We start from the raw sequence: 57671 nt of genomic DNA on the forward strand, positions 1-57671 counted from the left end.
TCGATCAGGTTGGAAACAAGAGCATAGTGATCCGGTGGTTCCGCATGGAAGGGCCATCGCTCAAAGGATAAAAGGTACTCCGGGGATAACAGGCTGATCTCCCCCAAGAGCTCATATCGACGGGGGGGTTTGGCACCTCGATGTCGGCTCGTCACATCCTGGGGCTGGAGAAGGTCCCAAGGGTTGGGCTGTTCGCCCATTAAAGTGGCACGCGAGCTGGGTTCAGAACGTCGTGAGACAGTTCGGTCTCTATCTGCTGTGGGCGTTAGAAATTTGCGTGGATCTGACTCTAGTACGAGAGGACCGAGTTGGACTGACCTCTAGTGTACCTGTTGTTTCGCCAGAAGCATAGCAGGGTAGCTACGTCGGGAAGGGATAAGCGCTGAAAGCATATAAGCGCGAAACCCACCACAAGATGAGATTTCTTTAAAGGGTCGTTGGAGATGACAACGTTGATAGGCTATAGGTGTAAAGGCAGTAATGTCATAGCCGAGTAGTACTAATAACCCATAGACTTATGTACGCTTCCCGGTCGTAAGACCGGGAGACACTCTTTTTTTTATTTTGAAACTTACAATATTATTTTACCATATGTTAACTTATATGCAAGCGATGCTTGCAGTTGTTAGCTTTTAGTCTTTAGACGTTAGTTAGTTTTTACTAACGACTATAAACCAATAACTAATAACCAAACTCTTAGGGTGGTTATAGCATTGGGGCTCACCTCTTCCCATCCCGAACAGAGTAGTTAAGCCCAATAGCGCCGATGGTACTGCATTTATGTGGGAGAGTAGGTCGCTGCCTTTCTTTAATACTGAATCTTTTCAGTATATTAAACCTCATATCTTTTGATATGAGGTTTTTTTATGACTTTTTTTTTGCTTTCTTTGAAGTTATACTTTATACTTATATAACTGATTCTTATTAGTTGTATAAGAAAATAAATAGTTTATAAAAAATAATATTACTTTCTTTAAAAGAGTTTTATAAGCAATAATTAAGATGTAAGAAAAGAATACTTAAAGCTATTATAAAGTATTCTAATATATTAATTACCACCACCATTGAAGTCAGTATTTAATTTGTGAATAAAAAAACTCATCAAAAGTAATTGATGAGTTTTTTTTAGTTTAAGTATTCTTCTTCAAGTTAGTTTTAATAGATTTCTAATAAATAACTTGTATTACATCGCTACTAAATCACCTGTAACATCTTTAGAAGGTAGTTCTGATTTACCCATTAAATAAAGGTCTACTTGTCTTGCTGCTTCACGTCCTTCTGAAATTGCCCAAACAATTAATGATTGTCCTCTACGCATGTCACCAGCTGTAAAAATATTTGGAATGTTAGTTTGATATTTCCCATAGTCAGCTTTATAATTAGAGCGAGCATCAGTCTTAATTCCTAATTTATCTGCTAAAGTGCTTTCTGGACCTGTAAAACCTAATGCTAGTAATGCTAAGTCACAAGGCCAAGTTTTTTCTGTACCAGCAATTTCAATTAACTGAGGTCTTTCTCCTGGAACCATTTTCCACTCTACATTAACTGTTTTAAGTGCAGTTAGCTTGCCGTTTATGTCTTTTACAAATTCTTTTGTATTAATTAACCAATTACGTTCAACACCTTCTTGATGTGAAGAAGAAGTTTTTAATTGTAATGGCCAAAATGGCCAAGGAGTTGTTGGAGATCTATGACCTGGTGGTTTTGGCATAATTTCAAAGTTTACCACAGATTTTGCTCCATGACGATTTGAAGTTCCAATACAGTCTGAACCTGTATCTCCACCACCAATTACAATAACATCTTTATCAGTTGCCATTACCTGGTTTTTTACTTCTTTACCAAATAATACTTTTGTTTGTTGTGTTAAGAAATCCATTGCTTGTACTACACCATCAGCATCTATACCAGGAGTAGGTAAGCTTCGTCTTTCTGTGGCTCCACCACATAAAACAACACTGTCAAAAGCTTTTAAGTCTTTTACATCATAATTCACACCAACATTAACATTGGTTTTAAAAATGATTCCTTCTGCTTCTAAAATTGCAACTCTTCTGTCGATAATTTCTTTTTCCATTTTGAAATTTGGGATTCCATAACGCAATAAGCCACCAACTTCATCATCTCTTTCGAAAACAGTTACAGTATGACCTGCTCTGTTTAATTGTTGTGCAGCAGCTAATCCTGCAGGACCAGAACCTACTACAGCAACAGTTTTACCTGTTCTTGTTTTTGGAGGTTGTGGTTTGATCCAGCCTTCTTTGAAAGCACGCTCAACAATATTTTTTTCTATATTTTCAATTGATACTGGGTCTTCAATAATACCTAATACACAAGATTTTTCGCAAGGTGCTGGACACAATCTCCCTGTAAATTCAGGAAAATTATTTGTGGAATGTAAAAGCCATGATGCTTTTTGCCATTCACCTTGATGTACCATATGGTTAAAATCTGGAATTAAATTACCTAATGGACATCCACTATGACAAAAAGGAATACCACAGTCCATACAACGTGACCCCTGTTTTGTTAGTTCCTTTTCAGAAAGTGGAACTGTAAATTCTTTGTAATTTTGTACACGGTCTTTAACAGATATGTACTTTTCATCTTCTCTTTCAAACTCTTTGAATCCTGTTACTTTTCCCATAAGACTATGCTGTTGTTAATTCTTCTACCATTGGTTCTTCAGTTTCCAAACGCTTTAATGCGCGTTTGTATTCAGTTGGCATTACTTTTACAAAGTTGTTTAAAGTATTATCCCAATTTGCTAATAAGCTAGTACCCTTTTTACTATCAGTATATAAAACGTGTTTTTCAATAGTTGCTTTTAAATCAGCAATATCATCACCTTCAACTTTTTCAAATTCGATAGTTTCAGTATTACATAATCCGTTTACAAACTTATTATCAGGATCGTATACATAAGCGATACCACCACTCATACCTGCTGCAAAGTTTCTACCAGTTTGTCCTAAGACAATTACTTTACCACCAGTCATATATTCACAACAGTGATCTCCAACACCTTCTACAACAGCAGTTGCTCCAGAGTTACGAACTGCAAAACGCTCTCCTGCAATTCCGTTGATGTATGCTTGACCGTTAACGGCTCCAAATAAACATACATTACCTACAATGATGTTTTCATCTGCAACAAAATCAGCTTGTGTTGGTTTTTTTACAATCAATTTTGCACCAGATAAAGCTTTACCTAAGTAATCGTTGGTGTTTCCTTCTAATGTAAATGTTAATCCGAATGCACCAAAAGCACCAAAACTTTGCCCTGCAGAACCTTTAAAGTTAATATTTAAAGTATCTTCAGGTAAACCTAAGTGACCGTAAATTTTTGAAATTTCATTACTAACAATCGCTCCAACAGTTCTGTTGATGTTTTTAATTGGATATACCAAATTCATTTTTTCTTTACGATATAATGCTCTGTGAGAATCTTTTAAAATTGTAAAGTCTAATACATTATCTAAATTATGATCTTGTTTTTCAGTGTTCTTTACAACACTTTCTCTATAAGCAGAAGGTCTATGCAAAATACTTGATAAATCTAATCCTTTCGCTTTATAATGCTTAATTGCTTTATTCGCGTTAATTTTATGTGTTTGACCAACCATTTCAGCTAAAGTTCTGAAACCAAGTTGTGCCATAATTTTTCTTAGTTCTTCAGCTACATAGTAGAAGAAATTAATTACATGTTCTGGTGTTCCTTTAAAGTTTTTACGCAACTCTTTATCTTGAGTAGCGATTCCTACAGGACAGGTGTTTAAATGACATTTACGCATCATGATACAACCTGAAGCTACTAAAGGAGCAGTTGCGAAACCAAACTCTTCAGCACCCAATAAAGCTGCAATAGCTACATCACGACCCGTTTTTAATTGGCCATCACATTCTACCACGATTCTACTTCTTAAGTCATTTAAGACCAAAGTTTGCTGTGCTTCAGATAAACCAAGTTCCCAAGGTAAACCTGCATGTTTTAACGAGGTTAGAGGAGAAGCTCCTGTACCACCATCATAACCAGAAATTAATACGACATCTGCTTTTGCTTTAGCAACACCAGCAGCAATTGTACCTACTCCAACTTCAGATACTAATTTTACATTTATTCTTGCTTCACGATTTGCATTTTTTAAATCGAAAATTAACTGTGCTAAATCTTCAATAGAATAAATATCGTGATGTGGAGGAGGAGAAATTAAACCCACAAAAGGTGTCGAGTTTCTTGCAGCAGCAATCCAAGGTAACACTTTGTGAGCAGGTAATTGACCACCTTCACCAGGTTTTGCACCTTGTGCCATTTTGATTTGTATCTCTTTAGCATTTGTTAGGTAGTGAGATGTTACACCAAATCTACCAGAAGCAACTTGCTTAATTGCAGAGTTTCTACTATCACCATTAATATCCTTTTGAAAACGTTTTCTATCTTCACCACCTTCACCAGAATTAGATTTACCACCAATTCTATTCATTGCAATGGCTAAATTTTCATGAGCTTCTCTAGAGATAGACCCATAAGACATTGCACCTGTTTTAAAACGTTTTACAATATCTGTCCAAGGTTCTACTTCTTCTAAAGGAATTGGATCTAAGTTGTCAAACTCAAATAAACCACGAATGGTCATTAAGTTTTCAGCTTGTTGATTAATCGCATTAGAGTAAACATCGTAACTTTTTTGATCACTCAATCTAACAGCTTGCTGTAATTTAGCAACAGTAGTTGGGTTGAACAAGTGGCGCTCGCCATTACGTCTCCATCTATAATCACCTCCAATATTTAAACCTAAGTTTTTATCAATTTGATTGTCTGGATAAGCCTGTTTATAACGTTTGTCTATTTCTTTTTCAATTTCATATAAACCAATACCTTCTATTCTTGAGGCAGTGTATGGGAAATATTTTTCTACAAATTGAGAATTGAAACCAACAATTTCGAAAATTTGAGAACCTCTATAAGAATGTAATGTAGAGATTCCAATTTTATTCATCACTTTTAAAATTCCTTTCCCAATTGCATAGTTGAAATTATCAACAGCTTGTTGCTCATCCATATCAGTTATGAAGCCTTCTTTTACCTGCATTCTGATAATTTCATTTACCATATAAGGATTGATGGCACTAGCTCCATATCCAAATAAAGTTGCAAAATGATGTGGTTCACGTGGTTCTGCAGATTCGATAATAATATCAAAATAAGAACGCTTACGCAACCTGTTTAATTGATGATTTACATAAGAACATGCTAACAGTGCAGGAATTGGAGCAAACTCTTGGTTTACGCCTCTGTCTGAAAGAATGATAATATTTGTTTTTCTTTCAATTGCTCTTTCTACCTGAATGATAATATCGTCTAAAGCATCTTCTAAACCATTTAGCCCTTCTGCTTTTGGGTATAATATGTTGATTGTTTCTGCTTTGAAACTTTCAATATCAATGGTTCTAATTTTTTCTAAATCAGCATTTGATATTACAGGGTTCTGAATTCTTAATTTTCTACACTGTCTATCAGTAATACTGAAAATATTTCTATCTTTTCCTAAATTTAAACTGATATCTGTTACGATATTTTCACGAATACCATCTAAAGGAGGATTGGTAACTTGAGCAAATAATTGTTTAAAATAGTTTGATATTAATTGAGGTCTATCTGATAATACAGCTAAAGGAGTATCAATTCCCATTGAACCCAAAGCCTCTTTACCTACTTGAGCCATTGGTGTAATAACCTCTTGAATATCTTCGAAAGTATAATTGAATAATCGCTGACGTGTTTTAATATCAATCGTTTCAATAGGACAAGTTTCGTTAGTGTAAGGAACATCCTTTAAATGCAAACGCGTATTATCTAACCATTTTTGGTAAGGTCTTTCTGAAACAATTTTATTTTTGATTTCTTCATCATCAATAATTCTACCTTCATTCATGTCTACCAAGAACATTCTTCCTGGTTCTAATCTACCATGTTTTTTTACATCAGAAGGGTCTATATCAACCACACCAACTTCTGATGACATGATTAATTTACCACTCTTTGTTAAGGTATATCTTGATGGTCTTAAACCGTTTCTGTCTAATAACGCTCCAATGTAGTCTCCATCAGTAAAAGGTACTGATGCAGGACCATCCCAAGGCTCCATAATACAACCATTGTATTCATAGAAAGCCTTTTTTTCTGGAGACATTGTTTTGTGTTTTTCCCAAGCTTCAGGAATCATCATCATCATAATCTCAGGAAGAGATCTGTCTGTATGTGTTAATAATTCTACAACCATATCCATAGAAGCAGAATCTGATTTTCCTGGTAAAATGATTGGAAAAAGTTTATCTATTTGTGGTCCAAAAACATCACTTTTCATGATTTCTTCACGTACACGCATTCTACTTACATTACCTCTAAGCGTGTTAATTTCTCCATTTTGACACATATGTCTGAATGGTTGGGCTAACTCCCAGGTAGGCATAGTATTTGTAGAAAAACGTTGATGCACTAAAGCCAAGCGTGTAACTAAATCTATTTCTTGAAGATCTAAATAGTAAGGCCCAATATCTTCTGGCATAATAATACCTTTGTAGATAATGGTTGTAATTGATAAACTCGGAACATAAAAATATTTAGCTTCTGAGATTTTAGAATTTCTAATTGAATGTTCTGTTATTTTACGAGCTGCATATAGTTTTGCTTTGAAGGTTGCTTCATCAATCTCATCAGTTTTACCAATAAAAAGTTGCTCAATATTTGGTTCTGATGCTAATGCTATTTCACCTAATTGACTAGAATCTACAGGAACTTTTCTCCATCCTAAAACAGATAAACCTTGTGCAGTAACCTCTCTTTCGAAAGTAGTTTTACAAAAGTTATATTGATTTTCTACTTTTGGAAGGAATACCATTCCAACAGCATATTCTCTTTGATTAGGAATTGGAAAATTACAAACACGTGTAAAATATTCATGAGGAATATCAATTAATAAACCTGCACCATCACCTGTTTTTCCATCAGCACTTACACCACCTCTATGCTCTAGTTTTACTAGTATTTCTAGTGCATCGTGTATGATTTGATTTGTCTTATCACCATTCAGATTACATATAAAACCAGCTCCACAATTTTCATGTTCAAACTCTGGTAGATATAGTCCTTGTTTTTTCATATTTAGTTCAATTATATTTACAAATCTATGTATTTTATTGAAAAAGACTTAATAATACGGCTTTTTTAATATGATTTTTATGATGCATTTAATAAAACAATAAAAAATAATTATTTATTATAATTTAATTCTAAATAATTATCAAATTCGTAAAAAGCAAAAAAAACACCTTAAAATTTAACTTTTAAGGTGTTTTATGTTTAATTTATAACTTTTTTAGTGTTCGTTTAATCTAAAATCTGGATAAGCATCCATGCCATGTTCATGACTATCTAAACCTTCAAGTTCTTCTCTTTCACTAACCCTAATTCCCATTGTTTTCTTTAATGTATATATTATGATGAAAGATGTTGTTAAGCAAAACATGGCATAAGAACCTACGCCTATTAACTGGCTTATAAATTGATCAACTCCTGCAAGATTACCAAATAAACCAACAGCTAAAGTTCCCCAAATACCACAAGCTAAATGAACAGCAATCGCACCTACAGGATCATCTAATCTTAGTTTATCAATTAAGCTAACTGCAAAAACAATAATTGCCCCTGCAATAGCACCAATGATGATAGCATCTGTTGGAGACATTTGATCTGCACCTGCAGTAATACCTACTAGACCACCTAAAATTCCGTTTAAAAACATTGTTAAATCTAAGTTTTTAAACATTATTGTAGATACTATAAAAGCAACAACACCACCTGCAGCAGCAGCTAAGCAAGTTGTTACTAAGGTTAGTGATGTTAATGAGGGGTCTGCAGATAATACAGAGCCACCGTTAAAGCCAAACCAACCTAACCAAAGAATTAATACACCAGCAGTAGCTAACGGTATATTGTGACCAGGGATTGCCTGAATTTTTCCGTTTTTAAATTTACCAATTCTAGATCCTAACAAACAAACTGCTACTACAGCAGCCCATCCACCAACAGAATGTACTAAAGTTGAGCCAGCAAAATCGTAAAAAGGTGTAGATAATTGATCTAAAAATCCACCACCCCATTTCCATGAGCCTGCAATTGGGTAAACTAAACCTACATAAACTATTGTAAAAATCATAAATGGTACAATTTTCATTCTTTCTGCAACGGCTCCAGAAACTATGGTTGCAGCAGTTGCGGCAAACATTCCTTGAAATAAGAAATCTGTCCAGTAAGTGTATCCTTCATTGTATGTTAAGTCTAGAGCACCTTCTGCTGTAAGAGGAGATGATAATCCAAAACCTGCAAACCCAAACATACCTGAAGAACCATCAGCAAAACCAGGATACATTAAATTAAAGCCTACTAAGCAATACAATAATAGACCTACTGTAATAATAAAAATATTTTTAAATAAGATGTTAATGGTGTTTTTTTGTCTTGTTAAACCAATTTCTAAAAATGCAAAACCTAAGTGCATAAAGAAAACTAATGCAGTACAGATCATCATCCATACATTGTTTGTTGTAAGTAATTCCATGTTTTTTTATTTAGATATTTTCTTTAAAGTTTCACCACCTTTTTCTCCTGTTCTTATTCTGTATGCTTCAGATATGTCTGATACAAAAATTTTCCCATCCCCAACATCTCCTGTTGCTGCAGATTTAAGTAAAGCATTTATCGTTATTTCTTCAAAATCATCATTAACTACTATAGATAAGTATCTGCGTTGTATGTCGCTTGTGCTATAACTAATGCCTCTGTATACATGAGCTTCTTTTTCATTACCTAGGCCAGTTACATCCCAGTAAGAAAAGAAGTTAACGTCAACGTCATGTAGTGCTTCTTTTACTTGTCTAAATTTGGATTTTCTAATGATTGCTTCGATTTTTTTCATAATAGAATGAATTAGTTGTGTTTTATTGATAATTGTTTGAAAATTGTGCAATAATAATAAAAATAATTCTATAAACGAAAATCACACAACTCATAGTGAGTTGTGTGATTCTTTATAAATAAATAATAACTAAACTAAATTCTCTTATTTATCTTCGATTTCTCTTACTCTTACTCCAGGGTAAGCAATAGAACCATGTTCTGAAATATCTAATCCTTCGATTTCAACTTCTTTGCTAACACGTAATCCCATAGTAGCTTTTAAAATTCCAAATACAATAAAAGATAAACCAACTGCCCAAGCAGCATAAGCTAAAACTCCGATTGCTTGAGAACCTAATTGAGAAGCTCCTCCACCATTGAATAATCCAATAGCAGTATCACCATCTACACCCCAAAGACCGATAACTAAAGTACCCCATGCACCAGCAACACCATGTACAGAAGCAGCACCAATTGCGTCATCAATTTTTAATTTCTTTTCAATAAATTCTATAGAGAATACAACTAAGATACCACCAATTAAACCAGCTAATACAGCACCACCCGCAGTCATGTTACCACAACCAGCAGTTATGCTTACTAAACCAGCTAAAGCACCGTTTAAAGTTTGAGATAAGTTTGGTTTACCATACCATACCCAAGTTGTAATTAATGCACCTAACCCACCAGCAGCTGCTGCTAAGTTTGTGATTAATACTACTGTAGAAGCACCAGTTGCATCAGCACCACCCCAAGCTAATTGAGATCCACCATTAAAACCAAACCATCCTAACCAAAGGATAAATACTCCTAAAGTTGCTAAAATCTGATTGTGTCCTGGAATAGCAAATACTTTTCCATCAACATATTTACCGATTCTTGGTCCTACCATAAATGCAGCAACTAAAGCAGCCCATCCACCAACAGAGTGTACAATTGAAGAACCTGCGAAATCAATAAATCCTAATTCTGTTAACCAACCAGAACCTTGCCATTGCCATCCACCTGAAATAGGGTAGATAATAGCAGTCATAACAATTGAGAAAATGATATATGTAGTATATTTAGTTCTACCAGCTATAGCTCCAGATACAATTGTTGCAGCAGTTGCAGCAAACATTGTTTGGAAGAATAAATCAGCTCCTTCACCTTGGAATAAACCACTCCAGAAGAACCATCCGTTAGAAGTATCTCCATACATTAAGGAGTATCCTACTAGCCAGAAGCTTAATGATCCAACACAAATATCTAATAGATTTTTCATCGCGATATTTACTGCGTTTTTAGACCTTGTCATACCAGACTCTACCAATGTAAATCCTGCTTGCATAAAGAATACTAAGATACCAGATAAAAGCATCCAAAGCATTCCCATATCTCCATTTACTTGCTCTAAAACTTTAGCAGCTTCAGTAGCAGGAGCGTCTTGAAATAATGTTAAAAATAAACTCATATTATATAGTTTTTTAGTTAATAATTAGTTAGTTTTCTTAGAAAGAGTAAACTGCAGCAATAGTTAAAGTAGAAGTACTTGTTTCATTAGGGAAAGCTTCAATAATCATGTCATCAGAAGAATCAAATCTTAAATCAGTAATTAACTTTAAGTTATCAGTTAATGCAGTATTTGCTGTTAAAGTAAAAGCAGATACATTAGTGTCAGTAGCTCCAGTTGCTGTAAAAAATTCAGGTCTAAAACCTAAAGCAAAAGTGTCTGAGAATGTATTTTGTAAATATAAAGCTACACCTTGGTAACCAGCATTGTCATCGCTTGAATTTGCATAAGCTGCATTAATACCAACATAGAAAGAATCTGATAAATCGAAGCCACCAGTATAATCTAAGAAAATCCAGTCTTTAGCCGAAGTAGCGTCAACAGCACCAGTGATAAAGTTTAAGTATTGTCCTTTATAACCAACTTGCGCTCCGAATTGAGTAGCATCAGCAAAATTACCATCAGCACTTGTCAAAGCATGCGCATTAGTTAAAGCTACCATGAAAGATAAATCATCAGATGCAGCATAATCTAATTTAACACCAGTGTGAGAAAAAGGACCAGCGTTAAATAAATAAGATACTGTGTAGTTAAAGTTTGCAGCCGGAGAAATAACTTCATACCCTAAAAAAGTATTGAATTGTCCTGCAGTAACAGTTATTTTATCACTTACATTATAATAAGCATATAATTGATTAATTGCACCTGCTAAGTTTGCATCGTCAGCTTTAGGTCCAAATGCGATATCAGCTACAACCCCTGCTTTACCTTTTTCATAAGCAAATACAGTGTTAGCAAAACCTAAACCAAAGGCATTTGCATTTCCAGGGTTAGCAATTAATATTCCTGGAGTTCCTGGGGCTTTCGTAAAGTTAGTTGTTCCGTAAACATCTACAGTACCACTTAATGTGAAAGTTCCTTTATCTTCTTTTTCTTGTCCAGTTACTATTAAGCTACTTGCTAATAATAAAGTAAAAATTAATTTTTTCATAATTGTTTGTTCTTTTAGTGTTAAATGATTTTTATTAATTGAACTGGGTCAAAAGTATATATTTAATTTTTACTGACAAGGGGTGTGTTTTCCGAAAACGTTGTATTTTTGAGTTAGACCCTTAAAAAAAAGGGGGTTATTTTGAGATAAACACATTTTTAGTTTTCTTTAACATAAAAAATATAGGGTTCGTAAAAAAGTTGTTAATAATTTTGAGATATTCATAAAAATGCACCTTTTCTAAAAAAAAATGTAATTATTGTACATTTGTGGTTATGAAATACTCAAATTCTTATCTAATTGGTTTGCAATTTCTCGGTTTTCGTTTTTCTGGATGGCAAAAACAAATAAATGCCAAAACTTTGCACGATATGGTAGATAAAACCCTGTCTTTTGTTTTTGATAATCAAAACTACAAGACGATTGGTGTGGGGAGAACAGATGCTAAAGTTTCTGCAAATACCTATTATTTTCAGCTGTTTGTTGATGAGGTTTTAGAGGAAAAGGTTTTTATGGATAGTTTAAACAACAACTTTTCTGCAGATTTTAGAACTATATCTATTGAGAAAGTTGATTTAACTTTTAATATAATCAATGCTCCTAAGGTTAAAGAATATCACTATTACTTTTCTTTTGGTGAAAAGAATCATCCTTTTGCGGCACCTTTTATGACTGCTGTTAAAGAAGATTTAGATATTGCTTTGATGATGAAGGGGGCAAAATTGTTTCAAGGGGAACATTATTTTCATAAATATTGTACTAAACCATCTGAGAATACTGTTTTTAAGAGAATCATTGATTTTTGTGAAATTGTTGAGAATGATATTTTAACGGCAAGCTTTTTTCCAGAGAACTCTTATATATTAAAGGTAAAAGGAAAAGGGTTTTTGCGATATCAGATTAGATTGATGATGGCAACTTTATTTGAATTAGGTAAAGGAAATCAGGCTTTAGCTGTTATAGAGGCTTCTTTGAAAGAAGATAATGACAGAAAGTTTTTGAGGAATATTGCACCTGCTTCTGGTTTGCAACTCTATACTATCGAATTGGAACTGTAGTTGACAAGGATGCTGCGTGAGCGATAGGAATGGCATCCTTTTTATGCTCAACTCGATTTGGTAGCTGAAGAGAATTACTAACTTATTACAGTAGAAAGATGCTGGTGTAAATACAGCATAAAAAGATATAATGGATAGCGCGGTTTTTGTTTTTCTCAAAAACACGCTCAAAAAAAATAATAAACCTACAAGGTTTTGGAAACCTTGTAGGAAATTTGGTTAACCTTTAATGACTCCTCTAGAAATTACAATTTTCTGAATTTCTGAGGTGCCTTCGTAAATCTGAGTAATTTTTGCATCACGCATCAAGCGTTCTACATGGTATTCTTTAACAAAGCCATTTCCTCCGTGAATTTGAACAGCTTCAACAGTTTGTTCCATGGCTACTTTACTAGCGTATAATTTTGCCATGGCAGATGACATGTCGTAATTATTACCTTGATCTTTATCCCAAGCCGCTTTCATGACTAACATTCTTGCAGCTTCAATTTCTGTGAACATGTCTGCTAATTTAAAAGCAATTGCTTGATGATTACAAATTTCCGTGCCAAAAGCCTTACGCTCTTTTGAGTATTTTAGAGCCAATTCGTATGCGCCTGAGGCAATTCCTAAAGCTTGAGCAGCAATACCAATTCTACCTCCAGAAAGTGTTTTCATAGCAAATTTAAATCCAAAACCATCTTCTCCAATTCTATTTTCTTTTGGTACTTTTACGTCATTAAATTGAAGTGTGTGGGTGTCTGAACCACGAATTCCTAGTTTGTCTTCTTTTGGGCCTATATGGAAACCTTCCATTCCTTTTTCAACGATAAATGCATTAATGCCTTTATGGCCTTTTTCTCTATCGGTTTGCGCAATGACCAAATATACATCTGAGCGTCCACCATTTGTAATCCAGTTTTTTGTACCGTTAATCAAGTAATGATCTCCTTTGTCTATTGCAGTTGTAGCTTGAGAAGTTGCATCAGAACCTGCTTCTGGTTCACTTAAGCAAAAAGCACCCAAAAATTCACCTGTAGTTAATTTCGTCAAGTATTTTTGCTTCTGTTCTTCAGAGCCATAAGCTTCTAAACCATAACAGACTAATGAATTGTTTACAGAGACCATTACTGAAGCTGAAGCATCAATTTTTGACAGTTCTTCCATAATTAAGACATAAGAAATAGCGTCCATTCCGCTACCACCATATTTAGGATCAACCATAATCCCCATAAAACCTAAATCGCCCATTTTTTTCACTAATTCTTGTGGGAACTCTTGTTTATTATCTCTTTCAATAACGCCAGGTAATAATTCGTTTTGCGCAAAATCTCTAGCAGCATCACGTATCATGATATGTTCTTCTGTTAAACTAAAATCCATTGTTGTGTTTTTATTAAATTCGTAATTTAAAGCTCCAAAGATATCGATTTCGTAATATATTATCAATAAAGTTTTCTTAATTTTACGGATATGAATAAAGATTATGTTTTTGTAATTGGGTTAATGTCTGGAACTTCGTTAGACGGAATAGATTTGGTTTATGTGAAGTTTGATAAAAATGACTACAGAAATTTTGAGATTATTGAAGCAGAAACCGTGTCTTATTCTTCTAAATGGAAAAAGACTTTGCAGAAAGCGATTGAATACTCTGGTGAAGAATTGAAAAGATTAGATAATGAATATGGATGTTTTTTAGGAGAAACTATCAATAACTTTACAGCAAGCCACAAGATAAATAAGATAGATTTTATTGCTTCTCATGGACACACAATTCTACATCAGCCTAAAAAAGGAATAACACTTCAGATAGGTAGTGGAAAAGAAATCGCAAAAATTACCAATACAAAAGTAGTTTGTGATTTTAGAACCCAAGATGTAAAACTAGGAGGTCAAGGGGCACCTTTAGTTCCTGTTGGAGACGAATTGTTATTTTCTAATTATGATTACTGTTTAAATTTGGGAGGTTTTTCTAATGTATCCTTCAAAAAAGTAGGTAAAAGAGTAGCGTTTGATATTTGCCCTGTAAATATCGTGTTAAATCATTATGTTGCTCAATTGGGTTTTCAATTTGATGATAAAGGACAAATCGCGTCTAAAGGAACTCTTAATCAAAAGCTTTTAGATGAATTAAATAGATTAGAATTTTATAAAAAAATACCACCAAAATCTTTGGGTTTAGAATGGGTTCAGGATCATGTTTTTCCATTGATTGATCGATTTGAAACTAATATTCCTTCAATATTAAGAACATTTGTAGAGCATATTGCAATACAGATTTCTAAAATTATAGATAGTAATTCAATCTTAATAACTGGTGGTGGAGCGTTCAATTCTTTTTTGATTAGTAAGATTCAGGCCAAAGCTAAAATTAAAATTACATTACCAAATAAACAATTTATAGATTTTAAAGAAGCTTTAATTTTTGCCTTCTTGGGTGTGTTAAGAGTTGATAATCAGGTTAATTGTTTGTCTAGTGTAACAGGTGCTTTAAAAGATCATTCGTCAGGTGTTGTTTTTTGTCCTTAGGATTTCTTTAAAAAATTTGAACCCTCAATTTTTTACCCTAAATTTGTGAAGTATCAATAGATAGTATAAAGCTTAAAAAATGAACCAATTGTAACTTTTCCCCAGCTGGGGATTTTAATTGTAGATTAAAAATTGTTTGAAAAGACAAAAAGTAAAATTGATTTAAATTTTTAAGATGAAAGAATTATTAAAAAGATACGAAAACAAACAGCCAGAAATTATTTTTAACTGGAAAGATAGTGAAACTGAAGCAGAAGGTTGGACAGTTATAAACTCTTTAAGAGGAGGTGCTGCAGGAGGAGGAACCAGAATGAGAAAAGGCTTAGATGTAAACGAAGTGTTGTCTCTAGCGAAAACTATGGAGGTGAAGTTCACAGTTTCTGGGCCAGCAATTGGAGGAGCAAAATCTGGAATTAATTTTGACCCACAAGATCCTCGTAAAAAAGGAGTTTTAGAAAGGTGGTTCAAAGCGGTTTCGCCACTGTTAAAAAATTATTACGGTACAGGAGGAGATTTAAATGTAGATGAAATTCATGAGGTAATTCCAATTACCGAAGAAAGTGGAGTATGGCATCCTCAAGAGGGTGTTTTTAATGGTCATTTTAAACCAACAGAAGCTGATAAGATAAATAGAATTGGTCAGTTAAGGCATGGGGTGATAAAAGTCATAGAAAGTGAATTTTATTCCCCTGATATTGCGAAAAAATATACAATAGCAGACATGATTACTGGTTTTGGTGTAGCAGAAGCTGTAAAGCACTATTACAGTATTTATGGAGGCGATGTAAAAGGAAAAAGAGCTGTTATTCAAGGTTTTGGAAATGTAGGGTCGGCAGCAGCTTTTTATTTGGCGCAAATGGGAGCTAAGGTTGTTGGAATTATAGATAGAGTTGGAGGTGTAATAAATGAAGATGGATTTTCTTTTGAAGAAATTAAAACGTTTTTTCTTAGAAAACACGGAAACACACTGATTGCGGAGAATATGATTCCGTTTGATGAGATTAATGAAAGAATTTGGAGTTTACAATGTGAGATTTTTGCACCATGTGCAGCGTCGAGATTGGTAACACAAAATCAAATAAATCAAATGATAAGTTCTGGATTAGAGGTTATTTCTAGCGGAGCAAATGTACCATTTGCAGACAAAGAAATATTCTTTGGTTCTATCATGGAAGACACAGATAAAAAAGTAAGTTTAATTCCAGATTTCATATCCAATTGTGGTATGGCAAGGGTTTTTGCTTACTTTATGGAAAGAAGGGTGGAGATGTCTGATAAAGCAATTTTTGATGATACATCAAAAGTAATTAAGAAAGCATTGCAAAGAACATTTGCAAAAAACGGTTCTAAATATAATATAAGTGAAACCGCTTTTGCAATAGCTTTGAAAGAATTGATATAAATATAAAAACAAACAAACAACTAAAATGGAATCAGTAATTATTATTGTATTTGTAATGGGTTATCTAGCAATAACCTTAGAGCATAATTTAAAATTAGATAAATTAATCCCCGCCCTTATAATGATGGCCGTCTGTTGGGCAATTGTTGCGTTAGGAGTGGATTCTTTTTCGAATTGGTTTGATTCCGCAAATCACGGTTTAGTTGAAGGTTTTAAAGAAATGGTGCATGATGATAAAATGCATTTGGTAGAGGAAACGTTATTGCATCATTTAGGCAAAACAGCAGAAATATTAGTCTTTCTTTTAGGGGCAATGACCATTGTAGAAATTATTGATTATTTCGATGGATTCTCAACCATAAAAAGTTTTGTGAAGACCAAAAAGAAAAAAAGTATACTGTGGATATTTTCGATTTTAGCCTTTGTTTTATCTGCTATTATTGATAATTTAACAGCTACAATTGTATTGATTTCAATACTTCAAAAAATTGTAAAAACTAGAGAAGATAGAATTTGGTTCGCAGGTTTAATTATAATAGCTGCAAATGCTGGTGGAGCATTTTCTCCTATTGGAGATGTAACTACCACGATGCTTTGGATTGGAGATAAAGTAAGTACAGGAATGTTATTTGCATATCTGTTTATACCTTCATTACTATGTATGGTAATCCCTTCTTTTATCGCTACTTTTTTACCGGCTTTCAAGGGTGAAATTGATTATGAAGAAGAAGTTGAAAAACCAAAAAACCCTCATAGTGCAAGAATGTTATATTTAGGACTAGGGGCTATTGTTTTTGTGCCGATTTTTAAAACTGTAACACATTTGCCTCCCTATGTTGGTATGATGTTGTCTTTGGCAGTTGTAGCAACATTCGCAGAAATTTACAGTAATTCTAAGTTCTCAATTTCTAGTATAGATGGTGAGCAAGCAGAAGAGCATGCAGAGCATGCAACGCACAGTCCTGTTCATGCTTCCTTATCTAAAATTGAGATGCCTAGTATTTTGTTCTTTTTAGGAATTTTAATGGCAGTAGCAGCTTTAGAGTCTCTAGGAATCTTATTTAATTTTGCAGATAGCTTAAAACAAGGAATTCCTTTAATTGGTACAGAGTTAGATGGAACAGTAGTTTCTGATTTAGTGGTAATTTTATTAGGAATTGGTTCTGCAGTAATAGATAATGTACCTTTAGTTGCAGCAAGTTTAGGAATGTTCTCAGAGCCTTTAGATAATCCTTTATGGCACTTTATAGCTTTCTCTGCAGGAACAGGTGGAAGTATGTTAATTATTGGTTCTGCTGCAGGAGTAGTGGCAATGGGAATGGAGAAAATAGATTTTTTCTGGTACTTAAAGAAAATTTCATGGTTAGCATTAATTGGTTTTTTAATCGGGTCTGCATCATTTGTAATTATAAGGATGTTTATCTAATACAGTTTATTAAAGTCTTTAAATGTCATTCTGTACAATTTTCAGAATGGCATTTTTTTTGATAATTAAAAAAAGGATTAGAAATTGTAAAACAATTTTAAAAAAGAATCCTCGTTATTTACATAGAACTTAAAAGAGAATTAAATGATTTCATTTTTTCAGGATAATAAAGAGTTGATAGAAGAAACAGTGTCAAAAGAAAAAACACTATCTATCTATCAATTAATTATGGATGGTGGTTTAGGAGGGCAAATCATTATAGCCTTACTTTTTGTGCTGTTGTCAGTGGCATTGTATATTTATTTTGAACGATTTTTCGCCATAAAAGCAGCTTCAAAAGTGGATAAAAACTTTATGAATCAAATTAAAGATTACGTATCAAATGGTAAGTTAGAATCTGCTAAAGCACTGTGTGAAAGTAAAAATACACCAACCTCTAGATTAATTGGAAAAGGAATTTCTAGAATTGGTAAACCTCTTGAAGATATCAATACAGCAATAGAGACCACAGGAAAATTAGAAATTTATGAATTGGAGAAAAATGTAAGTGTTTTAGCAACTATTGCAGGAGCTGCACCAATGATTGGTTTTTTAGGAACTGTTATTGGGATGATTGTAGCAATTCATGAAATTGCTAACGCAGGTGGTCAAATTGATATTAAAATGCTTTCTGATGGATTGTATACAGCAATGACAACTACAGTTGCAGGTTTAATTGTGGGTATTATTGCTTATATTACTTACAATCATCTAGTCGTAAGAACGAATAAGGTTGTATACCAAATGGAAGCAAAATCAGTGGAGTTTTTAGATTTATTAAACGAGCCAGTATAAATGAGTTTTAAAGTTCGTGAGTTGAAAGTTTATAAAGTTGAACTTTTTTAACTTTAAAAACGTTTCAATTTTAAAAACTAATTTCAAATGAATATAAGAGGTAGAAATAAAGTAGATCCATCTTTCAATATGTCATCAATGACAGATATAGTTTTTCTTTTGTTGATATTTTTCATGCTCACATCAACCTTAGTTACTGTAAGTGCAATTGATGTGTTACTGCCAAAAGCAGGAGGAAAAACTGAAAATAACAAATCAGTTGCGGTAACAATTACCAATACATCTCAATTTTATATTGATAAAACTAAAGTAAGTTTATCAAAATTAGAAAGCGCAATTTTAAATAGTGTAGGTGTTGATAAAAAGAAAACAATTGTGATTCGTGGAGATCAAAACGTGCCTTATAAAAATGTGATGAAAGTTATTGATATCGCGAATAAAAATAAATTAAAAATGATTTTAGCTGTAAAAGGCAGATAAATACAAATATCATGTTGAGCTTGTCGAAACATCTTTAAAATGGAATTCTTAAATACAAAACACAAACGTAAATCAGCTGTAATTACAGTAATAATTCTGATGTTACTCATCTTTGGAGTTTTAAATTACGGTATGCAATATTTAGATCCTCCAGAAGAATATGGTTTGGCAATTAATTTTGGGAATTCAAATATTGGTAATGGTGAGCCTGTTCAAAGAACAAAAAAAGTGTCAACGCCAAAAGTTATTGAAAAGCAAGAGGTTGTTGAAAAAGAGGTGAAAGAAACTCCAAAAGAAATCATTAAAGAAAAAATGATTGCAGATGATTCTTCTAAAGATGTTCCAGTTGTTGAAAAGAAAAAAGAAATTAAGAAGCCAGTAGAAAAAGAGATTAAAAAAGAGAAGCCTAAAGAAAAGCCAAAGCCAAAACCATCTAAAGAAAATCAAAACGCTTTGAATAATTTATTAAATGGAAATTCTTCAGATGGAAAGCCAAAAGGAGAGGGTGATGATAAAAAATCAGGAGTAAAAGGAAAAGAAAAAGGAGATACAAACTCTAACAAATATTATGGAAATACTGGTAGTGGTTCTGGAGGAAATTATAATCTTGCAGGAAGAAAAGCCTTGTCGAAGCCTAAAGAACAACCAGATTGTCAAGAAGAAGGTATTGTTGTGGTAAGAATTCAAGTAGATAAATCTGGAAAAGTAATTTATGCTCGTCCAGGAGAAAAAGGGACAACAAATTCGGCCCCTTGTTTGTTTAAACCTGCAAAAGCAGCAGCTTTAAAAACTAGATGGAATGTAGATGAAAATGCACCAGCAAAACAAACAGGAACCATCATTTATAAGTTCTCTCTCTCTAAATAATCCTTATTTTTGTGGCTAAATGTCACCTTGAGCTTAGTCGATAGGTCTCTCAATTAATTTTATGACGTATAAAGAAACATTAGATTGGATGTTTGCGCAATTACCAATGTATCAAAGACAAGGTAAAGTTGCGTTTAAAAAAGATTTGACTAACACTATTGCATTGTCTAAGGAATTGGGTTTTCCTGAAAAAAAGTTTAAATCCATCCATGTTGGAGGTACCAATGGCAAAGGATCTACAAGTCATATGTTAGCGTCAATATTACAAGAGGCTGGTTACAAAGTTGGCTTGTATACTTCTCCGCATTTAAAAAACTTTACAGAGCGAATTCGAATTAACGGAGATGAAATTCCGAAAAGCAAAGTCACCTCTTTTATTATAAAGCATAAAGATTTTTTAGAACAACAAAAATTGTCTTTTTTTGAAATGACTGTAGGATTAGCTTTTGATTATTTTGCTTCAGAAAAAGTGGATATCGCTGTCATTGAAGTTGGTTTGGGTGGACGATTAGATTCTACAAATATCATCACTCCAGAACTTTCTGTGATTACCAATATCGGATTAGACCATACAGAAATGTTGGGTAATACGCTTCCGGAAATAGCTTATGAAAAAGCAGGAATTATAAAAGAAAACATAACAGTTGTAATTGGTGAAAGACAGCCTGAGGTTCAAAAAGTTTTTTCTAAAAAAAGTCAAGAAACTTTTTCTGAATTATTTTATGCGTCAGATACAATTGAAAATTACGAAACAGATTTACTAGGAGATTATCAACAAAAAAATAGCAAAACAGCAGTTGTAGTCATTAAGCATTTACATAGATTTAAAGTTTCTGATAAGCATATTCAACAAGGACTATTAAATGTCGTAAAAAACACAAACCTAAAAGGAAGGTGGCAGATATTACAAGAAAATCCAAAAGTAATTTGTGATACGGCACATAATAAAGAAGGGTTAAGCATTGTTTTAAATCAGTTAAAAAAAGAAAACTACACTACTTTGCATATTGTTTTAGGAGTAGTTTCTGATAAAGATTTAGATAAAATCTTACCTCTTTTTCCAAAGAACGCCAATTATTATTTTTGTAAGCCTAACATTCCAAGAGGGCTTTCTGAGGAAACTTTACAAGAAAAAGCAGGTCTATTTAATTTAATCGGAAAAAAATATTCCTCTGTAAAAAGAGCGTATACAAATGCCTTATCAAATGTAAATCAAGGAGATGTGATTTATGTAGGTGGTAGTACTTTTATGGTTGCAGAAATTATTTAAAATAAATTCATTTTTTGTTTTGGTAGAATTAAAATCTGTTATATATTTGCATCCGCAATCACGCAGGGGCGCGTAGCTCAGTTGGTTCAGAGCACTTGGTTTACACCCAAGGGGTCAGGGGTTCGAATCCCTTCGCGCCCACCACAAAACCTTCACTTCTAAAGTGAGGGTTTTTTTACTTTTACAAAAAATGTTTTATCTCTATATTTTACATTCAGCTAAGCTCGATAAGTTTTATATTGGTTCTACTTCTAATTTAGAAGCAAGATTACAAAAACACTTGTCAAATCATAAAGGATATACTTCGAGAACAAAAGATTGGGAAATAGTGTACTCAGAAAAATTTGAAACTAAGATTGAAGCAGAAAAAAGAGAAAAACAAATTAAAAACTGGAAAAGTAAGCAAATGATTATAAAATTAATAGCTCAAAACAAGGTTTAGAGCATCCCGATTTCACATCGGGAGTGGTCAGGGGTTCGAATCCCTTTTCCGAAGTTAATTCGGAACAGGCTGCGCCCACCACAAAACCTTCACTTCTAAAGTGAGGTTTTTTTTACTTTTACAAAAAATGTTTTATCTCTATATTTTACATTCAGCTAAGCTTGATAAGTTTTATATTAGCTTTACTTCTAATTTAGAAGCAAGATTACAAAAACATTTGTCAAATCATAAAGGATATACTTCGAGAACAAAAGATTGGGAAATAGTGTACTCAGAAAAATTTGAAAGTAATATTGAAGCAGAAAAAAGAGAAAGACAAATTAAGAACTGGAAAAGTAAGCAAATGATTATAAAATTAATAGCTCAAAACAAGGTTTAGAGCATCCCGATTTCACATCGGGAGTGGTCAGGGGTTCGAATCCCTTTTCCGAAGTTAATTCGGAACAGGCTGCGCCCACAACAAAACCTTCATTTAATAAGTGGAGGTTTTTTTATACAGATACTTTGTATTTAAGAAGTAAAATAATTCTTTTTTGCTACATTTGTTACTCTTTAAAATAGGCTAAAAGCATCTTATTAATGAATGTAAATTTATCGAGTAAAAAAATTCTTGTCACAGGTGGTGCTGGGTTTATAGGTTCAAACTTATGTGAGGCTTTACTAGATAATCATGCTTTTGTAGTATGTCTTGATAATTTTTCAACCGGAAAAAAAGAAAATATTTCAACATTTTTAGAGCATCCAAACTTTACGCTAATAGAGGGTGATATAAGAAATTTATCCGACTGCAAAAAGGCAACTACAGATGTAGATTTTATCTTACATCAAGCGGCTTTAGGATCAGTTCCTCGTTCTATAAAAGATCCAATTACTTCAAATGAAGTCAATATTTCTGGTTTTTTAAATATGTTGATAGCAGCAAGAGATAATAATGTCAAGCGATTTGTATATGCAGCCAGTTCCTCTACCTACGGAGATTCAAAATCATTACCAAAGGTAGAAGAGGTTATTGGAAAACCTCTTTCTCCGTATGCAGTTACAAAATATGTAAATGAACTTTATGCAGATGTGTTTGCAAAAACGTATGATATGGAGTTGATAGGGCTGCGCTATTTTAATGTTTTTGGAAAAAAACAAGATCCAAATGGCGCTTATGCAGCAGTGATTCCCAAGTTTATCGGTAAATTGATAAAATTAGAAGCGCCTACTATTAACGGAGATGGAACAAATTCTCGTGACTTTACCTATATTGATAATGTTGTTCAAGCAAACATACTTTCTTTATTAGCTAAAAAATCAGCTGTCAATCAAGTGTATAATGTAGCTTACGGAGATCGAAATTCCTTATCAGAATTAAGTGTTATTTTAAAAGAACTACTATCAAGTTACAATCCAAAAATAGGAGAAATAAACTTTTTGAATGGCCCCAATCGATCTGGTGATATACCACACTCTCATGCGGATGTTTCTAAGGCAAAAAAAATGATAAATTATAGCCCTTCACATTCTTTAAAAGATGGACTTATAGAGTCTATAGAATGGTATTGGAGAAATTTGTAGGTGTTGGAGTGAATAGTGAATAGTGATTAGGGTTAGGTAATGGTGATTATGAAATAGGTAATGGTGGTTAGGGAATAGGAAATAGGAATTAGGTAATAAGGAATAGGGATGAACACACATAAAGATTTATTGGTTTGGCAGAGAGCAATTGATTTTGTGACTCAAGTTTATAAATTAACAATTGAGTTTCCGAATCATGAAATGTATGGATTGACAAGTCAATTAAGAAGAGCTTCAATTTCAATACCTTCTAATATTGCAGAAGGAGCTGCAAGAAAAATAGATAAAGAATTTGTACGTTTTTTATATATTGCAAGAGCTTCAGCTGCAGAAGTAGAAACCCAGTTCATTATCTCAGAAAACCTTGGGTATGTATTATCAGATAAAAGTAAGTTAAAAAAAGAGTTATTAAGTATTTCTAAAATGCTAACAGCATTGATTCAAAAAATAAATAAACGAATAAAAGTGTAGTGGTTGCAAGTTGAGGTTTTTAGGGTTTGCTTACAGCATATCCTAATCCCCAATTCCTAATCTCTTAAGTAATATAGTTACATGAACAAAGAAGATGTTTTTAATTTTAAATCCTCAATTCCTAATTTGGAAAATGTGAAGATTGCTATCATAGGTTTGGGGTATGTTGGCTTGCCATTGGCGAGGTTGTTTGCGACTAAATATCCAGTTGTTGGATTTGATGTAAATGAAACCCGAATTAACGAGTTGAAAAAGGGTCAAGATAAAACTCTAGAGGTTGAAGAGTCTGTTTTAAAAGATGTTATAGTAGAAGAGAGTCCAAGCAATTTAGGGTTGTTTTTTTCGTCAGAAATAACAGCTTTAAAAGACTGTAATTTTTATGTTGTTACTGTGCCTACGCCAGTAGATAAAAACAACAGGCCTGTGTTAATTCCCTTAATTAAGGCTAGTGAAACAGTTGGAGCAGTATTAAAAAAAGAAGATATTGTAGTTTACGAATCTACAGTGTATCCTGGAGCAACAGAAGAAGATTGTGTGCCGGTTTTAGAAGAAAAATCGGGTTTAAAATTTAATTCTGATTTTTTTGTGGGATATTCACCCGAAAGAATCAACCCTGGAGATAAAAAACATACCGTAGAAAAAATTTTAAAAATAACATCAGGTTCAACTTTAGAAATCAGTAAAAAAGTGGATGCAGTTTATGCTTCTGTAATTACAGCAGGTACCCATTTAGCGCCTACGATTAAAGTAGCTGAAGCAGCAAAAGTCATAGAAAATTCACAAAGAGATATCAATATAGCTTTTGTAAATGAATTGGCTAAGATATTTGGTTTGATGGATATCAATACCAGTGATGTTTTAAAAGCTGCTGGGACTAAATGGAATTTTCTTCCGTTTAAACCAGGTTTGGTAGGCGGACATTGTATTGGGGTAGATCCTTATTATTTAGCTCAAAAAGCACAAGAGTATGATTATCATCCAGAAATAATTTTAGCAGGTAGAAGAGTAAATGACGGAATGGGGAAATACGTTGCGTCAGAAGTTGCAAAATTGATGATTCAAAATGATGTAGAAGTAAAGGGTGCAGAAATTCTAATTTTAGGAATTACATTCAAAGAGAATTGTCCAGATGTTAGAAATACCAAAGCTGTTGATGTGGTCAATGAATTGAAAGAATATGGGGCAAACTTAACGATTTATGATCCACATGCAAATCCAGTTGAAGTTAAAGCAGAATATAATTTAGAATCTGTAAATCAATTACCAAATAAAAAATTTGATGGAATTGTTTTAGCTGTTGCGCATAAAGAATTTCAATTTTTAAATTATTCAGACTTAAAGAAAAATAAATCTGTCTTGTATGATGTTAAGAATTTTTTGGATTCTAAAATTGTAGATAAAACACTTTAATAAAATGAAGAAATTTGCATTAATAGGCGCTGCAGGTTACATTGCGCCAAGACATTTAAAGGCCATCAAAGAAACAGGAAATGACTTGATAGTTGCCTTAGATAAATTTGATAGTGTTGGGGTTATGGATTCTTATTTTCCAAACGCAGACTTTTTTGTAGAATTTGAGCGATTTGATAGGCATATCGAAAAATTAAAAAGGAATCAGATTCATTTAGATTATGTGAGTATTTGTACACCAAACTATTTGCATGATGCGCATATTAGAATGGCATTAAGAAGAGGGGCAGATGCAATTTGTGAAAAGCCTCTAGTTTTAAATCCTTGGAATTTAGACGCGCTAAAAAGCATCGAAAAAGAATCTGGGAATAGCATCAATACCATACTTCAGTTACGGTTGCATCCAAGTATTATTGCGCTTAAAAACAAAGTAGAATCAGAATTAAAGTCAAAAAAAACAAAATACGAAATAGATTTAACTTATATCACCTCAAGAGGTAGGTGGTATGATATTTCTTGGAAAGGAGATCAGAGTAAATCAGGTGGTGTGGCCACAAATATTGGTGTGCATTTTTACGATATGTTATCCTGGATTTTTGGGGATGTGCAACAAAGTTTTGTACATCTTAGAGAAAAAGACAGAGCTGCAGGTTATTTAGAATTTGAAAATGCTAGAGTGCGTTGGTTTTTATCAATTGATAGTAATGACTTACCTAAAGAAGTAAAAGAAAAGAAGCAACGAACATTTCGTTCTATTACCATAGACAATGACCAATTAGAATTTAGTAGTGGTTTTACAGATTTACATACAGAAAGCTACAAAGGCATATTAGAAGGAAATGGCTTTGGTTTAGACGATGCTGAAACTTCGGTAGGTATTGTTCATGAAATTAGAAATCAGATTTTAACAAATTTAGGAGAACAACACCCTTTTGTAAACGCTAATATTTAGAAGGCTTTTTTAGGAGATTTCTCCATTTCACGTCATTACGAACAACGTAAAATAGTCTTTAGTAAATGCTGTCAGTTCGAATGATTCCGATTTTTCACCGGGATTGTATCGAGAACTAATTTAAGTTAACATTAGTGCGCTTTTTTTTAGGTATGCTTTCTTTTGCTGGAATAATAAGTCTGTTACAAAGAGATTTCTTCATTTCACGTCCTTATGAACAACATGAAGCAATCTATTTATTTGGACGAGATTTCTCCATTTCGCTTTCGCTACAGTCGAAATGACATTTAAACTAATTTTGGTCATTGCGAACAACATGAAGCAATCTGTAGCTGTAGATGATATGGATGAGACTTCTCTATTTCAGGTTCCTCTCTCTCAAAAGAATACAAAAACCTCTTCTGAATTATAACATAGCATCAAAATAAAAAAACACATAAGTAATCCTTTCCTTAAAATTAAGTGGACATCCTTTTCTATTTCATAAATTACGCTATATTTGCATAAATTAATGAAAGAAAAGAAAACATCTCCCATGGAAAAAGCAATTATTGTTTCCGGGTATTTCAACCCAATTCACAAAGGACATTTAGAGTATTTTAACAACGCAAAAGCAATGGCAGACAAGCTTTTTGTAATTGTGAATAGTGATTTACAAAGAAAGTTAAAAGGGTCTAAAGAGTTTCAAGATGAAAATGAACGATTGTTTATTGTACAGAACATTAAAGCTGTAGACAAAGCATTTATTTCTATAGATAAAGACAGAACTGTTTGTGCATCTATTCGAAAAATACATGCTGATTTTAGCAAAGAGTATCAAATTGGATTTGCAAATGGTGGCGATCAGGATAACAATTCTATTCCAGAGGTGCCTGTTTGTAAAGAATTAGGAATTGAACTCATCGATGGTTTAGGCGATAAAGTGCAATCTTCTTCTTGGTTGTTGAAAAAAATCTAGAGAAATGAAAATAGGAATTACTTTTAGTGCTTTTGACTTGTTTCATGCAGGACATGTAAAGATGTTAGAAGATGCAAAACAGCAATGCGATTACTTAATTTGCGGTTTGCAGACAGACCCTACCTTGGATCGTCCAGAAAAAAACAGACCCATTCAATCGGTTGTAGAAAGATACATTCAATTAAAAGGCTGTAAGTACGTAGATGAAGTTGTCCCTTACGCAACAGAACAAGATCTAGAAGACGTGTTACGATCTTTTAAAATTGATGTTAGAATCGTTGGTGAAGAATATAGAAATAAAGATTTTACAGGTAGAAAATACTGTGAAGAAAGTGGGGTGAAGTTATTTTACAATAAAAGAGAACATCGTTTTTCGAGCAGTGGTTTACGAAAAGAAGTGCAAGAAAAAGAAAATGTAAAAAAGTAATTAGATATTTATGAATATAGCTGTCATTGGCTCAGGCTATGTAGGTTTAGTTTCAGGTACATGTTTTGCTGAAATGGGAAACCATGTGACATGTGTAGATATCGATCCTGTTAAAATTGAAAAGTTAAACAAAGGTATTATTCCGATTTTTGAACCAGGTTTAGAATCCATGGTGTTAAAAAATGTAAAAAACAAAAATTTATTTTTTACAACAAAACTTTCAGATGCAATTTTAAATGCTAAAATAGTTTTTATCGCTGTGGGTACTCCAATGGGAGGTGATGGTACTGCAGATTTACAATACGTTTTAGCTGTTGCGAGTTCAATAGGAGAATCAATGAGTAAAGAATTAGTCGTTGTTGATAAATCTACAGTTCCTATTGGAACAGCGGATAAAGTAAGGGATACTATTCAACAAAAATTAAACAATAGAAACGTTGATGCAAAATTTCATGTTGTCTCTAATCCAGAATTTTTAAAAGAAGGAGTAGCTATAGATGATTTTATGAAACCAGATAGAGTTGTAATAGGGGCGGACTCTGAATATGCTTTTGATTTAATGAAACAATTGTATTCGCCTTTTTTTAGAACACATGATCGTTTTATAACGATGGATATTCGTTCAGCAGAAATGACAAAATATGCTGCAAACGCAATGTTAGCAACTAAGATCTCTTTTATGAATGAAATTGCTAACATTTGTGAAAGGGTTGGTGCAGATGCAAATCAAGTAAGAATAGGGATTGGTTCTGATAAAAGAATTGGATATAGTTTTATTTATCCTGGAGCTGGTTATGGAGGTTCTTGTCTTCCAAAAGATATAAAAGCATTAAAGAAAATTGCAGAAGAATATGGTTATAAAGCAAATTTAATTACATCTGTTGAAGATGTAAATGATTCCCAAAAATTAGTAATCGCGCAAAAAATTGTCAAACGCTTTGGAGAAGATTTGTCTGGTTTTACTTTTGCTTTATGGGGTTTAGCCTTTAAGCCAGGAACTGATGACATGCGAGAAGCTCCTGCAATATACATTGTCAAAGAATTGACCAAAAGAGGGGCTAAGGTAAAAGCCTATGATCCAAAAGCAATAGAAGAAGCTAAAGAATGTTATTTAAAAGATGTAGAAAATATATCATATTTTGAAACTAAATATGAGGTTTTAAAAGATGCTGATGCATTGATTTTATTAACAGAATGGAAAGAATTCCGATCTCCAGATTTTGAGGAGATTAAATCGCAATTAGTTTCTCCAATTATTTTTGATGGAAGAAATCAATACAATGCTTTTAATTTAGAAGCTAAGAGCTTTGAATATTATCAAATAGGAAAATAATTTATAATGAAGAAAGATTTAAAAATTTATATTGCAGGACACAGAGGTATGGTGGGCTCTGCAGTATGGAGAGCTTTAGAGGATAAGGGTTGCACCAATTTAATAGGTAAGACCAGTAAAGAATTGGATTTAAGAAATCAACAAGAAGTTGTTAATTTTTATAAAAATGAAAATCCAGATGTTGTTATTGACGCAGCTGCAAGAGTTGGTGGTATTTTAGCTAATAATGATTTTCCATATCAATTTTTGATGGAGAACATGCAAATTCAAAATAATTTAATAGATGGTGCACTAAAAGCTGGAATAGAAAAATTTATTTTTTTAGGAAGCTCGTGCATTTATCCTAAACTAGCTCCTCAACCATTAAAAGAGGAATATTTATTAACAGATACTTTAGAGCCAACTAACGAATGGTATGCCATTGCTAAGATAACAGGAGTAAAAACTTGTCAAGCGATTAGAAAACAATTTAATAAAGATTATGTTAGCCTAATGCCTACAAATTTGTACGGCTATTTTGATAATTTTGATTTACAGACATCACATGTTTTGCCAGCTATGATTCGTAAATTTCATGAAGCAAAACTAAAGAACAATGAGCCTGTCGAATTGTGGGGTAGTGGAACTCCAATGCGTGAGTTTTTATTTGTAGATGATCTAGCAGAAGCGGTGGTTTATGCTTTAGAAAATGAATTGCCAGAGTATTTATACAACGTTGGTACAGGAAAAGACATTACTATCAAAGAATTGGCACAGACCATTCAAAAAGTTATAGGTCATAAAGGAAATATTGTTTGGGACTCCGAAAAACCAGATGGTACACCAAGAAAATTGATGGATGTCTCAAAAATGAAGAATATGGGTTGGGAATATTCAACTGAATTACAAGAAGGAATAGAAAAAACCTATTCATGGTTTTTGGAAAATATTAAAAATATAAAAGAAGTAAAATTAGAAGTTAATTAAACTAAATATGAAAGTAGCATTAATTACGGGAATTACAGGACAGGATGGTTCTTATTTAGCAGAATTGCTATTAGAAAAAGGATATATGGTTCATGGAATTAAGAGAAGATCATCTCTATTCAATACTGATAGAATTGACCATTTGTATCAAGACCCTCACAATCCTAATCAAAGATTAAAATTACATTATGGAGATTTAACAGACTCTATGAATTTAACGCGTATTATTCAAGAATGTCAACCAGACGAAATTTATAATTTAGGCGCAATGTCACATGTTAAGGTTTCTTTTGATATGCCAGAATACGTAGGTAATGTTGATGGATTAGGTACGCTAAGGATATTAGAAGCAGTTAGGCTTTTAGGTCTTGCAAATAAAACTAGAATCTATCAAGCTTCTACTTCAGAGTTGTTTGGGGGTTTGCCTGAAAATAAAAATGAAAGGGGTTTTTATGATGAAAATTCTCCATTATATCCTCGTTCACCATATGGGGTAGCTAAAATATATGGGTTTTGGATTACTAAAAACTACCGTGAAGCATATGAGATGTTTGCCTGTAATGGTCTCTTATTCAATCACGAGTCACCAAGAAGAGGTGAGACATTTGTGACCAGGAAAATTACTAGAGCGGTAGCAAAAATTGCATTAGGCTTACAAGATAAAATTTATTTAGGAAATTTAGAGGCTAAACGTGACTGGGGACATGCGAAGGATTATGTTCGTATGATGTGGATGATTTTACAAGCTGACAAAGCAGAAGATTGGGTAATCGCAACAGGAGTAACTACTACAGTTCGTGATTTTGTTCGTATGGCTTTTAGTGAAGTTGGAATTGAATTAGAATTCAAAGGGAAAGGTGTTGAAGAGAAGGCATTTGTTAAAGCTTGTAACAATAAAGAGTTTCAAGTTAAAATAGGTAAAGAAATTTTATCTATAGATCCTTCTTACTTTCGTCCAACAGAAGTTGATTTATTATTAGGAGATCCTACAAAAGCAAAAGAAAAGTTAGGTTGGGTTCCTGAATATGATTTAGTAGATTTAGTAAAAGATATGATGGAAAGCGATGTGAAGTTAATGAAAAAAGATGTTGACTTATTGAAAGCTGGTCATCAAATTTTAAAACAAGTAGAGTAATTGAAAACTAATTTTTTTTAATATAAATTTTATTCATTAAAATAAAAATACAATGAAAATAGTAGCATTGATGCCGATGAAAGGAACATCAGAGCGAGTACCACATAAAAATTTGAAAAGTTTTAATGGAAAACCATTATACCATATAGTGATGGAAACCTTGTTCAAGTCTAAATATATCAATGAGGTTGTTGTAAACACTGATGGGGAGAAGTTAAAAAAGGACATTTTAACTTGCTTTGATAATAAAGTGACAATAATTGATCGTAATCAGGCAATTAGAGGAAATTATGTGTCAATGAATAAAATAATTGAGCATGATATACATGCTGTAAAAGCTGATATTTATATTCAAACACATAGTACAAACCCTTTACTAAAGACAGAAACTTTAGATGCAGCTATTGAAAAAATGATGGAGCTTTTAGAAATTGATGAGAATGCATCTGTCTTTTCAGTTTCTAAAACACAAAAAAGATTTTATAATCAAGATGCTACTCCTATGAATCACGACCCTAAAATGCTGGTGACACAGCATTTAGATCCTATTTATGAAGAAAATTCCTGTTTTTACATATTCACTAAACATTCATTTATGAATAATGATAGTAGAATTGGAACTTTACCTTATATGTTCGAAGTAGATAAGATAGAATCTACAGACATAGATGAACCTGAAGATTTTATTATAGCTGAAGCATTACACAAATTATTACGATGATATTTGACAAAATAGACAATAGAGCACTTTATTTTAAAGGAGAAATTTTTGATGAGGTTTTTAATCAGTTAAAAAGTTACACATTTGAAACTCCAAATGGAGTTTACAAAAACCATAAAGATTTTTATTTTAAAGTAATGTCGTATGAAACAAAGCTAGTATCTAACATTACAGAATCTCATAGAAAAGAAGTTGATGTTCAAATACTTTTATCAGGTAAAGAGGGGATTAAAATCTTTAATAATAAAGATGTGAAAATTAGTCAAATGTATGATGAAAAAACAGACTGCCAGTTTTACATACCCACTCATAATGCAGTTTCACAGATAACTTTAATACCTGGATATATGGCAGTTTTTTTTCCTGAAGATATTCATAATCCCCAATTTGCAGTTAATAGTAAAATAGATAAATTAAAAAAAATCGTAATAAAAATAGATGAAAAACTTTTCTCATAAACATAGTCCTCTTAAACGAAAATTACAAGATAAAGAGGTTTCAATAGGTTCTTGGTTAACGATCCCTCATCAGGCAGTGATAGAAATATTAAGTACAGCGGGTTTTGAATGGCTTACCATAGATATGGAGCATTCACCAATTAGTATTGAAACAATCATGAACCTAATAGGTCATATACAAGGAAATAACATGCAGGCGTTAGTAAGAGTTTCCAAAAATGAAGAAGTCCCTATAAAAAGGGTTTTGGATGCTGGGGCTGATGGTGTTATTGTGCCTATGATACGTAATAAAGAAGAGGCAGAACAAGCAGTAAATTTTGTAAAATATCCCCCATTGGGTAAAAGAGGAGTAGGTTTAAATAGAGCTCAGAAATATGGCACTGCATTTGATACATATCAAGAGTGGGTAAAGGATGAAGTGGTTGTAATTGCACAAATTGAGCATATTGATTCGGTTAATAATTTAGAAGAAATATTTTCTGTAAATGGAATTGACGGAATTATTGTAGGACCTTATGATTTGTCTGCTTCTATGGGTTATCCAGGTGAATATGATAGAAAGGAAGTAAAAGAAGCTTTAGAAAGAGTGGATGAAATTACAAAGAAGTTAAATAAACCTCTAGGTTTTCATGTAATTGATTCTGGTTATGAAAAAACGTTAGAAAAAATAAGTAAAGGGTATTCTTTTTTGGCTTTTAGTTTAGATTTTTTCTTTTTAGGAGATAAAGCAAGAGAAGAAATGAAAAAACTGAAAGAGAAATTATAAAAATCAATTATGAAAAAGGTTTTAGTTTTTGGAGGTTTTGGTTTTTTAGGGTATTATTTAGTTAAAGAGCTTTTATCAAGAGATTTTCAAGTCACTGTTGCTGATATTAAAGACAATATAGAATTGAAAAATGATGTAACATACCTTTACTGTGATATTTCTTCGAAAGATAATGTAGTAGAGGTTTTTGATAGTAATAAGTTTGATATTGTATACAATCTTGCAGGTTTTGCAAACTTAGACTTTGCTATTAAAGAACCCCTAAAGACAATGCAGCTTAACATCATTAGTAATATGTATATTCTAGATTTATGTGTAAAGTACAAAATCGACAAATTTATTTATGCCAGTAGTGCTTATGCAATGAGCAATAAAGGTTCATTTTATGGAATTAGTAAATTGGCTTCGGAAAAAATTATTGAAGAATACAATCAAAAATATGATCTAAATTTCGTAATTTTAAGATATGGATCAGTTTATTCAGAAAAATCATACGATAATAATTATATCTATAATCTTGTAAAGAAAGCTGTCTATGATGGCGTTATCAATCATAGTGGAGATGGAAACGAAATTAGAGAATATATTCATGCAGGTGACGCTGCTAAATTGTCTGTAGATGTTATAGAATCTAACGAATTTAATAATACACATGCTGTTTTAACTGGTACAGAAAGAATGAAGCGCTCTGAATTGTTTGATATGATAAATGAAATTTTAAATAATAACTTAGAAATTAATTACAGTAACAACTCCTATTCTAAAAACCATTATAAATTTACACCTTATTCTTTTTCACCATCTTTAAGTCGTAAATTAGTTGCCAACCCTCATATAGATATGGGGCAAGGGTTATTAGAATGTATAAGAGCCGTATATCATAAAAAATGGTAGAAAAGAATTTACATTACTTTAATGCAGAAACATTTGTTGAAAGTACGATTAAGTTAATTGTTGAAAAATTTCAATTAATAATTTCTAGCAAACAAAAGGTTAATATTGCATTATCTGGAGGGACTACTCCCATTCCAATTTTAAAAGAATTAGCAAAATATGATTTAAATTGGAGTCAATTTAATTTTTTTTTGGTAGATGAAAGGTGTGTCCCAATTAATGAAAGAGAAAGTAATTTTGGAAACATTAATAAAGTTTTTTTTAGTAAAATTAAAGCTAATTCCTTTTCTGTTGTAAAAGAAAATAAAACTTATGAAGAATGTTCAATAGCTTATGAAAATTTAATAAAAGAAAAAGTTGAAATTACGAAAAATGGGTTTCCAATATTTGATTTAATTTTTTTAGGTATGGGAACTGATGGTCATACAGCGTCTTTGTTTCCAGAAACTAAAGGGTTAAATGAAAAAAACAAAATTGTTTTCTTAAACAAAGTGCCTCAATTAAATACTTCAAGAATAACTTTTAGTTATCCTTTACTTTTCAATGCAAAGGAAATTATTGTTTTAGTATCTGGTGAAGGCAAAGATGAAATTATTAAAGAAATTTATAGCAATTCATCAAATAAATATCCTATTAGTGTTATAGCTTATCAACATAAAAATTTAAAATGGTACATTTCTAAATAAAAAAAAATATGAAAAAAAAATATTTACTTTTTGACTTTGATGGAGTTTTAGCTGAATCAGTAGACATTAAAACAGAGGCGTTTAGGGAAATGTATATGTCATATGGAGAAGAATTTGCGCAAAGAGTTGTAGATTTTCATGTTGCCAATGGAGGAGTATCAAGGTATGAAAAATTTAAAATTTTTAACGGTCATTGGTTAGGAGAAGAAATAACCACTCAAAAAATTGATGACTTAGCAAATATATTTAGTAATCTAGTGGTAGATGGTGTAGTAAATGCTGAAGAAGTAAAAGGAGCAAAAGAATTCTTAGATTCTTCATCTGAGTACATCAAATTTATTATTACAGGAACCCCAACTGTTGAGATTAAACCTATTTTAACAAAGAGAGGAATGAATCATTACTTTAAAGAAGCTTTTGGTTCTCCTCAAAAAAAAGGATTTTGGGTAAAATATATATTAAAAACGGAAAACATAAAGCCAGATGAATGTGTCTTTATAGGAGATGCTTTGGCGGACTATAATGCTGCAACAGAAAATAATATTGATTTTATTTTAAGGGAAACAGATTTGGCTGCTAACCTCTTTAAAGATTATAAGGGATATGCTCTTAAAGATATGACTGGTATGCATGCGTTGTTAAACAAAATGAATGGATGATTTTTTCTTGAAATTTATTTTTATTCTGCTGATACTCCTTTCTGTTCCATACGGGTGTAAAAGTTATACTAAAAATATTAATGCTTCCAATATAAAAAAATCAAAAAAAATAATTAAAAATAATTATGTACTTTCCTCACGTTTTTTTCATCCAAGAAATAGCAAAGACCCGCATAGCACTATAAATACAATTGCTAAGTTGAATCCTAAACGAATAGATTGGATTTATTATAGTTCTAAAAAGGTGCTTAAATTATATCAACATTATAAATTGCCATATAGCTTAGCTTTAAATCCTCAAACCCCGGACTCTTTAGGTTATACGACACGCCCTTTTAGAATTATAGAATTTACTGGTGATCTATATAAAGCGCCATGGATGAAAAAGTGGAAAATAAAAAACCCACATTGGGGTTGTGTAAATAATCCTAAATTCAATAAAGTGTTTTTAGCGAAAGCGTTATATTTGTGCTCTCTAAAACCTTACGCCTTGTTTGTCGATGACGCACTTTTTAATGCTCGTTTAAAATTAGATAAAAAGATTGGATGTTTTTGTAAACATTGTAAACTTTCTTTTAATAAAAAGTATAAAACTTTTTCAGTTTTTGAAAAAAACTTAGACTCTATTAAACTAATGTTGTCAAAAGAACAAATAAAGTACGCTAAAAAGTCTAAGCATCTTAGGGGTTTTATTTCAAAATATGAAGAACATCAAGAAGAGTCTGTCGTGCTATTTTTAGAACGATGGAAAGCTGAAGTAAAAAAAAAATATCATAAAGTAAGATTTTTAACAAATAATTATAATGGAAAATGGAACCCAATTTATAAGGTTTTTGACGGAGGTATAGCTGAATTGGATGAGAAGTATATAAATGTAAAAGATTTAGATAGCATATATGCTATCGCAGACAGTTTAAATAAAAGTCAATTGTTTTCAATAGCGAGTTCCAATTATGAAATTCAAAAGAGTTTATTAAAATATAATGCTAAGAATAACAGAGAATCTTTATATCCTTGGGATATTTTTATTTCAGGTAAGAAAAGATATTATATGCCAATAGATAGTATATTAAAAATTAAAAAAGAATTAAAAAAGAACTAAATATTATGAAAATATTATTAACATCCACTTCATTTCAAGACACACCAGGTGCACATCACGATTTATTACATAGTAGAGGTTATGAGATAGACACTTTAAGAGGGCCTATAATGGAAGATGAACTAATGGCAGTTATTCAAGATTATGATGCTGTTATTTGTGGGGATGATGAGTATACAGAGGCTGTCTTAACAAAAGGGAAAGCAGGTAAATTAAAATTCTTATCAAAATACGGAGTTGGTTTAGATCGTATTGACCTAAAAGCAGCTGAAAAATTAGCTATTCCAGTACGTAATGTTCCTGGAGTAAATCAAGTATCGGTCTCAGAACACGTTTTAGCTTTATTATTTACTTTTGAGAAGAACGTACATTTGCAATACAATTCTACAAAAGCAGGTAGTTGGAAACGTTGGGTTGGTAATGAAATACAAGGACGTACCATTGGTATTATAGGTTTAGGATCTGTTGGTAAGGAGTTAGTTAAAAAATCTATAGCACTAGGAATGGAAGTGATAGGTTTTGATTTGTATAAAAACGATGAATTTATTGCTTCTAATCCTAAAATGAAATTTACAGAGAATATTATTGATATATATATAAATGCAGATATTATTAGTTTACATATTCCTCACACACCACAAACTGAAAAAATTATTAATGCCGAGGTGATAAATTATAAACTTAAGAAAAAACCAATAATTGTGAATACATCTAGGGGTATGTTAATAGATGTAGATGATGTAATTAGTGGTTTGACTGATGGTAAAATAAGAGGTTATCTAACAGATGTATTAGCTCAGGAACCAATGGAGGAAGAAGAGAAGTTAAAAGGTTTGGATAATGTTATTATTACCCCTCATGTTGGTTCAAGAACTTATCAGAGTGTAGTAAGGCAAGGAACAAAGGCTGTTCAAAATTTATTTGATTTGATTGATTAAAATAATGAGTTACTTTAAAAGGTTATATGATTCTCCAACTTTTATGACTTGGTTTAGCTTTTCAGCTAAATCTTTAAGTATTTTGGTTGTCTTACCTTTGATTTTATCGAGTTTTTCAAAAAGTGAAATTTCTCTTTGGTATCTTTTTAATATATTGTTTGGTTTCCAGATACTAGCTGATTTAGGTTTTGGAAATACTTTTTCTAGAATTATTTCCTATTCAATGGTAGGCTTAGATAATATTGATAGTATTGGTTTAAACAAGTTAGAGCAAAATAATTTAAAAAAACCTAATTGGGATTTAATTGTTACTCTAAAAAAAGAAATGGGTAAGATTTTTTTTATAATAGCAATAGTTTTTATTTCTATTATAACCCTTATATCTATATTATTTTTGGATGAACCTATTGAAAGATTAGATAATTCTGAATCTGGATATATTCTTTTGAGCTTAATTTTATTTGTTTTATTTATAAAGGTTTACAGCAGAAGGTATATTTCTTTTATCACTGGTGTAAATAAAGTAGCCCTTTTAAGAAGATGGGAGGGGTTTATAATTTATTTACAAATAATTTCTAGTATATTAATTTTAATAACAACATCAAATTTTTATTATTTAGTAATCAACAATCAGGTTTGGGTTCTTGTTGGAGTTGCAAATACATATTTTCTTCAGAAAAGAATTTTAAAAAGTCATAATATATACAGTTATAATGAAAATATTAACTTAATTAAAATACCAAAAAAAAGTTTTATTAATCATGTTTTTATGCCAGCCATTAAAAGTGGAATTGGAACCTTATCTTCATATGGATTAAATCAGTTTAGTTCATTTTTATTAATTGATTTTTTAGTTGAAGATGATTTGGTTATATATCTTATTTGTTTTAGGTTTATTTCTATAATTAGTGAATTTTCTAGGGCTCCTTTCTATGCTAAGATACCTTATTTCAATCAGCAATATCATTCAAATACAAATGAAAATTTATTAAAAATAGTAAAAGTTAATATAAATACTTCAATTTTATTAGCTGTAATTTGTTGTTTGTTAATACTATTATTTGGAGATTTTTCATTAGAATTGATAAGAAGTAAAGTAAAACACTTAGACTATTTATTATGGTTCTTGCTATCATTAAATTTAATTTTTGAGAGATTAGGAGCAATGCATTTTCAGTTACATTCATTATCAAATAAAGTAGTTTGGCATAAGGCTAATCTAATTTATGGAGTAATTTTTATTACAGTAATCCTATTGTCTATAAAAGAATACGGAATGTACAGCATACCAATAGCTATGTTAACGGGTAATGTCTGTTATTATACTTTTACTGCAATAAAGACCACTTTTAAGGAGTTTTCTTACAATATATTAAGGTTTCACTACAAAATAATACTTTATATCATTATACTTGCATCTATTAACTTAATATTTTTATTAAAATAATTATGAATTACCTTAAACAAATAAAATTACCTCAAAAACTAGATATCTATAGGATGTCTTTAGGTTTTATAAAGAACAAGTTAAAGTGGGATTTAACAAAAGAAGCCAGACAAAGTAAAAAAGAACTAAGTGCTTTAAAAGATAAATATAAAGGAAAGAAATTAGTTTTATTATGCAATGGACCTAGTTTGAATCATGTAGATTTTGATGAACTTAAAAAAAGTAATGTTTTTACAATAGGTCTTAATAAAATTAATCTTTTATTTGATAGTACTGATTATAGGCCAGATTTAATTGTGTCAGTTAATAAGTTGGTTATTGAGCAAAATCAATTGTTTTTTAACAATACTAATATATTAACTATATTAGACAGCTCTGCTAAAGGTAAAATTAAAAAAAGAAAGAATGTTAATTTTATTCACTCTTTACCATTTCAACTAAAGTTTGCAGCAGACGTCACTGGGTCAGTTTGTCAGGGTTATACAGTTACGTATGTCGCTCTCCAAATAGCTTATCATCTTGGTTTTGAAAAAGTGGCACTTGTTGGATGTGATCATAATTTTGCAACTAAAGGTTCTTCCAATATGACAGTAACTTCTGGCAAAGTAGATCCAAACCATTTTTCTTCAAAATATTTTAGTGATGGTGCAAAATGGCAGCTACCTGACTTATTAGGTTCAGAGATGCATTATAAAATGGCAAAAGAATATTATGAAGCTAATGATAGAGAAATAGTAAATTGTACTAGTGGGGGGAAATTAGAGATATATAGAAGAATGCAATTAAGAGATTTTTTGAATGAATAATAAAGTAGCTTATTGTTTTTCAGCTAATAGGATTTGTCATCACGATGATTACTTTTTATTGTTAAGTAAATACATTTCAATTAAAAATATAAAGAGTAAGAAAAAAAAAATAGCCATATTATTATCCAAAAAAAAAGTGGTTTTTTTAGATATTGATAGTTTAGACTTGATTTTTTTTCCAATTATTATGTTGAGATCATTATGGGGTGGTAAAGGCTTAGCAATTAGTGTTAGAACTGAGTATCTTTTAGAAGAACGAACTTTTAAGGAATTTATTTTTCATAGGCGTAGATTAATCTACATAAAATCTATGGTAAAAAGGATTCTTTTTTATCTTATAAGAAAAAAATCATCAACGAACATAGTTTCAATACATAAAGGTCATAAACAATCAAAAAAATTAAAAAAATATGTAAACTCGTTTATTTATGATCCTCAATTGTGGGACTTAGCAATATTAAATTTAGCTAAAGTAAAGCCTATTGAGTTAAGGAAAACAACTTTTCAAATTAATGAAAAAACAATTCTGGTTGCTGGGAGATTTGATAAGCAAAGGTCTAAATTTGAATTATTAGAATATTTATCCAGTAAACCAAGAGAAAACTTTATAATTGCAGGTAAAATTGATGACTCTGATATGGATATATTGAGAGAGTATGCAAACTGTCTATTAATCAATAGATATGTTTCTAATGAAGAGCTTATGTATCTTTATGATGTAGTTGGTAATGTTTATTGTTTCTACTCTAACGATAGACCTTCTGGTTTTTTTGGAAGGGCATTACAATTTAATAAAAATGTTATTGTTAGAAAGAATAGGTTTCTCCATAAAATGTTTAATAATTACAAGAACTTAATACCGATTGTTAACCTTTCAGAGCTTAATTCAGTTGAATTTAATTCAATTGAAAATAACTCTGGAAATTCCTTATTTGATGACTCTGAGGAATTTAAGAATATGTTAGAGCAGTTATGAGGTTTGTTTTAGCTTTTTTAACAATTTTCATGCTGAATTTAGGTTATATGCAAATTCCTCAACCTATTTATTTTGGTTTAATTCTAGGGTATGGTTTTTTTTCTCTAGTTTTTTTTATTAAAGATAAAAATCAACTAAACTTTATTTTAAGAAATAATCTTATTTTCTTTATTTTCTTTATAATAATAATTTCTTACTTAAAAACTAATAATCCAAATACATCAATACGGGTTGTGATGTTAGATATTTTAAATTGGATATTTTGTTTTTTTTATTTTTCTAATTTTATTTTGTTTTCAATTAAAAAAGGTTTTAATCCTTTTATATTAGTGGCATATTCTATAATTGTATTCATTATTTTAAACCTTTTAGTCTCTCTAGTTTATAATAGAAATGAATCAAGTATTGAAAATTTAATATTTAAATTAATAACAGGTATAACAATTAATAAACAAATTTTTTCTATTGGTCCCCTGTCTGCAAATCATTCAGCTATTTTTATAGCTATGTTAAGTCCATTTATACTTTTGGTTAAGAAGAAAAAAGTTAAATGGTTATCTATTTTGGCAACATTTATAGCTTTAATCCTTTTAGATAATAGAATGTCAATTCTATCAATAATTCTTTCAGTATCTTTGTTTTTTAGTTTAAACAAGGTAAAACTTTCTTTTGTTACTAAAATTATTGCTATTATAATACCATCTTTTGTAATGATATTAATGGTAGTTCTACCTCTTTTAGCATTTACATCAGATCTAGAAATGTTTTCAAGGAATTCTGAAGAAATAATGACTGCTAATTCTAGAACATTAATTTGGGCATCAATAATTGAAGTAATTTCAACTTTAAATATGCAAACTTTTTTTGGTTCTGGCGATTATGGCAATTTAGTTCATTCAACTTCTTCAGACTATTTATCTTTATTTGTAAATTTTGAAGATTCTTCTGTTAAATCGTCTCACAATACATATTTACAAATTATTTTAGATAAAGGATATTTTACATTATTGCTGTTTTATGTCTTTTTATTAAAGTTTTTAAATAAACTTTTTAAAATGAAAAATGAAAAAAATACTCAACTCTTTATTATTTCTGTAATAATTTTTCTTTTGTCAGGAACAACTGAAGTACTGTTTGGTTCATATTATTTTCCTATAACATTTTACCTTTTAGTAATGGCAGTATATATTAATAATAAAAAAAATAATATTTATGAGAATTAGATTAAACGAAATAAATCTTAACAGGATTTATAAAGCTATATTAAGAAGATTTAAATCTATTCCTCATAGGTTTTTATGGAGTTTAAATAAAAATATGAGAAAGGAAAGAATGGGGTCATTTAAAAATAAATATGAGGGGGAAAGATGTATATTGGTGGCTAATGGACCTAGTTTAAAAAAAATGAATTTATCTTTCTTGAAAGATGAAATTTCATTTGGTTTAAATAGAATATACCTGGCTTATGATGATATGGGATTTAAAAATGATTACTTAGTAAGTATAAATAGTTTAGTTCTTTCTCAATTTTGTAAAGAAATAGAAAACTTAAATATGCCAAAATTTCTAAATTGGGAGAGTAGAAAGTTTTTCAACAAAAAAAATACCAATACAAACTTTATTTATAGAAGATTTTTTGGTAAGAAATTTGGAAAAAATCCGATAGATAGTTTAAATCCTGCAGCTACTGTTACATATGCTGCTTTACAAATAATATATTTTATGGGGTTTAAAGAAGTGTTAATTATTGGAATGGATCATAACTTTAGCACAAAACAAAGTAATACACCAAATAAATTAGAAATAAGAGATGAGGAGGAGGATGTAAATCATTTTCACCCAAATTATTTTCCTAAAGGTTCAAAATGGGAAACACCAGACTTAACTTCATCTGAGTATTTTTATAGAATCGCGAGAAAAGAATTTGAAAAGGATAATAGAAGAATATTTGATTGTACAGTTGAAGGTAAGTGTCAAGTATTTGAGAAGGGAGATATAAAGGATTTTTTATCTTAAATTATTATGAAAAAGTACTTCAATATAAATTTCGAGTTTAATCATCAAAAATTAGAAGAAATAGTTGAACAGACAGCAAACAATAAAAAAGGGTATTGTTGCTTTATAGATTTGAATTCTTTGGTTCACGCATATAAGAATGAAGATTTTATGGAAGTATTAAATAATGCATTTGTAAATTCTTGTGATGGAAGCTATATTGCTATGTCAGCATCTAAAATTCATAAAGAAAATTTAAAACAGTATATTGGTCCAGAATTTTTTGAGAAATTTATTTTCAAACCAGGTAAACATGTTATTTTAGGAAGCACACCTAGAGTTTACAAAAAGATAATTGAAAGAGTAGAATTAGAAGGTGGAGATAAAAATAAACTTAGTTATTTGGAGTTGCCTTTTAAAGCTGTAAACGAATTTGATTACATAAGTATATCTGACACTATTAATACTATTGAACCAAATTATATCTGGGTTTCACTAGGTGCGCCAAAACAAGAGTATTTTATGAGTAAGTTGTTGCCTTTTATCAATAAAGGGGTTTTATTAGGGGTTGGTGCAGCTATAAACTATTTTTCTGGAGAAATAAAAAATATTCCTACTTGGGTAAAAAAAATGAACCTAGTTTGGGTATTTAGAGCAGTTAATGAACCTAAAAAACAATTAAAAAGAATACCGGTTGCCTTATCTGTATTGCCGAAGATTTTAAAAGATGAAAAAGAAAAACTAAAATGACAAATTATAAATCATAATAGTTAGTGAATTCAAATTCTAAAAATTAATTTAGTTTTTAATTATTTCATTAAATTATTGAGTTTATTTTTATATTTTAGTACTTAGTAATTTGCCTTTTGTTATGAAGGGTTTCAAATAAAAAAAAGTAAATTAGAAATTAACAACAAAACATATAAAAATATATTATGGAAAAAAAATTTATAGAAAATTTTAAAAATATTTTAGATGAAGAACCTAACTTTAAATTAGAAGTGAGTTCTAAATTTAGAGATCTAGATGAATGGGATTCATTAACAGCACTTTCTTTAATTGCAATGCTTGATGAAGAGTATAATGTAACTGTAACTGGTGATCAAGTTAAGGATATGGAAACTATCGAAGATGTAATTAAATTAATTAAATAAATTGGCAAACGTTAAATCTCCTTTTAGTCTATTTGGTAAAAAGATTCTTGTTACTGGGGCTTCTTCAGGAATAGGTAAACAAATTGCTGTTAGTATAGTAAATCAAGGAGGGTATGTATATATAACAGGTAGAAATATTAAAAATCTAAATTTACTTAAAAATCAACTGGGTAATAACAATTGTAAAGTCTTTGCAGTTGATTTGACAGAATTTGAGGCCATGATTAAAATGGTTAAAGAAATTGATTACATAGATGGTTTAGTTCATTCAGCAGGTCTTATTTCGATGTCTCCTTACAAGTTTATTAAAGAAGAGGCTATTTCTAGAATTTTTTCAATTAACTATGAAGCACCATTGAAATTAACCACTAATTTGTTGAAGCTAAAAAAGATTAAAAATAGTAGTTCTATTGTTTTTATAAGCTCTATAAATGGTAGTTGTATTGGCGCTAAAGGCTTTACTCTTTATTCATCGAGTAAAGGAGCTATTTCTGGACTTGTTAAATCTTTAAGTGTAGATTTAGCTAAAAGTAAAATTCGAGTTAATGAAATTGCCCCAGGGATGATTGTAACTGAAGGTGTCAAATCTATTGAGGACAGTGTGTCTAAGGCTTCAATTAATGAAGATATGAAAAAATATCCTTTAGGAGGGTATGGAGTTCCCGAAGATGTAGCCAATGGTTGTGTTTATTTATTGTCAAATGCAAGTAGTTGGGTTACAGGTATTAAGTTAGTTATCGATGGGGGATTTACAGTATTATAAAATAAAACATGGCTTATATTAATTCAATATCATATTATTTACCTAAAAAGGAACTATCTAATCAAGATCTTTCAAATCAATTTCCAGAGTGGAATGTTGAAAAAATTAGCTCAAAAACAGGGATATCAAAACGTTATATTGCCGCAAAAGATGAATTTGCATCTGATATGGCTGTTAAAGCATCTAGATTACTTTTTGAAAAAGAAAAAATTGATATTAATAAAATCGATTTTTTAATTTATTGTACACAGAGCCCTGATTATTTAATACCTACAACAGCTTGTATTATACAAGATAGATTAGGTTTAAATAAAGTCGGAGCCTTTGATTTTAATTTGGGATGTTCAGGGTATATTTATGGACTTTCAATAGCTAAAGGTCTAATTGCTGCTAATGTAGCGAAAAACATACTTTTTATTACTTCAGAAACTTATTCTAAGTTTATTAATGATAAAGATAAAAGTAATAGAACTATTTTCGGAGATGCTGCATCTGCAACATTAATTACAAAAGAAAAGGGACTTTGTAAAATTGGAGATTTCGAATTAGGTTCTGATGGCAGTGGAGCTGAAAACTTAATTGTTAGAGGTAGTGGGGTTAAAGGAACAGTAAATTCAAATACTAATGAAAAAACTGATGACTTTGGAAATACGCACACAGATAATGATTTATACATGAATGGTCCTGAGATTTTTAATTTTACAGGAGCATCAGTTCCAAATTTAATTAATTCATACCTAGCCAAAATAGAATTAAGTAAAGATGATGTTGATTTGTTTATTTTTCATCAGGCAAATAAGTTTATGCTAAATTATCTTAGGAAAAAATCAAAAATTCCCTTAGATAAGTTTGTGTTGGAAATTGAAAACTCTGGTAACACTGTTTCATCAACTATACCAATAGCTCTACATGATACCTTAAAGAAATCAAAAATTAAAAAAAATGATAAGGTTTTATTAGCAGGTTTTGGAGTAGGGTATTCTTGGGGTACTACTTTGCTATATTTTTAGAATTATGGCGTATAAAATAATATCAAAATATTCTAATGAATTATCTATAGCTGAATGGTTAGAAATTAAAGATTCTTTTAACACAGTATTTGAAAAAGATTTTGATTTAAATTATTTTGAAAATAAATATCAACTTAATCCTTTGGGTTTTTCATGTCATGGAATTTTATATTGTGATAATCTTATTGTAGGTTCATTTACTGTAATTCCTAGAAAATATATTTTTTTTGGTGAAAGCAAAATTATTGGTTTAGGTTGTGATGCTTACATTTTAAAAAAACATAGGATTAATGAGTTTTTTTTAAAAGAAATGTCAGATAGTGTAGTTTCAAGAATGTCTGAATTCAATGTCGATACTTTTATATCTTTACCAAACCCTAATGCATATAAATATTGGAAAATTCTAGGGAAATGGAAAGATATAGGTGTTCTTGATTATTATATTTATCCGGTTAATATGAGTAAATTGATTTTAGGAAAATCTTTTTTAAAACATTTAAGTTTTTTTGTCTCATATATTGCCTCATTTTTTTTCAGACTAGTTTATTGTAAATCAAAAAAAACATCGAAAAGTAATATTTCAATTGAAGTTGACGATCAAGTTAAAAGTGAAAGATTTTGTTTAGATTCATATGAATATTTATCACTTGGCAATAGCAATTGGGCTTTTTATAGAATTTACGAAGAAGATAATGTAAAGGTTGCATACATTATTTACGTTACTGAACAATCCAAAAAATATATATCAAAAGCTATTTTTAAATTGATATCTCAATCTGGTTTAAAAATAGATATGATTCTCTATATTGGGAATTTAAAAAATAAACCAATTAATTTGTATAAAGTTCCTAAAAGTAAAGAACCTAGAAGAATGAAGTTTATTGGTTTTTCAAGTGTTTCTGATAACCCAGAGTTTTTGAATTTAGATAACTGGGATTTGAGTTTAATTAGCTTTGATAATAGATAATGAATATTTTAACTTTTGATATAGAAGAATGGTTTCATGTTTTTGAAGACCATAATAATGCAGACGTTTCTAATTGGTTGACTTTTGAAAAAAGATTGCCTTATATGTTCGATTCGTTATTAGAATTATTAGCAAAACATGATACAAAAGCCTCCTTTTTCTGTATGGGTTGGATTGTAAGAAGGTATCCAAAAATTATAAAAAAAATTGATGCAAGTGGTTACGAAATTGGGTCACATTCCGATTTACACAAACTAGCGCATACGCAAACTCAAAAAGAGTATTCAGAGGATTTAAAAGCATCAATAAATACTATAGAAGATTTAATTGGCAAAAAAGTAACATCTTATAGGGCGCCTGGATTTTCAATAAACAATACTAATCTTTGGGCTTTTGAAGAGTTAATAGCTAATGGAATAGAGTATGATGCCTCTGTTTTTCCAGTAGAAAGAAAATTTGGGGGGTTTAACGATTTTCCTGAAAACACTCCTTTTAAAATAAAAACAAAATCAGGAGTCTTAAAAGAGTTTCCTATGAATGCTATGAATGTAATGAATAAAAAAGTAGTATTTTCTGGGGGAGGTTTTTTTAGAATACTTCCTAAACCTATTGTAAATAAGTTTGTAAAACAATCAGATTATGTAATGACTTATTTACACCCAAGAGATTTTGATAATAAACAACCATTTAACAATTTATCTTTAAGTAGACATTTAAAAAGTAGAATAGGTACCTCTGGGGCAACTAAAAAACTAGAATATTTAATATCAAATTATAACTTTACAGACATTACAGAAGCATCAAATACAATAGATTGGTATACTAAAAAAACAATTTCTATTTCATAAATTATGAACATCATAACAGGAAACAAAGGCTTCGTAGGGGTCAACTTGACTTCATTTTTTAAAAAAATAGATAAATCAATTTTAGGTATTTCTAGAACTCCTAGCGAAGGTGAAGTTTCTTATCAAGAATTAAATACAGCACTATTTAACAAAGCGAAAAGCTGTATCCATTTAGCAGGAAAAGCGCACGATTTAAAAAAAACATCAGAAGATAAAGAATATTTTGAAGTTAATACTGAGTTAACAAAAACACTTTTCAATCAGTTTTTAGAAAGTGATTGTGAAGTGTTTGTGTATATGAGTTCTGTAAAAGCCGCAGCAGACGCTGTTGAAGGGGGGTTAACAGAAGACACTATTCCAAACCCAGTGACAGTATATGGAAACTCGAAACTAGCAGCGGAAAATTATATCTTGTCCAAAGGGATTCCTGAAGGTAAAAGAGTGTATATCTTAAGACCTTGTATGATTCATGGGCCAAATAATAAAGGAAACTTAAACTTGTTATATAGCTTTGTGTCGAAAGGCATTCCTTATCCTTTTGGGAAATATGAAAATAAAAGATCTTTTGTATCTGTAGAGAATCTATGTTTTGTGATCAATGAATTGATTGAAAATAAAGCGATACCCTCTGGTATTTATAATATTGCAGATGATGCTTCTTTATCTACAACGCATTTGGTTCGTATTATAGGGAAAGTGGTACAAAAACCTGCCAAAATTTTAAATACGCCTAAATTTATAGTTAATACTATAGCAAAGTTAGGTGATGTTTTACCACTCCCAATAAATTCGGAAAGGCTACAAAAATTGACTGAAAATTATGAGGTTTCCAATACCAAAATTAAGAAAGCAATGAAAAAAGAATTACCTTTGACCACAGAAAAAGGAATTGAAATAACCATAGCTTCATTTTTATAAACTATGAAAGAATACTTACTTGTCTTAGTAATTTTAATAATTAGCTCTATAGTGTACTTAAAATTAGCGGTGAAGTATAAGATTATAGACAAACCCAATCAAAGAAGCTCACACACCAAACTCACAGTTAGAGGAGGTGGTATTGTTTTTTCTATTGCCATTTTTTTATTTTTTGTTTTAAATGATTTTCAATACCCGTTTTTTACAATAGGAGTATTCATATTATCAATTGTAAGTTTTCTAGATGATATTTACAGCTTAAGTTCCAAACTTCGATTTTCGATTCAGTTTGTAGGGATATTATTGCTTTTGTATCAAATAGGATTGCCTTTTTTTCCTGTGTACATGTATCTGCTATTCTTATTTGTAGGATTAGGTTTTTTAAATTCCTATAATTTTATGGATGGCATTAATGCGATAACCGGTTTTTACTGTATATCTTCCTTAAGTATTCTGTACCTAATCAATCAACAAGAACAAGTTTTTCATCAAGATTTAACAAGATATGTTTTCTTATCAGTTATTGTGTTTGGTTTTTATAATTTTAGAAAAAAAGCACTTTTTTTTGCAGGAGACATTGGTAGTATTGTCTTAGGATTTTTAACACTCTTTTTAGTCTTTAAATCTATTGTAGATTTAAATGCCCCATTAATGATGCTTTCCGTTTTTATTTATGGTGCAGATGCAGGTTACACAATGTTGTATAGAAAGTTTTTTACTGATGAAAAATGGACAGACCCACATAGACATCATATCTATCAAAAATTGGTTGATGTAAAAAAGATGTCGCATCTTAAAATAGCTGCTTTATATGCTATTGCACAATTAATCTTAAATGTTTTGTTGTTTTTTAGCTACAAGTTGCCTTACAGTACCCAATGGATGCTCTTAATTTCTTCATCTGTGATTTTTATGGGGGTTTATTATGTTCTCTTTCAAAGATTAAAAAAAATAACTTAGTAAATGAGTAAGGTGAGTACAAAAATACCTCTCATTAATAATTCTTTGGAATTTTCAACACAATTTTCTTTTGACAATACCAATATAGAAAGTTTTGAAAGTAGTGTTGAAAACTATCTTGGAGATCATTCCTTTTTTACAGCTTTAAATTCAGGGACATCAGCGATACATCTAGCATTGATTTTATTAGGAGTAAAAGCTAATGATGAGGTAATTTGCCAATCGTTTACATTTGCAGCTTCAGCGTACCCCATTTTATATCAAAAAGCAATACCTGTTTTTGTAGGTAGTGAACTGGAAACTTGGAATATGTGTCCGGAATTATTGAGAGAAGCCATAACTCACCGAATACAACACCATAAAAAACCCAAAGCAATTATTGTAGTACATACCTATGGTATGCCAGCAAAGATGAAAGAAATTATGGCAATTTCTCAAGAATTTGAAATTCCAGTTCTAGAAGATGCAGCAGGTGCATTTGGAGCGATATATGATGGAAAAAAATGTGGAACTATAGGAGATTTTGGTGTTTTTTCTTTCAATAACAATAAAATAATCACCACGTATGGGGGTGGTGGATTAGTTTGTAGAAAAAAATATAAAAAAAACAGAGCACTATTTTATGCTACTCAAGCTAAAGAAAAAGAATCGTATTATGAACATTCAAAAATTGGATACAATTATAGAATGAGTCCAGTAGCTGCCGCTATAGGCCAACAAGAATTAAATAATTTAGAAAAAAAAATCAGAGAAAAGAAAAAAATCAATACGTATTACAGCGAGTTGTTTGATGCAGTGGATGGCGTGGAGCTCCAAAAAGCATCTGGTAATGAGTTTCAATCAAATTTTTGGTTGTCATCACTAGTTGTTCATCAAGACAAGTGTGGCTTTAGCAATACCGTACTAAAAAATCACTTATCAAAATACAACATCGCCTCAAGATATTTATGGAAACCATTACATGTACAAACCATATTTAAAAAATGTTTGTATTTTGGCAATAAAATAGCAGAAGAATTATTTAAAAAAGGAATATCGCTACCCTCTGGGGCAATCCAAAAAAACGAATTGGAAAGAATATCAACTTCAATACAAAAATTATTGTAAATTAGCTTAATATTTGCATCATGATAAAAAGATTTTTTTTTAAAACATTAAATAAGTATGCCTCTAAATGGATTGTACTTTCTATAGATGTTTTGTTAGTCATATTATCTTTCTTCATTGCTTATTTTATTAGATTTAATATCAGTTTTGATTTTGATTTCTACAAACTATTACATCAGATTCCGTTTGTGATTGTTTTAGCTTTTACAAGCTTTATGTTTGTTGGGTCTTACAAAGGAATTATCAGACACACAGGAATTAGAGATGCGTTTAATGTGTTTGTTGGGAGTACTTTTTTAGGGCTTTTATTATCAATATTAGTAGCCTTTAACAGTGTTTTTGTTTTTTTTGAAGACTTAGCAATACCTAAATCTATTATAGCCATTAATTACTTGGTTACTACTTTTGTACTAATCTTAAGTAGATTTATTTTTAAAGCGTTCTATGAGTTGTTATCAACAGATATAGAAACGGTTCATAATGTGTTAATTTATGGAGCTGGAGACTCTGGGATCATCACTTTTAGTGCCTTAAATAGAGATACCAAAAATAGTTACGATGTTATTGGTTTTATAGATGACAATAAAAGTAAAGTGGGTAAAAAGATTGATAGAGTTAAGATTTTAAGTCCAGATGCAATTACCAAAGGGTTTATCCAAAAGAACGATGTAGATGAAGTAATTATTTCGATACAAAACATCAAGCCTAATCGACTATTATCCATTACCGATAAATTTATTGATTTAGATGTTGAAGTAAAAATAGTTCCTCCTCTAACCAAATGGATAGATGGAGACCTTCAAGCAAATCAAATACGACAAATTAAAATAGAAGATTTATTAGACAGAGCACCTATTATTATAGACAATCCAATAGTACAAAGAGAGGTAAATCATAAAGTGGTTCTAGTTTCGGGTGCAGCTGGCTCTATAGGAAGTGAAATTTCGAGACAACTTTGCAGTTATAATTGTAAGCTCATTGTTTTGATTGATCAGGCTGAGTCTCCTTTATATGATTTGCAACAAGAATTGATTCAGAAAGGAATCACAAATTTTGTAGCCATTGTTTCAGATGTTAGAGATCGATTTAAAATAGAACGAATTTTCAAAAAATACAAGCCACAGAGAGTGTTTCATGCTGCGGCCTATAAACATGTTCCGTTAATGGAAAAATCGCCTTATGAGGCGATTAAAGTCAATGTTTTAGGAACAAAGAATTTGGCAGATTTGTCCATAGGAAACAATATAGAGCGCTTTGTGATGGTTTCTACAGATAAAGCGGTAAACCCTACTAATGTGATGGGAGCTTCTAAAAGAATTGCCGAATTGTACATCAGCTGTGTAAGTAAGAAATCTAAAAACACCAAATTTACCACCACCAGATTTGGTAATGTGTTAGGTTCAAACGGATCTGTAATTCCGTTATTTAAAAGACAAATAGAAAATGGAGGACCATTAACGGTAACGCATGAAAAAATCACCCGATATTTTATGACGATTCCTGAAGCCTGTAGTTTGGTGCTAGAAGCAGGTACCATGGGAAAAGGAGGGGAGATTTACATCTTTGATATGGGGAAATCTGTCAAAATATTCGAAATAGCGAAAAGAATGATACATCTTTCAGGATTAAAATATCCAGAAGATATAGACATAAATATCACTGGATTAAGACCTGGAGAAAAATTGTTTGAAGAGTTATTGGCCAATGGAGAAAATACCACAAAAACCTACCATGAAAAAATCATGATAGCCAAGAATCAAGAAATAGCTGTTACTCATGTACAAGAAAAAATAAACCATTTGTCCATGAATTTTTCGAAACTAAACAATAGAGATTTGGTGAAGTTTATGAAAGAACTGGTGCCAGAGTATGTTTCGAATAACTCTGAGTTCGAAATTTTAGATAAAGTTAGTTAGATTTTATTTTTTATATTACTTTCGTTGCAAAATTATATTTATGAAATTTGCCAAAAAGAACAAGCTTTACTCTTTTATTTTAGTTTATTTATTAGTATTATTTTCTTCATGTGTTTCAAATAAGAAAATAGCATACTTTCAGATTGATGAAATTAAACAAGAAGATGTAAATAATAATTATAAAACAATTTTTAGACCAGATGATTTATTACAAATCACTGTTTCCTCAAAAGATTTAATGGCGGCAAGAATATTTAACTTACCTGCTGTAGCTTATTCAACAACAACAAACTCAGTTGTTGGTACACCACAACAGCAACCTTACTTAATTGATAATAACGGATATATTGATTTTCCTGTTCTTGGAAAGATACTTGCTGGAGGAAAAACTAGAGAAGAGTTAATTTCAATTATTAAGAGTAAAATTGCACCGGATTATCTCAAAGATCCAACAATAAATATAAGAATTGTTAATTTTAAGATTACTGTTTCTGGTGATGTAATGAGACCAGGAACATTTACTGTTAACAATGAAAGAATAACAATATTAGAAGCTTTAGGACTAGCAGGTGATTTAAATATTTCGGCAAGAAGAGATAATGTATTAGTGATTAGAGAGGAAAAAGGTATGAAAAATGAATATGTAGTAAATTTATTGTCAAAAAAGACACTTACTTCTCCTGTTTTTTATTTAAAGCAAAATGATTTAATTTATGTGCAGCATAATAAAGCTAAAATTCAAGATGCAGCTTATACAAGAAGTACAGGGCTGTTTATTTCACTAGCTTCAGTTTTAATCTCACTCTTAACTATTATAACAAGATAATTAATGAAATATAGCGAAGAAATTTCTGCCAATAAAAATATTGACTCTGTTAACATTAGAGAAGAATTAGAAAAGTTTTTACCATTTAAAAAATGGTTTGGATTAAGTATATTTATTTTTTTAACATTAGGTTTTCTTTATGCAAGGTACACAACACCTGAATATAATGCTACAGCATCAATAATGATTAAGGATAATGTAAATTCAGGAATATCAGCAGAACTTGCTGCATTTGAGGACCTTGGTATTATTGGAGGAGGATCTGCAAACAATACCGAAAATGAAATTGAAATAGTAAGATCAAGAAAAATAATTAGTAGAGTTATTGATTCTCTTAAATTAAGGATTAAGTACTTTACCAAAGGGACTATAAAAAAATCTGAAGTTTATACAAATTCACCTATTGAAATAGATTTTTTAAATAAAAAAATTAACTTTGAAAGAGATACCTCTTTTACAGTTTCAGTTTTAAAAACAGGTTTAATAAACATCTATAACGAAGATGGTGAACTCTTTTCAAAAGGATCTTTTAACGATCGATTCAATTCCGATTTTGGAGATTATAGAATTTATAAAACTAATTTTTTTGATGATACAATTGAAGAGGAATTTGAAGTATACATTCAATTAAAAAGAAAAGATTTATTAATAGATAAATATAGAAAATTAATAAAAGTATCCCCTATTAATAAAAACTCTAGTGTTTTGATTTTAAGTTTGAATGATCCTGTTAAGTCCAAGGCTGAAGATATATTGGATGAGCTAATTAGTCAATATAATTATGATGCGATTAAGGATAAAAATCAAGTTTCAGAGAAAACAATACAATTTATTGAGGAAAGGCTTAAAAATGTTGGGCAAGAATTAGCAACAGTGCAAGACGATGTTAGAAATTATAAAGATAAATTTGGTATAACCGGTTTATCAAGAGAAGGAGAACTTGCATTAGAAGAATTATCTCAAAATAATAAATCAATTATTGAGTTAGGAAGCCAAATTAAAATGATTGATTGGATTTTGAAAAAATTAAGCAAAACTAAAGACGAGTTTGAAACCCTTCCGCTAGGTATAGGAATTGCTGATTTGACAATCGTAAAATCTATTAACTATTACAATGAGTTAGTTCTTACATATAGTAAGTTATCTCTAAGTGCTGGTAGGCTTAATCCTCAAATACTTGAGCTAAGAACTCAAATTACAGATAAGAAGAAAAATTTAGAGTCTTCTTTAAATAATTTAAGGTACTCTCTAAATCTAAGGTTAAATAAGTTAGATAACGAATTATCGTTAATGAAGGATAAAGTTTCATCAATACCTTCTATTGAAAGGGGGATGATTGATATCGAGCGGCAAAAGCAAATAACATCAGGTCTTTATACATATCTTCTTAAGAAAAAAGAAGAAACATCAATTTCTTTAGCAGTTACAGTGCCTAATGCTAAAATTATTGACAGTGCTTATAGCCCATTAAAGCCAGTGTCTCCTAATAAGAAACTTATTTATATAGCTTCTTTTATTTTAGGTTTAGGGATACCTTTTGGAATCATTTACATAAAAAATTTATTAGACACAAAAATACATGGTAGAAAAGATATTGATGACTTAACTACTATTCCTTTTCTAGGGGATGTGCCTCATTCTGAAACAAAAGAAAAAGTTGTTATTACTAAGAGTTCAAGATCGAGTACTGCTGAAGCTTTTCGATTGATTAGAACCAATTTAGATTTTGTTTTACCAAACACCGAACAAGAAAATAAAAAAGGAAAAACAATTTTTGTCACCTCTACCACAAGTGGAGAAGGAAAATCTTTTATTTCCATCAACCTTTCCGCTGCTTTATCATTATCAGAAAAAAAAGTATTGTTGTTAGGGATGGATCTAAGAGCTCCAAAAGTAACTGAATACCTAGGTATCCCTGAACGAAAAGGGATTACCAATTATATTAAAAATCCAGAATTAAGCATAGAAGACATTATTTTCTCAATTCCCGAAATAAAAGGGTTAGACATTATTGCTTCTGGTGTAATTCCACCAAACCCTGCAGAACTGTTATTAACAGATCGGGTTAAAGAGATATTGGAAACCGTAAAAACTCAATACGACTATATTATCGTAGATACAGCACCTGTGAACCTAGTAACTGATACCATGTTAATTTCTAAATATGCAGATACCTTTATTTATGTTACCAGAGCTAATTATTTAGACAAGAGGATGCTTCAGGTACCACAGTCTTTATATAAAGAGAAGAAATTACCAAACATGTCTATTGTTTTAAATGATACCGATATGAAAAGAGGCTATGGCTATGGCTATGGCTATGGCTATGGTTACGGTTATGTAGAGCAAGAAAAAAAACCCTGGTATAAAAAGATATTTAGCTAAATAAAAAGAGGTCTAGTTATAGACCTCTTTTTATGCGTTAAATTCAAGATTGTTTTTGAGAAGATGCTGTATCTGCAAGATGTTCTTTTTTGTAGCAATAGTTTTTAGAAGATGTAGATGATTTTCATGGTGAGTATCTGAACCCACAAAATCGTATACATTTTCTTTAATCAATTTGTTTGCCACCTTTTGAACCGATTTCCCGTATTGTTCAGTCAGAGACAACAAGTTCAATTGAAAAAGACATCCTGCTTTTTTTAGTTTATAGAAATGATCAAAAGAATTGTGGTAAAAAACATACCGTTCTGGATGCGCTAAAACAGGTTTGTATCCCTTTAACTGAATTTCAAATAAAACATCAAATAAATTATAAGGAGCACTGAAATAAGACATTTCTACTAAAATTAAATTGTCTTGTAAAGTAAGAATATCGTCCTTTTCAAGAAGTTTAGAAAATTGCTCATCCATCATGTATTCTGCAGCAGCATGTATCGTTACATCATTAATTTGTCTAAACTCTAACTCCTTTTGAACCAAGTTTAACTTTTCTAAAATGGTTTCTGAAGTATTCGGATACACATCGCCTAAAACATGAGGGGTGGTAATGAAATTTTTAATCCCATACGCACGCATTTTTAAAATCAGCTCAATAGAATTGTCTAGGTCTTTTGCACCGTCATCAATACCAGGTAATAGGTGAGAGTGAATGTCGACAAATCCTTCAGGGAAAAAATCGGATAATGGAATTTCTTTTTTCTTAAAAAACATACTTGTGATAATTGAGACAAATTTACAATTTTCAAAGAGATATTTTTTTAAAAATAAAAGTTACTTTAAACTTGGTTTTTTAGCGTCATAAATATAGAAAGTAGATTTTATATCCTACTAGTCCTTTGGTCAAGAGATTTCTCTGTTTCGCTTTGCTGTAATCTAAATGACAAACTTAGTGTCATTTCGCTTTTCACAATATATATTAGAACAGACTGTCATCTCGACTGTAATGGAGAGATCTCTATGATATAGAATGTCATTTATTTATCAAGAGATTTCTCGACTTCACTCTGTTTCGCTCGAAATGACACGATTCAGAATTTGAAGTGAATTTAAAACAGGTGAAATGAATCCCATAAATTTTTAGTAAATAGAAGTATAGTTGTATTACTGAAAAGTTTGAAAAGAACCGAATTAGAATTTAAAGGAAGGGAAAAAAGACAATTTATCAGATTTGTTATAAAAAGTAATTATTTTTTTGAGCGAAAACGATTGAAGATTTATTTGCTATTGTGTATGAATTTAAGTTATAATATCTTTGAGTAAAATACTATAAATTATGATACTAATTGCAGACGGAGGTTCAACAAAAGCTGATTGGATTGCCATAGATAACGCTACAAAAGAAGAGGTTTTTAGAACAAGAACTCTAGGTCTAAATCCTGCAATTGTTCCAGAAGAGGAATTGAATAACAGAATCATTAATATGTTTCAGCTAATTAATGTGAAAGAGGATGTAGAAGAAATTCATTTTTATGGGGCAGGATGTGGAACACCAAAACCAGTAGCCATTTTAAAAACGGTACTAGAATCAATTTTTGTAAATGCAAAAGTCTATATTGCTGAAGATATGTTAGCAGCAGTTTATGCTGCTTCCGGTAATAAACCGGCCATAGTTTGTATTTTAGGAACTGGATCTAATAGTTGTTATTATGATGGTGAGAATATGGAAATGTTAGTGGCTTCATTAGGTTACATTTTGATGGATGAAGCGAGTGGGAATTACTTTGGTAAGAAATTAATCATTGATTATTATTACCAGAAAATGCCTAGTGCAATTGCAGAAAAATTTAACGAAGAGTTTGATTTAGATGCAGATTATATCAAGAAAAACTTATATAGAGAACCAAATCCTAATATGTATTTAGCCTCTTTTGCAAAGTTTATGTTTGATTTTAAAGAAGAGAAATACATCAAAAAAATTATTAAAAAAGGATTTCAAGAATTTTTTAAATACAGAGTGTTGCCTTACAATAAAACATCAGAAACACCTATTTATTTCATCGGTTCTATTGCGCATTATTTTCGAGATATTTTAGAAAATATTGCTGAAAATAACAATTTAAAAATTACAGATGTTATTCAAAGACCAATAGACAATCTTTTAGAGTATCATAAAAAAAATATTAATTAATGTAACTTGGGTTATCAACCTCGTGTAATTTGGAAATAGTTTTATATTTAAACTTGTCCCTGTAAAATATATCGGAGCAGATTGTCATCGCGAGGGCAATGGAGAGATTTCTATGATCGAGTATGTATAGAGAGATTTCTCGGCTTCATTTCATTTCGCTCGAAATGATAATAAGTTTTTCTTTGATTAAATACGTCTATTTACACTAAAAAAATTTGTGTAACCTCAGGTTAGTTGAGAACA

55 protein-coding genes, 1 tRNA gene and 2 rRNA genes (2 of these 58 cut by a window edge) are annotated in these 57671 nt (G+C 30.9%); 49 read left to right on the top strand and 9 right to left on the bottom strand.

The genetic code is table 11. The annotated features are described in order from the left end of the window. Together FP421_RS10220 and rrf are read left to right on the top strand one after the other, a co-directional pair. A 23S ribosomal RNA gene (locus FP421_RS10220) occupies positions 1-523 on the top strand (it extends 2347 nt beyond the left edge of the window). A gap of 174 nt (positions 524-697) precedes the next feature. Then, positions 698-807, top strand: a 5S ribosomal RNA gene (rrf, locus tag FP421_RS10225). A gap of 376 nt (positions 808-1183) precedes the next feature. Here the strand turns inward: rrf and FP421_RS10230 are convergent. The 6 genes from FP421_RS10230 to FP421_RS10255 all read right to left on the bottom strand — a co-directional run bounded on the left by FP421_RS10230 (position 1184) and on the right by FP421_RS10255 (position 11442). Next, on the bottom strand, positions 1184-2647 hold the full coding sequence (locus FP421_RS10230; RefSeq protein WP_159950275.1) for a glutamate synthase subunit beta: 1464 nt from the start codon (positions 2645-2647) through the stop codon (positions 1184-1186). A gap of 4 nt (positions 2648-2651) precedes the next feature. Beyond that, the gene (gene gltB, locus FP421_RS10235; protein ID WP_159950277.1) at positions 2652-7163 is read right to left on the bottom strand and encodes a glutamate synthase large subunit; all 4512 of its coding nucleotides are present in this window, start codon (positions 7161-7163) and stop codon (positions 2652-2654) included. Between the two features lie 216 nt (positions 7164-7379). Continuing rightward, a complete protein-coding gene (locus tag FP421_RS10240; protein ID WP_159950279.1) occupies positions 7380-8621 on the bottom strand; it encodes an ammonium transporter in 1242 nt (413 codons plus the stop codon). Between the two features lie 6 nt (positions 8622-8627). Next, positions 8628-8978 carry a P-II family nitrogen regulator gene (locus tag FP421_RS10245; protein WP_159951089.1) on the bottom strand — a complete coding sequence of 117 codons (351 nt, stop codon included), beginning with the start codon at positions 8976-8978 and terminating at the stop codon, positions 8628-8630. Positions 8979-9122: 144 nt separating this feature from the next. Beyond that, positions 9123-10412: an ammonium transporter gene (locus FP421_RS10250; protein WP_159950282.1), complete on the bottom strand. Its 1290-nt coding sequence runs from the start codon at positions 10410-10412 to the stop codon at positions 9123-9125. Positions 10413-10449: 37 nt separating this feature from the next. After that, a complete protein-coding gene (locus FP421_RS10255; RefSeq protein WP_159950284.1) occupies positions 10450-11442 on the bottom strand; it encodes an outer membrane beta-barrel protein in 993 nt (330 codons plus the stop codon). Between the two features lie 275 nt (positions 11443-11717). Between FP421_RS10255 and FP421_RS10260 the strand changes: the two genes are divergently transcribed. After that, complete coding sequence (locus tag FP421_RS10260) at positions 11718-12500, top strand: tRNA pseudouridine synthase A (RefSeq protein ID WP_159950286.1); 783 nt, start codon at positions 11718-11720, stop codon at positions 12498-12500. Between the two features lie 219 nt (positions 12501-12719). Here FP421_RS10260 and FP421_RS10265 read toward each other — a convergent pair whose 3' ends face one another. After that, positions 12720-13862 carry an acyl-CoA dehydrogenase gene (locus FP421_RS10265; RefSeq protein ID WP_159950289.1) on the bottom strand — a complete coding sequence of 381 codons (1143 nt, stop codon included), beginning with the start codon at positions 13860-13862 and terminating at the stop codon, positions 12720-12722. Positions 13863-13952: 90 nt separating this feature from the next. On the opposite strand from FP421_RS10265, the gene FP421_RS10270 reads away from it, so the two are divergent. From FP421_RS10270 to FP421_RS10485, 45 genes are all read left to right on the top strand, one after another. After that, positions 13953-15008, top strand: a complete 1056-nt coding sequence (locus FP421_RS10270; RefSeq protein WP_159950291.1) for an anhydro-N-acetylmuramic acid kinase — start codon at positions 13953-13955, stop codon at positions 15006-15008. Positions 15009-15183: 175 nt separating this feature from the next. After that, positions 15184-16410, top strand: coding sequence for a Glu/Leu/Phe/Val dehydrogenase dimerization domain-containing protein (locus FP421_RS10275; protein WP_159950293.1), 1227 nt, complete (start codon positions 15184-15186; stop codon positions 16408-16410). A gap of 25 nt (positions 16411-16435) precedes the next feature. Continuing rightward, positions 16436-17836, top strand: a complete 1401-nt coding sequence (nhaD, locus tag FP421_RS10280; protein WP_159950295.1) for a sodium:proton antiporter NhaD — start codon at positions 16436-16438, stop codon at positions 17834-17836. 144 nt (positions 17837-17980) lie between these two features. Next, positions 17981-18670 carry a MotA/TolQ/ExbB proton channel family protein gene (locus tag FP421_RS10285; RefSeq protein WP_159950298.1) on the top strand — a complete coding sequence of 230 codons (690 nt, stop codon included), beginning with the start codon at positions 17981-17983 and terminating at the stop codon, positions 18668-18670. 87 nt (positions 18671-18757) lie between these two features. Next, complete coding sequence (locus FP421_RS10290; RefSeq protein ID WP_159950300.1) at positions 18758-19150, top strand: ExbD/TolR family protein; 393 nt, start codon at positions 18758-18760, stop codon at positions 19148-19150. A 39-nt stretch (positions 19151-19189) separates the two neighbouring features. Further along, positions 19190-20017, top strand: coding sequence for an energy transducer TonB (locus FP421_RS10295; protein ID WP_159950302.1), 828 nt, complete (start codon positions 19190-19192; stop codon positions 20015-20017). Positions 20018-20078: 61 nt separating this feature from the next. Beyond that, the gene (locus FP421_RS10300; RefSeq protein ID WP_159950304.1) at positions 20079-21287 is read left to right on the top strand and encodes a bifunctional folylpolyglutamate synthase/dihydrofolate synthase; all 1209 of its coding nucleotides are present in this window, start codon (positions 20079-20081) and stop codon (positions 21285-21287) included. Between the two features lie 66 nt (positions 21288-21353). Next, positions 21354-21431, top strand: a tRNA-Val gene (locus FP421_RS10305). Between the two features lie 46 nt (positions 21432-21477). Then, positions 21478-21729 carry a GIY-YIG nuclease family protein gene (locus FP421_RS10310; protein ID WP_159950307.1) on the top strand — a complete coding sequence of 84 codons (252 nt, stop codon included), beginning with the start codon at positions 21478-21480 and terminating at the stop codon, positions 21727-21729. 127 nt (positions 21730-21856) lie between these two features. Next, entirely contained in the window at positions 21857-22108 is a 252-nt protein-coding gene (locus tag FP421_RS10315; RefSeq protein WP_159950309.1) for a GIY-YIG nuclease family protein, read from the top strand. Between the two features lie 200 nt (positions 22109-22308). Next, positions 22309-23289, top strand: a complete 981-nt coding sequence (locus FP421_RS10320; RefSeq protein ID WP_159950311.1) for an SDR family oxidoreductase — start codon at positions 22309-22311, stop codon at positions 23287-23289. A 108-nt stretch (positions 23290-23397) separates the two neighbouring features. Next, positions 23398-23760 (top strand): four helix bundle protein, encoded by a 363-nt coding sequence (locus FP421_RS10325; RefSeq protein ID WP_159950313.1) that lies wholly within the window; start codon positions 23398-23400, stop codon positions 23758-23760. 126 nt (positions 23761-23886) lie between these two features. Beyond that, the gene (locus FP421_RS10330) at positions 23887-25170 is read left to right on the top strand and encodes a nucleotide sugar dehydrogenase (protein WP_159951090.1); all 1284 of its coding nucleotides are present in this window, start codon (positions 23887-23889) and stop codon (positions 25168-25170) included. Between the two features lie 4 nt (positions 25171-25174). Next, complete coding sequence (locus tag FP421_RS10335) at positions 25175-26122, top strand: Gfo/Idh/MocA family protein (protein WP_159950315.1); 948 nt, start codon at positions 25175-25177, stop codon at positions 26120-26122. Positions 26123-26402: 280 nt separating this feature from the next. Next, positions 26403-26534, top strand: coding sequence for a hypothetical protein (locus tag FP421_RS15270; RefSeq protein WP_262885956.1), 132 nt, complete (start codon positions 26403-26405; stop codon positions 26532-26534). Positions 26535-26633: 99 nt separating this feature from the next. After that, positions 26634-27080: an adenylyltransferase/cytidyltransferase family protein gene (locus FP421_RS10340; protein ID WP_236548098.1), complete on the top strand. Its 447-nt coding sequence runs from the start codon at positions 26634-26636 to the stop codon at positions 27078-27080. Positions 27081-27084: 4 nt separating this feature from the next. Next, complete coding sequence (locus FP421_RS10345; RefSeq protein WP_159950317.1) at positions 27085-27507, top strand: adenylyltransferase/cytidyltransferase family protein; 423 nt, start codon at positions 27085-27087, stop codon at positions 27505-27507. A gap of 10 nt (positions 27508-27517) precedes the next feature. Next, positions 27518-28840 (top strand): UDP-glucose dehydrogenase family protein, encoded by a 1323-nt coding sequence (locus tag FP421_RS10350; protein WP_159950320.1) that lies wholly within the window; start codon positions 27518-27520, stop codon positions 28838-28840. Between the two features lie 6 nt (positions 28841-28846). Further along, entirely contained in the window at positions 28847-29806 is a 960-nt protein-coding gene (locus FP421_RS10355) for a GDP-L-fucose synthase family protein (RefSeq protein ID WP_201288832.1), read from the top strand. Positions 29807-29813: 7 nt separating this feature from the next. Further along, positions 29814-30941 carry a GDP-mannose 4,6-dehydratase gene (gene gmd, locus FP421_RS10360; protein WP_159950323.1) on the top strand — a complete coding sequence of 376 codons (1128 nt, stop codon included), beginning with the start codon at positions 29814-29816 and terminating at the stop codon, positions 30939-30941. 52 nt (positions 30942-30993) lie between these two features. Next, positions 30994-31662, top strand: a complete 669-nt coding sequence (locus tag FP421_RS10365) for an acylneuraminate cytidylyltransferase family protein (RefSeq protein WP_159950325.1) — start codon at positions 30994-30996, stop codon at positions 31660-31662. Continuing rightward, on the top strand, positions 31659-32120 hold the full coding sequence (locus FP421_RS10370; RefSeq protein WP_159950327.1) for a YhcH/YjgK/YiaL family protein: 462 nt from the start codon (positions 31659-31661) through the stop codon (positions 32118-32120). The genes FP421_RS10365 and FP421_RS10370 overlap by 4 nt, the downstream gene beginning before the upstream one ends. Continuing rightward, entirely contained in the window at positions 32101-32886 is a 786-nt protein-coding gene (locus FP421_RS10375; RefSeq protein WP_159950330.1) for an HpcH/HpaI aldolase family protein, read from the top strand. Before FP421_RS10370 ends, FP421_RS10375 begins: the two co-directional genes overlap by 20 nt. Before the next feature lie 9 nt (positions 32887-32895). Next, entirely contained in the window at positions 32896-33780 is an 885-nt protein-coding gene (locus FP421_RS10380) for an NAD-dependent epimerase/dehydratase family protein (RefSeq protein ID WP_159950333.1), read from the top strand. Further along, on the top strand, positions 33774-34466 hold the full coding sequence (pgl, locus tag FP421_RS10385) for a 6-phosphogluconolactonase (RefSeq protein ID WP_159950335.1): 693 nt from the start codon (positions 33774-33776) through the stop codon (positions 34464-34466). Before FP421_RS10380 ends, pgl begins: the two co-directional genes overlap by 7 nt. An 8-nt stretch (positions 34467-34474) precedes the next feature. Next, positions 34475-35125, top strand: coding sequence for an HAD family hydrolase (locus FP421_RS10390; RefSeq protein WP_159950337.1), 651 nt, complete (start codon positions 34475-34477; stop codon positions 35123-35125). Beyond that, the gene (locus tag FP421_RS10395) at positions 35118-36227 is read left to right on the top strand and encodes a hypothetical protein (RefSeq protein WP_159950340.1); all 1110 of its coding nucleotides are present in this window, start codon (positions 35118-35120) and stop codon (positions 36225-36227) included. Before FP421_RS10390 ends, FP421_RS10395 begins: the two co-directional genes overlap by 8 nt. 5 nt (positions 36228-36232) lie before the next feature. Beyond that, positions 36233-37165, top strand: a complete 933-nt coding sequence (locus FP421_RS10400; RefSeq protein ID WP_159950343.1) for an NAD(P)-dependent oxidoreductase — start codon at positions 36233-36235, stop codon at positions 37163-37165. Between the two features lie 4 nt (positions 37166-37169). Beyond that, positions 37170-38612, top strand: coding sequence for a polysaccharide biosynthesis protein (locus FP421_RS10405; RefSeq protein ID WP_159950345.1), 1443 nt, complete (start codon positions 37170-37172; stop codon positions 38610-38612). A gap of 2 nt (positions 38613-38614) precedes the next feature. Next, positions 38615-39418, top strand: coding sequence for a 6-hydroxymethylpterin diphosphokinase MptE-like protein (locus FP421_RS10410; protein WP_159950347.1), 804 nt, complete (start codon positions 38615-38617; stop codon positions 39416-39418). Then, the gene (locus FP421_RS10415) at positions 39411-40394 is read left to right on the top strand and encodes a hypothetical protein (RefSeq protein ID WP_159950350.1); all 984 of its coding nucleotides are present in this window, start codon (positions 39411-39413) and stop codon (positions 40392-40394) included. Before FP421_RS10410 ends, FP421_RS10415 begins: the two co-directional genes overlap by 8 nt. Positions 40395-40957: 563 nt before the next feature. Next, positions 40958-41617 carry an O-antigen ligase family protein gene (locus FP421_RS10420; protein ID WP_159950352.1) on the top strand — a complete coding sequence of 220 codons (660 nt, stop codon included), beginning with the start codon at positions 40958-40960 and terminating at the stop codon, positions 41615-41617. Then, complete coding sequence (locus FP421_RS10425) at positions 41607-42410, top strand: 6-hydroxymethylpterin diphosphokinase MptE-like protein (protein WP_159950354.1); 804 nt, start codon at positions 41607-41609, stop codon at positions 42408-42410. Before FP421_RS10420 ends, FP421_RS10425 begins: the two co-directional genes overlap by 11 nt. Positions 42411-42416: 6 nt before the next feature. Beyond that, complete coding sequence (locus FP421_RS10430) at positions 42417-43139, top strand: WecB/TagA/CpsF family glycosyltransferase (protein ID WP_159950356.1); 723 nt, start codon at positions 42417-42419, stop codon at positions 43137-43139. A 185-nt stretch (positions 43140-43324) separates the two neighbouring features. Further along, on the top strand, positions 43325-43543 hold the full coding sequence (locus tag FP421_RS10435; RefSeq protein WP_159950358.1) for an acyl carrier protein: 219 nt from the start codon (positions 43325-43327) through the stop codon (positions 43541-43543). A gap of 1 nt (position 43544) precedes the next feature. Further along, the gene (locus tag FP421_RS10440; protein ID WP_159950360.1) at positions 43545-44306 is read left to right on the top strand and encodes an SDR family NAD(P)-dependent oxidoreductase; all 762 of its coding nucleotides are present in this window, start codon (positions 43545-43547) and stop codon (positions 44304-44306) included. Positions 44307-44314: 8 nt separating this feature from the next. Next, positions 44315-45316: a ketoacyl-ACP synthase III gene (locus FP421_RS10445; protein ID WP_159950362.1), complete on the top strand. Its 1002-nt coding sequence runs from the start codon at positions 44315-44317 to the stop codon at positions 45314-45316. Between the two features lie 4 nt (positions 45317-45320). Further along, positions 45321-46283 (top strand): hypothetical protein, encoded by a 963-nt coding sequence (locus FP421_RS10450; protein ID WP_159950364.1) that lies wholly within the window; start codon positions 45321-45323, stop codon positions 46281-46283. Beyond that, positions 46283-47131 carry a polysaccharide deacetylase family protein gene (locus tag FP421_RS10455; protein ID WP_159950366.1) on the top strand — a complete coding sequence of 283 codons (849 nt, stop codon included), beginning with the start codon at positions 46283-46285 and terminating at the stop codon, positions 47129-47131. Before FP421_RS10450 ends, FP421_RS10455 begins: the two co-directional genes overlap by 1 nt. A gap of 3 nt (positions 47132-47134) precedes the next feature. Continuing rightward, entirely contained in the window at positions 47135-48049 is a 915-nt protein-coding gene (locus tag FP421_RS10460) for an NAD-dependent epimerase/dehydratase family protein (protein WP_201288833.1), read from the top strand. Between the two features lie 3 nt (positions 48050-48052). Then, complete coding sequence (locus FP421_RS10465; protein ID WP_159950368.1) at positions 48053-49009, top strand: MraY family glycosyltransferase; 957 nt, start codon at positions 48053-48055, stop codon at positions 49007-49009. Between the two features lie 3 nt (positions 49010-49012). Further along, a complete protein-coding gene (locus FP421_RS10470) occupies positions 49013-50116 on the top strand; it encodes a DegT/DnrJ/EryC1/StrS family aminotransferase (protein WP_159950370.1) in 1104 nt (367 codons plus the stop codon). 20 nt (positions 50117-50136) lie between these two features. After that, on the top strand, positions 50137-52032 hold the full coding sequence (locus FP421_RS10475; RefSeq protein WP_159950372.1) for a polysaccharide biosynthesis protein: 1896 nt from the start codon (positions 50137-50139) through the stop codon (positions 52030-52032). 40 nt (positions 52033-52072) lie between these two features. Beyond that, on the top strand, positions 52073-52858 hold the full coding sequence (locus FP421_RS10480; protein WP_159950374.1) for a polysaccharide biosynthesis/export family protein: 786 nt from the start codon (positions 52073-52075) through the stop codon (positions 52856-52858). 3 nt (positions 52859-52861) lie between these two features. Next, positions 52862-55243: a GumC family protein gene (locus FP421_RS10485; RefSeq protein ID WP_159950376.1), complete on the top strand. Its 2382-nt coding sequence runs from the start codon at positions 52862-52864 to the stop codon at positions 55241-55243. Between the two features lie 30 nt (positions 55244-55273). On the opposite strand, the gene FP421_RS10490 is transcribed toward FP421_RS10485, so the two are convergent. Further along, on the bottom strand, positions 55274-56011 hold the full coding sequence (locus tag FP421_RS10490) for a tyrosine-protein phosphatase (RefSeq protein WP_159950378.1): 738 nt from the start codon (positions 56009-56011) through the stop codon (positions 55274-55276). A gap of 562 nt (positions 56012-56573) precedes the next feature. Here FP421_RS10490 and FP421_RS10495 point away from each other — a divergent pair. Then, entirely contained in the window at positions 56574-57428 is an 855-nt protein-coding gene (locus FP421_RS10495) for an N-acetylglucosamine kinase (RefSeq protein WP_159950380.1), read from the top strand. A gap of 230 nt (positions 57429-57658) precedes the next feature. Here the strand turns inward: FP421_RS10495 and FP421_RS10500 are convergent, their stop codons facing one another. Then, positions 57659-57671, bottom strand: partial view of a UDP-N-acetylmuramoyl-tripeptide--D-alanyl-D-alanine ligase gene (locus FP421_RS10500; protein ID WP_159950382.1) — the 3' portion only. The gene runs 1244 nt beyond the window's last position; only the last 13 of its 1257 coding nucleotides appear in the window; its start codon lies off the right edge, out of view — the gene reads right to left on this strand; it ends in the stop codon at positions 57659-57661.

The organism is Polaribacter septentrionalilitoris, assembly GCF_009832745.1.
Taxonomy (GTDB): domain Bacteria; phylum Bacteroidota; class Bacteroidia; order Flavobacteriales; family Flavobacteriaceae; genus Polaribacter; species Polaribacter septentrionalilitoris.

Coding starts and splice junctions, on each gene's coding strand:
- FP421_RS10230 (WP_159950275.1), bottom strand. CDS start 2,647: ATGGGAAAAGTAACAGGATTCAAAGAGTTTGAAAGAGAAGATGAAAAG.
- gltB (WP_159950277.1), bottom strand. CDS start 7,163: ATGAAAAAACAAGGACTATATCTACCAGAGTTTGAACATGAAAATTGT.
- FP421_RS10240 (WP_159950279.1), bottom strand. CDS start 8,621: ATGGAATTACTTACAACAAACAATGTATGGATGATGATCTGTACTGCA.
- FP421_RS10245 (WP_159951089.1), bottom strand. CDS start 8,978: ATGAAAAAAATCGAAGCAATCATTAGAAAATCCAAATTTAGACAAGTA.
- FP421_RS10250 (WP_159950282.1), bottom strand. CDS start 10,412: ATGAGTTTATTTTTAACATTATTTCAAGACGCTCCTGCTACTGAAGCT.
- FP421_RS10255 (WP_159950284.1), bottom strand. CDS start 11,442: ATGAAAAAATTAATTTTTACTTTATTATTAGCAAGTAGCTTAATAGTA.
- FP421_RS10260 (WP_159950286.1), top strand. CDS start 11,718: ATGAAATACTCAAATTCTTATCTAATTGGTTTGCAATTTCTCGGTTTT.
- FP421_RS10265 (WP_159950289.1), bottom strand. CDS start 13,862: ATGGATTTTAGTTTAACAGAAGAACATATCATGATACGTGATGCTGCT.
- FP421_RS10270 (WP_159950291.1), top strand. CDS start 13,953: ATGAATAAAGATTATGTTTTTGTAATTGGGTTAATGTCTGGAACTTCG.
- FP421_RS10275 (WP_159950293.1), top strand. CDS start 15,184: ATGAAAGAATTATTAAAAAGATACGAAAACAAACAGCCAGAAATTATT.
- nhaD (WP_159950295.1), top strand. CDS start 16,436: ATGGAATCAGTAATTATTATTGTATTTGTAATGGGTTATCTAGCAATA.
- FP421_RS10285 (WP_159950298.1), top strand. CDS start 17,981: ATGATTTCATTTTTTCAGGATAATAAAGAGTTGATAGAAGAAACAGTG.
- FP421_RS10290 (WP_159950300.1), top strand. CDS start 18,758: ATGAATATAAGAGGTAGAAATAAAGTAGATCCATCTTTCAATATGTCA.
- FP421_RS10295 (WP_159950302.1), top strand. CDS start 19,190: ATGGAATTCTTAAATACAAAACACAAACGTAAATCAGCTGTAATTACA.
- FP421_RS10300 (WP_159950304.1), top strand. CDS start 20,079: ATGACGTATAAAGAAACATTAGATTGGATGTTTGCGCAATTACCAATG.
- FP421_RS10310 (WP_159950307.1), top strand. CDS start 21,478: ATGTTTTATCTCTATATTTTACATTCAGCTAAGCTCGATAAGTTTTAT.
- FP421_RS10315 (WP_159950309.1), top strand. CDS start 21,857: ATGTTTTATCTCTATATTTTACATTCAGCTAAGCTTGATAAGTTTTAT.
- FP421_RS10320 (WP_159950311.1), top strand. CDS start 22,309: ATGAATGTAAATTTATCGAGTAAAAAAATTCTTGTCACAGGTGGTGCT.
- FP421_RS10325 (WP_159950313.1), top strand. CDS start 23,398: ATGAACACACATAAAGATTTATTGGTTTGGCAGAGAGCAATTGATTTT.
- FP421_RS10335 (WP_159950315.1), top strand. CDS start 25,175: ATGAAGAAATTTGCATTAATAGGCGCTGCAGGTTACATTGCGCCAAGA.
- FP421_RS15270 (WP_262885956.1), top strand. CDS start 26,403: ATGACATTTAAACTAATTTTGGTCATTGCGAACAACATGAAGCAATCT.
- FP421_RS10340 (WP_236548098.1), top strand. CDS start 26,634: ATGAAAGAAAAGAAAACATCTCCCATGGAAAAAGCAATTATTGTTTCC.
- FP421_RS10345 (WP_159950317.1), top strand. CDS start 27,085: ATGAAAATAGGAATTACTTTTAGTGCTTTTGACTTGTTTCATGCAGGA.
- FP421_RS10350 (WP_159950320.1), top strand. CDS start 27,518: ATGAATATAGCTGTCATTGGCTCAGGCTATGTAGGTTTAGTTTCAGGT.
- FP421_RS10355 (WP_201288832.1), top strand. CDS start 28,847: ATGAAGAAAGATTTAAAAATTTATATTGCAGGACACAGAGGTATGGTG.
- gmd (WP_159950323.1), top strand. CDS start 29,814: ATGAAAGTAGCATTAATTACGGGAATTACAGGACAGGATGGTTCTTAT.
- FP421_RS10365 (WP_159950325.1), top strand. CDS start 30,994: ATGAAAATAGTAGCATTGATGCCGATGAAAGGAACATCAGAGCGAGTA.
- FP421_RS10370 (WP_159950327.1), top strand. CDS start 31,659: ATGATATTTGACAAAATAGACAATAGAGCACTTTATTTTAAAGGAGAA.
- FP421_RS10375 (WP_159950330.1), top strand. CDS start 32,101: ATGAAAAACTTTTCTCATAAACATAGTCCTCTTAAACGAAAATTACAA.
- FP421_RS10380 (WP_159950333.1), top strand. CDS start 32,896: ATGAAAAAGGTTTTAGTTTTTGGAGGTTTTGGTTTTTTAGGGTATTAT.
- pgl (WP_159950335.1), top strand. CDS start 33,774: ATGGTAGAAAAGAATTTACATTACTTTAATGCAGAAACATTTGTTGAA.
- FP421_RS10390 (WP_159950337.1), top strand. CDS start 34,475: ATGAAAAAAAAATATTTACTTTTTGACTTTGATGGAGTTTTAGCTGAA.
- FP421_RS10395 (WP_159950340.1), top strand. CDS start 35,118: ATGGATGATTTTTTCTTGAAATTTATTTTTATTCTGCTGATACTCCTT.
- FP421_RS10400 (WP_159950343.1), top strand. CDS start 36,233: ATGAAAATATTATTAACATCCACTTCATTTCAAGACACACCAGGTGCA.
- FP421_RS10405 (WP_159950345.1), top strand. CDS start 37,170: ATGAGTTACTTTAAAAGGTTATATGATTCTCCAACTTTTATGACTTGG.
- FP421_RS10410 (WP_159950347.1), top strand. CDS start 38,615: ATGAATTACCTTAAACAAATAAAATTACCTCAAAAACTAGATATCTAT.
- FP421_RS10415 (WP_159950350.1), top strand. CDS start 39,411: ATGAATAATAAAGTAGCTTATTGTTTTTCAGCTAATAGGATTTGTCAT.
- FP421_RS10425 (WP_159950354.1), top strand. CDS start 41,607: ATGAGAATTAGATTAAACGAAATAAATCTTAACAGGATTTATAAAGCT.
- FP421_RS10430 (WP_159950356.1), top strand. CDS start 42,417: ATGAAAAAGTACTTCAATATAAATTTCGAGTTTAATCATCAAAAATTA.
- FP421_RS10435 (WP_159950358.1), top strand. CDS start 43,325: ATGGAAAAAAAATTTATAGAAAATTTTAAAAATATTTTAGATGAAGAA.
- FP421_RS10445 (WP_159950362.1), top strand. CDS start 44,315: ATGGCTTATATTAATTCAATATCATATTATTTACCTAAAAAGGAACTA.
- FP421_RS10450 (WP_159950364.1), top strand. CDS start 45,321: ATGGCGTATAAAATAATATCAAAATATTCTAATGAATTATCTATAGCT.
- FP421_RS10455 (WP_159950366.1), top strand. CDS start 46,283: ATGAATATTTTAACTTTTGATATAGAAGAATGGTTTCATGTTTTTGAA.
- FP421_RS10460 (WP_201288833.1), top strand. CDS start 47,135: ATGAACATCATAACAGGAAACAAAGGCTTCGTAGGGGTCAACTTGACT.
- FP421_RS10465 (WP_159950368.1), top strand. CDS start 48,053: ATGAAAGAATACTTACTTGTCTTAGTAATTTTAATAATTAGCTCTATA.
- FP421_RS10470 (WP_159950370.1), top strand. CDS start 49,013: ATGAGTAAGGTGAGTACAAAAATACCTCTCATTAATAATTCTTTGGAA.
- FP421_RS10475 (WP_159950372.1), top strand. CDS start 50,137: ATGATAAAAAGATTTTTTTTTAAAACATTAAATAAGTATGCCTCTAAA.
- FP421_RS10480 (WP_159950374.1), top strand. CDS start 52,073: ATGAAATTTGCCAAAAAGAACAAGCTTTACTCTTTTATTTTAGTTTAT.
- FP421_RS10485 (WP_159950376.1), top strand. CDS start 52,862: ATGAAATATAGCGAAGAAATTTCTGCCAATAAAAATATTGACTCTGTT.
- FP421_RS10490 (WP_159950378.1), bottom strand. CDS start 56,011: ATGTTTTTTAAGAAAAAAGAAATTCCATTATCCGATTTTTTCCCTGAA.
- FP421_RS10495 (WP_159950380.1), top strand. CDS start 56,574: ATGATACTAATTGCAGACGGAGGTTCAACAAAAGCTGATTGGATTGCC.